The sequence below is a fragment of the Streptomyces sp. NPDC004629 genome (assembly GCF_042873595.1).
Lineage (GTDB): Bacteria > Actinomycetota > Actinomycetes > Streptomycetales > Streptomycetaceae > Streptomyces.
In genome coordinates this window covers 1-57,671 of the sequence record NZ_JBIALO010000024.1, presented here as the reverse complement: position 1 = coordinate 57,671, position 57,671 = coordinate 1, and the positions used below count along the sequence as shown (strand labels likewise).

Here is a 57,671-nt window from a genome sequence, read left to right as displayed (position 1 = left end):
GTGTGTTTCCGGTGCGGTTGGAGGTGGGGTGTGTTGTTTTCGGGGATGTGGTGGCGGGTGGTGGGGCTGTTGGTGGGTTGGTGAAGTCGGTCAAGGAGCAGTTGGCGGGTGTGCCGGACAAGGGGATCGGGTACGGGTTGTTGCGGTTCCTGAACCGGGAGACGGGTGCGGAGCTGGCGGGTCTGCCGATGGGGCAGATCAGCTTCAACTACCTCGGCCAGTTCACCCGGGCGGACATGCCCGGACGCGACCGCGGCTGGACGGCGCTCACCGACGTCGGCACACCCGACCCGGACCCGGACATGCCGGTTCTGTCGGCGTTGGACGTGTCCGCGGCGATCACGGGTGACGAGCCCCGGTTGTCGGCGGTGCTGACCTTCCCGACCGGTGTGCTGTCGGAGTCGGAGGTGCGGGAGCTGGCCGGGCTGTGGTGTGCGGCGTTGGAGGGAATGGCCCGGCATGTGACCACGCCGGGCGTCGGGGGCCTCACCCCGTCCGACCTGCCTCTGGTGACCGTCGGTCAGGGCGACATCGAGCAGTGGGAGGAGCGCTACCCCGCGCTGGCCGACGTATGGCCGGCCACCCCGATGCAGTCAGGGCTGCTCCTCCACAGCATGCTGGCCGGAACCTCCTTCGACGCCTACCACGTGCAACTCGTCTTCCATATCCACGGAGCGGTGGACCCGGCGCGCATGCGCGCGGCCGGTCAGGCGCTGCTGGACCGGCACACCGCCCTGCGCACCGCGTTCGTCACCGACTCCGCCGGACAGCAAGTGCAACTGGTCCTGGACCGGGTGACGCTGCCCTGGCGCGAGTGCGTACTCGACACAGCGCAGGCCGCTAAGGAGTTCGAGCGACTGCTCGCAGACGACCACGCCGCCCACTTCGCCCCGGATGTGCCACCCCTGCTGCGGATGACACTCGTACGCACCGGCGCCGACCGCGCGGAACTCGTTCTCACCGCGCACCACGCGCTGTTCGACGGCTGGTCGTTACCGCTGTTGATGAAGGAACTGCTGCGCCTTTACGGATCCGGCGGCGACGCCTCCGCGCTGCCGCGGACGCGGAGCTACGGCGACTTCCTGGCCTGGCTGTGCGCACAGGACCCGGCCGCCTCGCTGCGGGCCTGGGCCGACGCACTCGACTCGCTGGAGGAGCCGACGATCCTCGTCCCCGGAGCCGACGCCTCGACGGCCCCGGGCGGCCTGGAACAGATCGAGGTACCCCTTTCCCCGGACGCCACACGCACCCTGTCGCGCCGCGCGGCCGAGCTGGGCGTCACCATGAGCACCCTGGTCCAGGGAGCGTGGGCGGTCACACTGGGGCTGCTGACCGGCCACCGCGACGTCGTGTTCGGCGCCACGGTCTCCGGCCGGCCGCCCGCGGTGCCCGACATCGACTCGATAGTGGGGCTGTTCGTCAACACCCTGCCCGTGCGGGCCCGTTACTCGTCCCGGGACACACTCGCCGAGCTGGTCACCGGGTTGCACGAGCAGCATGCCGCCCTGCTCGACCATCACCACTGCGGGCTGCCCGAGATCCAGCAGCAGACAGGTCTGGGCACCCTCTTCGACACCCTCGTGCTGTTCGAGTCCTATCCCGTCGACAGGGCCGGGCTCACCGAGGCGAACACGGCCGCCGGCATCACCGTCACCGGCATCCGCGCCCGGACGGGCACGCACTATCCGCTGATCGTCGCCGCGGACGCGTCCCCCCACCTCCGGGTCGGCCTCCAGTTCCAGCCCGACCACGTCGACAGGGCCCGCGCACAGGACATCGCCACCCGGTTGGCCCGGGTGCTGACGCAGCTCGCGGCCGACCCGAACGCATCCGTCGCCTCGGGGCAGCTGCTCGAAGCCGCCGAACGCGAGCTTGTGCTGCGACGCTACAACGACACTGCGCAGCCACTGCCGGACGCGCGCGTCACAGAGCTGTTCCAGCGGCGGGCCGAGGCCACCCCGGACACGGTCGCCGTCGTCTTCGGCGACACGGCACTGACCTACCGCGAGCTGGACGTCCGGGCGAACCGACTGGCGCACTGGCTGGTCGACCGGGGCGTCGGGCCCGAGCAGCGGGTGGCGCTGGCCATGCCCCGCTCGGCGGACCTGGCCGTGGCGGTACTGGCCGTGCTGAAGGCCGGCGGTGCCTATGTGCCGGTCGATCCCCACCACCCCACGGCGCGCACCGAGTTCGTGCTGCGTGACTCCGCCCCCGTGCTGGTCCTGGACGCCGCGGCGGCGGCCCGGGATCTCGCCCACTACCCGGACACCCCGCCCGCCACCGGACGCGGCCACGCGGCGGAACTCGCCTACGTCCTCTACACCTCCGGCTCGACCGGCACCCCGAAGGGCGTCGGAGTGTCGCACGCCGCCCTGGCCAACTTCCTCACCGCGATGCGGCACCACGTCCCGATGCGGCCGGGCGACCGCCTCCTGGCGGTCACCACCGTCGCCTTCGACATCGCCGCGCTGGAGCTGCTGCTGCCCCTCATCTCCGGCGGCACGGTGGTGGTCGCCGGTCAGGACGACATCGGCCGGCCCGCCGCGCTGGCAGACCTGATCCGGCGCCACGGAATCACCCTGCTCCAGGGCACACCGTCGCTGTGGCGGATGCTGGTGTCCCACGATCCGGACGTACTGCACGAGGTACGGGCACTGGTCGGCGGAGAGGCGTTCCCGGCGGACCTCGCCGACACCCTGACCCGGTGCGCGGACCGGGTCACCAACCTGTACGGACCCACCGAGACGACCGTCTGGTCCACCGTCGCACCGGTCACCGAGGCCGGCGGCGCGCCGCCGATCGGCCGGCCGATCGCGAACACCCGGGCCTATGTGCTGAACGACGACCTCCGACCCGTGCCGCCCGGCGTCGTGGGCGAGCTGTACCTCGCGGGCACCGGCCTCGCCCGCGGATACGTGGGCCGCCCCGGACTCACCGCCGACCGGTTCGTGGCCGACCCGCACACCCCCGGCGGCCGGATGTACCGCACCGGCGACCTGGCGCGATGGCGGCCGGACGGCGTCCTCGACTACCTCGGCCGCACCGACTTCCAGGTGAAGATTCGCGGATACCGCATCGAACTCGGCGAGGTCGAAACGGCGTTGCTGGCCCACCCGGACGTCGCACAAGCGGTGGTCACCGCGCGGGAGGACATCCCTGGAGACCGCCGGCTGGTCGGCTACGTGGTCATCCGCCCGGACGACGCGAGTGCCGTGCCCGAGGCCGGGACGCTGCTCTCCGCCCTTCGCGGGCACGTCGCGGCGAGCTTGCCGGACTACATGGTGCCCTCGGCCGTGGTGGCTCTCCCCGAGATCCCGCTGACCCCCAATGGCAAGGTGGACCGCCGCGCCCTGCCCACACCCGACTACGCCCGCGCGTCGGCCGGCCGGCCCCCGCGCACCCCGCGGGAAGAGGCGCTGTGCCGCCTGTTCGCCGAGGTCCTGGGGCTCGACCGGATCGGGATCGACGACGACTTCTTCACCCTCGGCGGTCACTCCCTGCTCGCCACCCGCCTGATCGGCCGGATCCGTGCCGAGCTGGGTGTCGACCTGCCGGTCAGGACGTTCTTCGGAGCCCCGACGGTCGCCGGACTCAGCTCCCACTGGACGGACCTGGCCGCCTCTGCCCGACCCCGCCTGCGCAAGATGACCGAGGAGTGAGACATGGTTCCCCTGTCCTTCGCCCAGCGCCGGTTGTGGTTCCTGTACAAGTTCACCGGTCCCTCGGCGACCTACAACATCCCGGCGGTGCTCAGGCTGCGCGGCCGGCTGGACACCGACGCGCTGGGCACCGCCCTCCGGGACGTCGTCCTCCGGCACGACAGCCTGCGCACGCTCATCGTCGACGGCCACGCGGACGCGCCCGCTCAGCGGGTGCTGGCGCCCGGTGACGTGACCATCGACGTGCCAGTGGTCCCCGTACCCCCGGACGACGTGCCGTCCGCTGTCGCGGAGGCCGTCGCGCACCCCTTCGACCTGTGCCGCGAGATCCCGGTGCGGGCGCGGATCCTGCGCTGCTCGGCGCAGGAGCACGTCCTCATCCTGCTTGTCCACCACATCGCCGCGGACGGCGGCTCCTCCGCACCCTTCACCCGCGACCTGGCCCTCGCCTACGAGGCCCGGTTGCGGGGGCGTGCCCCCGACTGGACCCCGCTGCCCGTCCGGTATGTGGACTACACCCTGTGGCAGCGGGAACTGCTCGGCGACGAGTCCTGCGAGGACAGCCTGCTGGCCCGTCAGGTGGCCTACTGGCGCCACGAACTGGACGAGCTGCCCCAGCCACTCCCCTTGCCGCTGGACCGCCCCCGGCCGGCGCTGGCCAGCTACCAGGGCGACGAGGTGCGCTTCGCCCTAGATCCCGGCCTGTTCGCCGGCATCGAGGCCCTGGCCGCCGGCCGCGGCAGCACCGTCGCCATGGTGCTCCAGAGCGCCCTCGCCGTCCTGCTGCACCGGATGGGCGGCGGGGACGACCTCACCATCGGCTCGCCGATCGCCGGACGTACCGACGAGGCGCTGACCGACCTGGTCGGGTTCTTCGTCAACACCTGGGTGCTGCGCGCGAGCCTGTCCGGCGACACCTCCTTCGACCAGGTACTCCAGCAGGTGCGGGACAAGGCACTGGCCGCCTACGACAACCAGGACGCGCCCTTCGAGCGGTTGGTCGAACTGCTCAACCCCGACCGCTCGCTCTCCTACCACCCGTTCTTCCAGGTGATGTTCGTCTGGCAGAACAACGCGCGGCTCCAACTGGAGATGCCGGACCTGCGCGTGATACCCGAACCGGTCGCGACCAGGACGGCGAAGTTCGACCTGTTCTTCGACCTCGCCCCGGACGGCACCGGCGAAGGAGCCGTCGGGCGGATCGAGTACGCCACCGACCTCTTCGACCACGCCACGGTGGAACGGCTCGCCGCGCGGCTGAGGACGGTGCTGCGTCATGTCGTCGCCCGCCCCGGCGACCCGATCGGCGCGATCGACCTGTTGGAGGACGCTGAACGCACCCTTGTGCTACGCGGTTTCAACGACACCGACGCTTCCCTCCCCGAGGCGCCCGTCCACACCCTCTTCGAGCGCCGGGCCGCGGCCACCCCGGACGCCGTCGCCGTGGAGTACGGCGACACGACCCTCCGCTACCGGGACCTCGACCGGCTCGCCGACCGCGTCGCGCGGGGCCTCGCCGGCAGGGGAGTGGGCCCCGAGACCCTGGTGGCGATCGCCCTGCCCCGGTCGCCGGACCTGATCGTCGCACTGCTGGCCGTCCTCAAGGCAGGCGCGGCCTACCTCCCGATCGACACCGCCTATCCCGCCGAACGCCTGTCCTTCATGCTCGGCGACGCGGCCCCGGCCCTCGTGGTCGCCGACGCGGCGTTCACTGCGCCGGACGGCCTGCAGACCGTGCTCCTCGACGAACTGACCCGCGACGACACGGATGCCCCCCTGCCCGAGGTGTGCCGCACCGACCGGCTCGCCTATGTGATGTACACCTCCGGCTCGACCGGCGTCCCCAAGGGCATCGCCGTGGCCCACCGCAACGTCGCGGCGCTGGCCCTGGACCGCCGGTGGCGCGGCGGTGCCCACGACCGTGTGCTGCTGCACTCGCCCCACACGTTCGACGCCTCCACCTTCGAGCTGTGGGTGCCCCTGCTGGGCGGCGGCCGAGTGGTGGTGAGCCCACCGGGGAACCCGGACGCGGCGGCGCTGGCCGCCCTGATCGCCCGACACCGCCTCACCGCGATGTGGCTGACCGCCGGGCTCTTCGCGGCCGTCGTCGACCAGGATCCCGGGTGTCTGGCAGAGCTGCGCGAGCTGTGGGTGGGCGGCGACGTGGTGTCACCGGAGGCCGTGGCACGCGTGCATGCGGCCTGCCCCGGTCTCAAGGTGGTGGACGGATACGGCCCCACCGAGACGACCGTGTTCGCCACGGCCCACGCGGTGCCACCGGGACAGCCGCCGGCCGAGGTGCCGATCGGCAGCCCGATGGACAACATGCGGGCCTACGTCCTCGACGACGGCCTCAGGCCGGTGCCGCCCGGCGTCGTGGGGGAGTTGTACGTCGCGGGCGCCGGCCTCGCGCGGGGATACCTGGGCCGCGCAGGTCTGACCGCCGAACGGTTCGTGGCCTGCCCGTTCGGCGCACCGGGTGGACTGATGTACCGGACCGGCGACCGGGTCGCCTGGAGCGCGGCGGGTGAACTCGCCTTCCGGGGCCGGGCCGACTCCCAGGTGAAGGTCCGCGGGTTCCGCATCGAGCCGGCCGAGGTCGAGGCGGTCCTCGGCGAACACCCCGCAGTGGCCAGGGCGGTCGTCATGAGCCGCGAGGATCAGGCCGGTGACCAGCGGCTGGTGGCCTACGTGGTGCCCGACCTGTCCGGGACCCGCTCGGCCGGTGAGCACGTCGACGACTGGCTCCAGGTCTACGAGCGGATGTACGACGCCCCGGAAGCCGGGCTGGGGGAGGACTTCACAGGCTGGGACTCCAGCTACACGGGCAAACCCATCCCCCGTGGGGAGATGCGGGAATGGCGGGACGCCGCCGTCGAGCGCATCCGGTGCTGGTCGCCGCGCCGGGTCCTCGAACTGGGCGTCGGCTCCGGCCTGTTGCTGGCCCATATCGCCCCGCACGTCGAGGAGTACTGGGGCACGGACTTCTCGGCCGTTACCGTCGACCGGCTGCGCGAGCACGTGACCCCGGAAGGCTGGGGGCAGCGGGTGCACCTGCGTCGCCAAGCCGCCGACGACTTCTCGGGCCTGCCCTCCGGGCGGTTCGACACCGTCGTACTGAACTCGGTGGTCCAGTACTTCCCGGACACCGGCTACCTGGAGAACGTGCTGCGCCAGGCGTACGACCTCCTGGTCCCCGGCGGTCGGCTGGTGGTCGGCGACGTCCGGCACGCCGGTAGCGTACGACTGCTGCACCACTCCGTGCAGCGCCGGCGGCGCCCCGGAGCTTCGGCCGACGCCCTGCGCGCGGCCGTGGAGCACGCCGTTTTCCTTGAGAAGGAACTGGTGCTCGGACCCGAGTGGTTCACACGGTGGGGCGAGAGGGCGGGGGCCGCGGTCGACATCCGGCTGAAGTCCGGCACGGCTCACAACGAACTGACCCGGTTCCGCTACGAAGTGGTCCTGCACAAGGAACCGGCGGCCGTGGTCCCGCTCGCGGACTTGCCCACCGTCGCCTGGGGCTCCTGGGCGAACTCCCTGCCCGACCTGGAACGCGCCGGGCGCCTGCCCGTCGGCGAAGCCCTGCGGATCACGGGCATCCCCAACGGGCGACTGAGCGGCGAGGGTCCCGTGGACGCGCCCGGCCCGTCCGCCGTCGACCCGCAGGAGCTGCTGAACTGGGCGACCGGCCGCGGCCTGGGCGCCCTGGTGACCTGGTGCCGCGAGGCCGACCGGTTCGACGCCGTCCTCCTGCCCGAACCGCCCGAGCCGGCCACGGTGTTCACCGGCGGATGCCTCGCCATGGGCGACCCGGGCCGGCCGTCGGCCAACAACCCCGGCCGGGTGCGTGAGGCCGTCGCGCTCCTCGCCGATCTGCGAACGTATCTGCGCGGGCGGCTGCCCGAGTACCTGGTGCCCTCGGCTGTCGTGCCCGTCGGCAGCATCCCGCTGACCCCGAACGGCAAGCTGGACCGCCGCGCGCTGCCCGCACCGGACTACGTGACCAGGACCGAAGGACCGGCCCCGCGCACCTTGTACGAGGAGATCCTGGCGAGGCTCTTCGCCGAAGTGCTGGGAGTCGAACACGTCGGCGTGGACGACGACTTCTTCCTGCTGGGCGGCCATTCCCTGCTGGCCACCCGGCTGGTCGGCCGGATCCGTGCCGAGCTGGGTGTGGAGACGCCGGTGCGCAGCGTGTTCGAGGCGAGCACGGTCGCCGCCCTCGCCGCGTGCCTGGCGGCGGCGAAGAAGGCACGACCGCCCCTGGTCGCGCAGCCACGCCCGGAGCGGACGCCCTTGTCCTATGCACAGCAGCGGCTGTGGTTCCTGCACCGCTTCGACGCATCGTCGACCACCTACAACACGGCCACCGTGCTGCGGCTGCGCGGCACCCTGGACGTGCCCGCGCTCCAGCAGGCCGTGCGGGATGTCGTCGATCGGCACGAGAGCCTGCGTACCCTCTTCCGCGACGAGGACGGCACACCCTTCCAGCAGATCGTTCCGGCGGACGAACTGACGCTGGAGGTCGGCGTCGAAGCGGTCGAGCGCGACGGCCTCGACGACGCCCTGACCGCCGAGGCCGGACACCGCTTCGACCTGTCCGCCGAGATCCCGCTGCGGGCCAAGGTGTTCCGCTGCGCCGAGGACGATCACGTTCTCGCGCTGGTCATCCACCACATCGCCAGCGACGGCAGTTCGGCCGCCCCGCTGGTCCGGGACCTGACGACGGCGTACACGGCACGCACGGACGGCCGGGCACCGGCCTGGAAGGCGCTCTGCGTGCAGTACGCCGACTACGCCCTCTGGCAGCGGGAGATACTCGGCGACGGAGCCGATCCGGACAGCGTGATGGCCGCCGAGGCCGAGTACTGGCGGCGGGAGCTGGCCGGAGCGCCGGAACCGCTGCCGCTGCCGCTGGACCGTCCGCGATCGGCGACGGGGGAACGGCGCGAGGACCGGATCGAGTTCGCGCTGCGGCCGGACCTCATGGCGGGCATCGAGGACCTGGCACGCCGCCGGAGCGTGACCACCGCGATGGTGCTTCAGGCCGCTCTGGCCACGCTGCTGCACCGGATGGGCAGTGGCGACGACATCACCCTCGGCTCGCCGATCGCCGGCCGGACGGACGAAGCCATGACCGACCTGATCGGCTTCTTCGTCAACACCTGGGTCCTGCGTCTCGCGCTGGCCGGCGACCCCTCGTTCACGGACGTGCTCGACCAGGTCCGTACGAAGGCGCTTGCCGCGTACGACAACCAGGAGGCACCCTTCGACCGACTGGTGGAACTGGTCAACCCCGGCCGCTCCGCCGCCCACCACCCGCTGTTCCAGATCATCTTCGCCTGGCAGAACAGTCCGACGGCCGAGCTGCTCCTGCCCGGCCTGGTGATCGAGGTCGAGCCGTTCGCCCCTGCGACGACCGCCAAGTTCGACCTCGCCGTGTCGCTGCGAAGCGACCCGCGCGATGCCGGGGCGCTCGGTCTGGCCGAGTACGACACCGATCTCTTCGACCGGGACACCGTGGTCACGTTCGTCCATCGCCTGTCGATCGTGCTCGACCAGATCCTGGCCGACCCCTCTGTGCCGCTGAGCGCCATCGACGTCTTCGAGCCGGGCGAGTACGACCGGTTCGTCCACGAGTTCAACGACACGACGGTGGACCTGCCGGGTGACACACTCACGGAGCTGTTCGCGCGGCAGGCCGCGGCCACACCGGACGCGCTCGCGGTGACGGGGGACGCGGGATCGCTGACGTACCGGGAACTGGATACGGCGGCCGACCGGGTGGCCGCGGCGCTGGTGCGGCGCGGTGTCACCGCCGAGTCCCTGGTCGGTGTCGCGCTGCCGCGCTCCCCGGAGATGGTCGTCACACTGCTCGCGGTCCTGAAGGCCGGCGGCGCCTACCTGCCGATCGATCCGGAGTACCCCGCCGACCGGCTGGCGTTCGTGCTCGCGGACGCGCAGCCGCACCTGGTCGTCGGCGAGGCGGGGTTCACCCTCCCCGCACGGTCGGACACTTGCCCGTGCGTGGCGTTCGGTGAACTCGCAGCGGACCCCGGGGCACCCGCCGAGACGGCAGAACGGGTCGGCTCCGGGGACCGGTTGGCATACGTGATCTACACCTCGGGATCGACCGGTCGGCCCAAGGGCGTCGCGATCACTCATCGCGGGGTCGTGCAGTTCGCCGTCGACCGGTGGTGCCGCCGGGAGGGCAACCACCGGGTGCTGCTGCGCACCCGGCACACCTTCGATCCGATGACCTACGAACTGTGGCCGACGCTGCTGCGGGGAGACTGTGTGGTCCTGGCACCGTCCGACGACCTCGACGCCAAGGTGTTCCGCTCGTTCGCCGAGCAGTACGGCGTCACCACCGCTCTGCTGATCACGCCGGTGTTCAACCACTTGGTCGAGCAGGACCCGCACTGCCTCGCCGGCCTGCGCGAAGTATGGATCGGTGGCGAACGCCTCTCGCCGGCCGCCGTCGACCGGGCTCTCGCCGCGTGCCCCGGCACGACGTTCGTCAACGCGTTCGGGCCGACCGAGATCACCTGCAACTCGACGGTGCACGAGATCGGACCGGGGCCGGTGCGCGGAGACATCCCCGTCGGTCTGCCGATGGACAACATGCAGATCTACGTCCTCGACGACCGGCTGCGTCCCGTACCACCCGGTGTGGTGGGGGAGTTGTACATGGCGGGCGACGGCCTGGCCCGGGGATATCTCAACCGGGCGGGGCTGACCGCCGGGCGCTTCGTGTCCTGCCCCTTCGGGAAGCCGGGCGAGCGGATGTACCGGACCGGCGACCTCGGCCTGTGGAACACCCGAGGCATCCTGGAGTTCCGGGGCCGTGCCGACCACCAGGTGAAGGTCCGCGGCTACCGGATCGAACTCGGCGAGGTGGAGGCCGTGCTGACGGAACACCCCGCTGTCACGCAGGCCGTGGTCATCACCCGCGAGCTCCCGGACACCGGTGTCCACCTGCTCGCTTACGCGGTCGCCCGGGACGTCACCGGCGACGGCCTGCGGGAGTACCTGGCGAGCAGGCTGCCCGCCTACATGGTGCCGTCGGCCGTCGTCCTCCTGGAGCGCCTGCCGCTGACCTCTCACCAGAAGCTGGACCGTGCGGCCCTGCCTGCCCCGGACTTCGCCGCCGACGCCTACCGCGCGCCGGGTACCGACGACGAGCGGGCCCTGGCGGAGCTGTACGCGGACGTCCTGGGCGTCGAACAGGTGGGTGCGGACGACGACTTCTTCCTGCTGGGCGGCCACTCGATGCTGGTGATCCGGTTGGTCAACCGGATCAACGCCGCCCTCGGTGTCTCGCTTCCGGTCAGGACCGTGTTCCAGTACCCGGTCGTCGCCGATCTCGCGGCGCGGCTGCGGACCGGCGCCGCGGACGGGCCGGCGGAGGACCCGTTCGCCACGGTGCTTCCGATACGCACGGAAGGCGAGCTGCCGCCCCTGTGGATGATCCATCCGGGCAGCGGTCTGTGCTGGGCGTACATGAGCTTCGCCGAGCACCTGCCGAACCGGCCGCTGTTCGGCATCCAGGCCCGCGAGTACGACCCCGCCCAGCCACCGGCGACCTCGGTGGACGACATGGTGCGCCACTATCTGCGGCACATCACAGATCTCCAGCCCGAGGGGCCGTACGCGCTCTTCGGCTGGTCCGGCGGCGGCACCCTCGCGCACGCGATCGCCGTCGAGCTGACCCGGCGCGGAAAGGAGGTGCGCCTGGTGGCGATGCTCGACAGCGCCGCCGCCGGTGGTTTCGGGGCCGAGAACGACTTCGCGGAGGCCGACGTCATCGCGGACGCCGGCACCCAGGCGTTCGTGCGCGACTACCTCGGCAATGGAGCCGGGGAGGCCGACTACGAGGCGGTTGTCGAGAAGGTGGCGGCCATCACCGTCCGGCACACAAAGCTGCTCGACGCGTTCGTCACCCCGGTTTTCGACGGTGACGTGCTGTTCTTCACCGCCACGGTCGATGATCACGGGTTCGCCGCCCAGTGGCCGCCGTATGTGGGCGGACGCTTCATCGAGCACGAGATCCCCTGTAGACACCGACTGATGAACGAGCCGGAGCATGCGGCCGAGATCTGCTCGGTGATCCGCCGTGCGCTCGAAGGCTGAACGACAGTCTCGAAGGCTGAACGACAGTGGAGAGGAGTCGGACATGCGGATCCAGGTCGACACGGACCGGTGCGTGGGTGCGGGGCTGTGTGCTCTGGCCGCGCCGGGCGTATTCACCCAGGACGACGACGGGCTCGGCGCGGTACTCCCCGGGCGGGAGGAGGGAGCCGAGGACCCGCACGTGCGGGATGCGGCTCGGGGCTGCCCCGTGCAGGCCATTTCGTTGAACGAATCCCGCTGAAGTTCCGGATCTGAGACGATTCAGCAGAAGGTGTTGATGGAGATGACAGAAATATTCGTTATCTCAGTCAGCCTGCTAGCATCAATGATGTGTCGCAGGACTCGCACCTGATCTTCGCCGACCATGTCGGGCGCTTCTATGCACGTCAGTACGGCTTTCCGCCGATGGCCGGCCGTCTGCTGGGGTATCTCTTCGTCTGTGATCCGCCCCAGCAGACGATCGACGAGCTGAGCGAAGCTCTGCTGGCGAGCCGGAGCGCCATCACCGGTGCGGTCAAGCTGCTCGAAAGCTACAAAATGGCGCGTCGGACGCGCGCCGCCGGTGAGCGGGTGGATCGTGTGGATCTCGATCCGGTCAGTCAGCAGCCGCAGAATTTCGACTCAGCCATCCACAAGGAGCATGCCGAGCTGTTCCGGGAAGGGCTGGCGCTCCTGGCCCACGCCCCGGCGGAGCGTCGTGCCCCGCTTGAGGAGATGGCCGCGCTGGCCGAGTTCCTCGCCGAGCGACTCCCTAAGCTGCTGGACGAGTGGCATGCCCATCGAGAGCGACTCCGCGCGTCCGGACATCTACCCGCCTCGTCCGAATAGCCCCACCGGACTGCGCAAGCGACGCGACCAGCTCTCGACCCAGACCACTGAGAGGTTGTCCAGCATGACTGAATCCGACCTGTCCGTCCTGCGGGAGCGGGCCGACAAGGGAGACACCTCGGCGGCGGACGAGCTGATCGAACTGGCCACTGAGAACGGTGACCTGGAGGAGTTGCGACGGTTGTCCGACAGGGGCAACTCGACCGCGACGGACCAGTTGATCGAACTGGCCGCGGAGCTGGGCGACATGAAGGAGCTGCGGCGGCTGTCGGACGGAGGCAACTCGACCGCGACGGACCAGTTGATCGAACTGGCCACGGAGCGGGGCGACATGAAGGAACTGCGCCGCCTCGCGGATGAGGGCAACTCCACCGCCGCTGACCAGCTTGCGGAGCTTGGCGAAGAGGATGAGTAGTCAGGCACGTCGCGGCCTGCGGCGCACGGCCGCCCGAAGCTGATCGCTGCTTACCCGGCAATTGCTCCGGCGTCGCGTGGCATCGCGTGGTGCCGCGTGGTGTCATTCGGCGCCACCCGATGCCACTGGGTGCCACTCGACGCCACTGGGTGTCAATCGATGCCGCGTCGGGCTTTCTGAAGCGGAATGGGCGCCGGTGGTGCCGGGATGGCTCGGGCCGAATTTTTCCTATTCCACCAGGTCAGAGCCCCCTTGCCGGGCCCGCGCCCGCTTGGGGTGCCGTTCTGTCTTGCCTGGGGTGCCAAAGTGATGCCATGATGACGTCATGGACCTCACACCGTATGTCGACACCCTGCGGCGCGAACTCGCGGTGGCTGCCGAAGCCGGCGGCGAAGACGCCCGCGAGCTGGCCGAGCGGCTCACCGCTCCGCTGGAGTCGGCGACCCGTCTGACCATGCTCAATGTGCTCTCCGCCGCAATGGACGAGATCACCCGCGAGCTCGCCCCCGCCTCGGTCGACGTACGGCTGCGCGGTCTTGACCCCGACTTCGTGGTGACGCTGCCGCCCGCCGCCGACGGCATCGCGGAGCCCGCCGCGCGCCTCGAACCGCTCACGCCCACGGCGCCCGCCGAGGCCGACGAGGGCGGCACCGCCCGCATCAATCTGCGGCTGCCGGCCCAGCTCAAGGCGCGCGCCGAGGAGGCCGCGAGCCGCGACGGCCTGTCGGTCAACGCATGGCTGGTGCGGGCCGTGTCGGCCGGGGTCGACGGCGGCACACAGCCGCGTACGCCGGAGCGGACCCGCACCGTCGGGCAGAGCTTCACGGGCTGGGTGCGCTAGCCGCGCCTGCGCGCCGCCCCCGGCGAAGAGCACTTCCACTCACACCGCGTCCCACCTGAAGGGACGTGCCACCGACTCATGAGGACGGGACAGCCATGCCTTCTTTCGACACTCCCGAACCGATCTCGGTCACCGGTCACGTGGGCGCCGGCTCCATCCGGTTCACCGCCGGCGACCGCCGCGACACGGTCGTGGAGGTGCAGCCCCGCGACCCGAAGCGGGACAAGGACGTGCGGGCCGCCGAGCAGACCGAGGTCACCTGGGCGAACGGTGTCCTGACCGTCAGGACGAAGGAGCGCCGCCTGCTCGGGCCCGGCGGCCTCGTCGATGTGATGGTCGAACTGCCCACGGGCTCACGCGTCGATGTGACCGGCTCCTGGGCGCAGGTGCTCGGCGAGGGCCGGCTCGGCGAGGTCCGGGTCAAGACCTCGTCCGGCGACGTGCGACTGGACACGACCGGGCCGCTCCAGCTGACCGCCTCTCACGGCTCGATCGTGGTCGACCGGGTCGAGGGCAGGGCCGAGATCACCACCAGCTCCGGCAATCTGCGCGTCGGCACCGTCGACGGCCCCGCCATCCTGAAGAACGCGAACGGCACCACGACCGTCGGCGATGTGACCGGCGAGCTGCGGGTGAGCGGTACCAACGGCGGCATCGACATCGCGCGCGCCCAGGCATCGGTCACCGGCACCGCGACCAACGGCTCCCTGCGGGTCGCAGAAGTCGCCTGCGGAGAAGTCCAGTTGGAGACCTCGAACGGTTCCATCGAGGTCGGCATCCGGGAGGGTACCGCCGCCTGGCTCGACGTCAGCTCCCATCGCGGGCAGGTGCGCAACGCGCTCACCGCGTCCGAGGGCCCGGAGCAGACCGAGGACACGGTCAAGGTTCGCGCACGGACCAACTGGGGCAACATCGATGTCCGCCGCGCCCGCCCCTGAGCACCGCCTGGCCAACTCACCGACTTCCTCACCCACTTCAGCCTCCGAACGGGAGGGCTCCATGCCTTCTTCTGTCATGTCCACGACTAGTTCGACCGGCGGCCGGCATCTCCCCGCCGCCGTCTCCGCCCTCGGCCTGCGCAAGTCGTACGGTGACAAGACCGTCCTCGACGGCGTCGACCTGCACATCCCGGCGGGGTCCGTGTTCGCCCTGCTCGGGCCGAACGGCGCGGGCAAGACCACCACCGTGCAGATCCTGTCCACGCTCATCTCCGCCGACGCCGGCCAGACCCAGGTCGCGGGCCACGACGTCGCCACGTCAGCGGCCGGGGTGCGCGCCGCGATCGGCGTCACGGGACAGTTCTCCGCCGTGGACGGACTGATCACCGGCGAGGAGAACCTGCTTCTCATGGCGGACCTGCACCACCTGTCCAGGCGCGACAGGCGGCGGGTCACGGCCGAGTTGCTGGAACGGTTCGACCTCACGGAGGCCGCGAAGAAGCCGGCTTCCACCTACTCCGGCGGCATGAAGCGCCGTCTCGACATCGCCATGACCCTGGTCGGTGACCCGCGGATCATCTTCCTGGACGAGCCGACCACCGGTCTCGACCCGCGCGCCCGCCACACCATGTGGCAGATCATCCGCGAACTCGTCACGGACGGCGTCACCGTCTTCCTGACGACCCAGTACCTCGACGAGGCCGATGAACTCGCCGACACCATCGCGGTGTTGAACGACGGCAGGATCGCTGCCCAGGGCACCGCGGAGGAACTGAAGCGGCTGATCCCCGGCGGTCACATCCGCCTCCGCTTCTCCGACCCGGCCACGTACCAGTCCGCCGCCTCCGCCCTGCGCGAGGCGGGCCGGGACGACGAGTCCCTGGCCCTGCAGATCCCCAGCGACGGCAGCCAGCGGGAGCTGCGTTCCCTCCTCGACTGGCTCGACTCGCTCGGCATCGAGGCGGACGAACTGGCCGTGCACACCCCCGACCTGGACGACGTGTTCTTCGCCCTGACCGCCGCCACCGTGCCCGGCCGGGCCGACCAGCCCAAGGAGACCGCCCGATGAGCACCCCCCTGGTTCCCGCCCGCCCGACCCGGATCTCCCTCGCCGTACGCGACGGTTCCACGATGCTGCGCCGTAACCTCCTGCACGCCCGGCGCTACCCGTCCATGACGCTGAACCTGCTGCTCACGCCCGTCATGCTGTTGCTGCTCTTCGTCTATGTCTTCGGTGACACCATGAGCGCGGGCATGGGCGGCGGCGCCGACCGCTCCGCATACGTCGCGTATCTCGTCCCGGGCCTGCTGCTGATGACCGTCGGCAGCACCACGATCGGCACCGCGGTCTCCGTCGCCACGGACATGACCGAGGGCATCATCGCCCGCTTCCGCACGATGCCGATCCACCGCGGCTCCGTGCTCGTCGGACACGCCGTCGGCAGCGTGCTGCAGTGCGTGATGAGCGTGGTCCTCGTCGGAGCCGTCGCCGTGGCCATCGGCTTCCGCTCCACGGACGCCACCGCCCTGGAGTGGCTGGCGGCGCTCGGGCTGCTCGTGCTGTTCGCCACGGCGCTCACCTGGATCGCGGTCGGCATGGGCCTGTCCAGCCCGAACGCCGAGGCGGCCAGCAACACCGCGATGCCGCTGATCTTCCTGCCGCTCATCTCCAGCACCTTCGTGCCGGTCCAGGCGATGCCGGGCTGGTTCCAGCCGATCGCCGAGTACCAGCCGTTCACCCCGGCGATCGAGACCCTTCGCGGCCTGCTGCTCGGCACCGGGATCGGCAACAACTGGTGGATCGGCATCACCTGGTGCCTGGGCCTGGCAGCCCTCGGCTACGTCTGGTCCAAGTCCCTGTTCAACAGCACCGGTCAGCGCTGAGGCGCTGTCCTTCGTCTCGACCGATCCCCTGCACGAGAGCAGCCCATGGGCGCGGTACCACGGATCCACCGTCGGCATCCTGCTGAGCCTGCTACGGCGATCGAGGGACGGGCTGGCCGCGTACACGATCTCTCGCTTGAGCCGCCAGCAGGCACAGGGCCTCCACGAGAGCCGGAGCAGCGGACGGCCATTCCTCTCCTTCAAGCGCTACCCCCGGCACACCGGCGCAGAGCTGAGATACAACGAGTTGGACTGGCTGAATCTCTACTACTCGTACTCCCTTCAGCTGGATCCTGAGGGCCTGACAGAGTTCGATTTCACGACCTGGGACACACGGGCGGCTTTCGAGAACTCGTTGCAAGACACTTGGCGCCAGAGCGCAGGCGTGGAGATGACCGAGCGTCCCGAGGACACGCCTGTCAGCGCCACGGGGCCCCTGAGTCTCGTACACACCTCTGAGAGGCCGCTCACCACCCGCATCCTGTTCGAGTGCGCGGCGGTGATCGACGAACTCTTCCAGTTCGAGGGCGCCTTCATGCGCATGACCGACCCGACGCTGCGGGAGTTCCTGCACGAGGAGATGGGCGGTGAGTACGGGCTTCCGTGGCGTCTGGCGAGTGTTCTGGCGGGGCGGGACCTCGGCGGGAGCGTCGACTTGGCCCTCATCGACTTTGCGCTGAACCCGGTGGTGCCGGGCCTTACCTCCGACGCCCCGTCCGTCGATTGGAGGGAACTGCACCCGCCCTACCGCTTCGCGGCGGCGGCGAAGGCGATGGCGGACTAGGAAAGCGACCTGGAGTTCCAGTATCCGAGTCATGAGATGACGGTTCACTTCCAGCACACGCTGGCCAAGCGCAGCGGGCTCCAGATAGGACGTGTGCTGTCCCGCCCGTCCGGACTTTCCACGCTTCGGGATGCCGCCACGATACCCATGCACCTGGCCGAACGAATCCCTGCCGTTTCCCTCATGTGCGCCTCACATCTGCTCGACCTCCGAGAGGGGGACGTCTGCGCGCTCTCCCACTACGGCATCAATTTCCTGGGCGACCGGGCGGTCAGGTTCGTCGCCCCCGACCGGGACATGTGGTGGCTGTTCCCCGTCTTCCAAGTGAGCCGGGGTGAGTACCGATGGCCAGCAGAGCACGTGAGCCTCGACCAGGCCACGGATCTTCTGCTGGGCGTCGGCGTACGACGACATCCTGCACGGCACCGGCCCTCTCGCCTCGGACCACCTTCCCCGTGCCCTTTTCGAGGACCGCGGACAGGTTGAAGCGCTGAGCAAGGTCCTCAAGGACTCCACGGGGCTGGACATGGGCTGGGTCTGATTCCCCACGCGTCCGAGGGAGTCGCCCGGCTACGATCACCCCATGACGACCTCGGACATCCCAGAGCCGCCGAAGATCACGGAGGAGCACTTCCTCGACACGGGTACCGGAGTCGAGGCGGAGACCGAGGCGGAGGACGCGCCACCGGAGATCGCCCGGCCGTGGAATCCGGAACAGATCCGGGTCAACACCAAGCAGTTCTCGCTGCGTAACGCCCTGGACATGATCGAGGACGGGTCCCTGGAGCTGGCCCCGGACTTCCAGCGCGGCATCGTATGGAAACCGGTGCAGAAGTCCCGGCTCATCGAGTCGGTGCTCCTGCAGATTCCGCTTCCCGCCTTCTACTTCGCCGAGGACACCGACGGGCTCATGCGCGTGGTCGACGGCCTTCAGCGCCTGTCGACCATTCGCGACTTCGTCCGCGGGGGAGACGAGCGCGGATTCGAGCTGAAGGGCCTGGAGTACCTGCAGAGCGCGGTGGAGGGCAGACGTTTCGAGGACCTTCCCGCCCCGTGGAAGCGGCGCATCTACAACACCCAGATCGTCACGAACGTCATCGACCCGACGACGCCGTCGGATGTCATGTACGACATCTTCAAGCGCATCAACACGGGCGGTACGCCGCTGAACGCGCAGGAGATCCGGCACTGTATGAGCAAGGAGCGCAGCCGGACCATCCTGCGGGTGATGACCTCCACCGTGGAGTTCAACGTGGCGACCAACAACATGGGTGGCCACATCCGGATGAACGACCGGGAGATGGCCCTGCGCTTCGCCGCATTCTGGCTGATGGGTACGGACGGCTATGCGAAGTACGCCGCGATGGACCCCTTCCTCCAGCGCACCACCATCATGCTGGACAACGTGAAGGACGTGAACGACGCCAGGGTAGGAGACCTCCTGGAGGCGTTCCGCAAGGCCATGGTGAACGCCCGTCTGGTCTTCGGCGAGCAGGCGTTCCGTAAATGGCCGCTGGGCTCGTCCGGCCGCAATCCGATCAACCGGGCACTCTTCGAGGCCTGGTCGATCACCCTCGCCAAGTACGAGACCGAAGACCTCGAACGGCGCCGCGAGGCGATCGTGGATGCCGCGCGTTTCCTGATGACGAACGACTACCAGTACCTGGAAGCCATCACCTCCTCCACGGGTGACGTCCGCCGGGTGATGCTCCGGTTCGACGTCACCGCCCAGGCCGCGGAGGCCGGTAAGTGATCACCTCGCTGCGCGTCCGGCACTTCAAACGCTTCACCGACGCGTCCTTCGCTTTGCGCCCTCTCACCGTCCTCACCGGACTCAACGGCACGGGGAAGAGCACCACCATCCAGAGCCTGCTGCTGACCCGCCAGCTCGCTGACGCGTCGGCCGGCCGAGTGGTACAGCTCAACGGACCCTACGGACTCGCCCTGGGCGAGGCACACGAGGTGCTGCACCCCGACGCCCCCGACTCCACCATCGAGATCCAGATTGGCGGCGACGGTACTCAGGTGCCGAGTGTGCACCGCTTCACGGTCCCCGACGAGCAGGCGCTCTACCTGCGGGTGGCCGATGACAGCGGGCCACCACCGGCGGAACTGCGCGGCCAAGGAGCCGCGTTCACCTATCTGTGCGCCGAGCGCCTCGGTCCCCGCGACCAACTCGGCGTCTCCGCCGAGCATCCCGATCTCATCGGAGTCGGTGTGCAGGGGCAGTACACCGCGCAGTTACTCGCCCTGCACGAGACCCGGGCGGTGCGTGAGCCGCTGCTTCATCCGACGACCCGGAACACCCACAACGTCACGACCTTGCGCACACAGGTGGAGACCTGGGCCTCCGACATCATCCGTCCCATCAAGATCACTGCGCAGTGGCCGCCAGGCATCACGGCGAGCACCATCCGTTTCCAGGAACCGGGACTGCTGAGCGAGCCGATCCGCCCGGCCAACATGGGCTTCGGGTTCTCCTACGCCTTGCCGGTGATCGTCGCCGGTCTCCTCACCGGTCCCGGAGACCTGCTGATTGTCGAGAACCCGGAGGCGCACCTCCATCCCGGTGGTCAGTCCAAGCTGGGCCGCTTCCTGACCCGGGTCGCCGGAGCCGGAGCCCAGGTGATCGTGGAGACGCACAGCGACCATGTGCTCAACGGAGCTCGGCTGGCCGTGGCGGAGGAGCGGAGCCTGCGGCCCGAGGACGCGGTCGTGCACTACTTCGGCGAGGAGGCAGCCGGTTCCACACCCATCGAGTTCACCACGAAGGGCGAACTGACCGAGTGGCCGCGGGGCTTCTTCGACCAGATCGAACAGGACCTGGGGAGGCTGGCACGTGCCAGGCGCAGGGGGCGGTAAGCCGTACCGGATCGTCGTGGACGAGTCGTCCTTCGACTTCCGAGGGCTGGCGGAGGAGCGGTTGACGGACCTGCTGGACGACTTCAGCGACACTCTGGAGGAGTTATCCGAACAGCAGGCGGTCGCCGTCTCGCCGTTGTGGATGGAGGTGGAGTGCGCGGACGACCGTGAGCTCTACGACGTCCTGTACGAGGGGGAGACGCCGCGCGCCGGACGAGACGCGCGGCTGAGAACGATCCGTCTCATGGACCGCTGCCCCACCTGGGACACGGACGTGCCCGGCCTGCCCGACCACGTCGAAGTGGCGGGCGACAGCCGGGACCTCGCCTGGTCCCTCTGCTACGCCTGGTGGCGGACGCGGCAGCGGCACCACGTCGCCTGCCTGATCTTCCCGGCCGGAGACCGCCGCGGCTGGCTCCCGGTCTCCGCGATCGACGGCGCGACGGGTGAGGCGGCGACTGAGGAGGTCTTCCACCTCGTCGAGGCGCCCGCGCTCTCCGAGTTCTGGCGCTCCCTCTTCGAACGGGAGAACGTCACGGAGCAGGACTTCTTCGACCGCGCCCGCCAGAGCTTCCCGCAGCTGGTCTTCGCCGACTCCCTCTCCTTCCGCAAGTTCGACGGCACCTACGCGGAGATGCGTGACTGGGTCGTACGGCTCCTGAGTGTGGTGCATGACCACTTCGCCGACGCCCTGGCCCTGCACTCGGGGCAGCCGCACCAGGTGCAGGCGGAGCTGGGTCGCTTCGGCCTGGACCTGTCCCCGGAGAGTCCCAACACCCGATCCAAACCGTCGATCATGAAGCAGCGGGATGTCGACCACGAGGGCGAGACCTACCGCTGCGAGTGGCATGGCAAGAAGGAACGGCACCGCAATCGCGTCCACTTCAGCCTGCCCCAGCCCCGTCTCGGCGATCGCATACTCATCGGCATCTTCGTGGACCATCTGGACACCTGAGCGCGGGAGCGGGGAAGCGCGGCTCCGCACTGCGCGTACACGCCCCCGGTACCTCGTACAGCCCGGTTCGTCAGCGCGTCCTGCCCGGTCGGTGACGTGTCATGCCCGCCACCGTGGTGGGCGTGACCCATGAACTTCGCAGCATCGCGCGAGACACCCGACAGGTCGTGCCGGGAGCCCCGCCGATCAATCCGTCCCCCTTCACCATGCGCTTCAGCTCAACCCGCCGCGGGGCCCGGCTCGCGCGGCGGATGGCCGAGTACCTGCTGGACGCCTGGGGAGTGCCGTACGACTACGAACCGCATAACATGCTCACTCTCGTCGTGGTCGAATTGTGCGCCAACGCCGTCCAGCACGGCCGCGTCCCGGCTGGCGCCATGGTTCTAGCGGGCCCCCGACTGGCAGACCGAGATGCGGGCCGTCGCCGCCCTGATCAAGGAAGGCCAGGTCCTACAGTTCCCGTGGGTGCTCCTCACGGGTGTGAGCGACGGCCGAATCCCGCACCAGCACATCGAGCGGTACCGGCTCACCAGCCCCGACCGGCATCGTCAGGAGGATCAGCGCGCCAAGTCACTGGTGTTCGTGGCGGCCACTCACACCCGCGATGAACTCGTCGTTACTTGGAGCGGCCGCCCGAGCCGCTTCCTGCACAAGGACGCCACTCGCATGGCAAACAACGCCGCAGAACTTCTCTCACCCGACGGGCCCTGGTAGGGGCGGCGGCCTGACGGAGGGAGCGGTCGGAATTCTTGCAAGGCACGTATCTTCGACCGCCATCCGGGCCAGTCGACGCGATGATCGGGCACCGGACGACCGGGGTAAGCCCGGCTCTGGTCAAAAGTCCCAGGAACGTCCCAGAGGCGCCGCCACCTCCCTTCTCGCCTCGCATTCATGCAGGTCAACAGGGGTGGTGACGACGCTTTTCCTGAAGGCTTTCAGATGTCCCGGAAGATTTCGATCTGGGCGCCGATCGAGTTGAGGCGTTCGGCGAGGTCCTCGTAGCCGCGGTTGATGACGTAGACGTTGCGCAGCACCGACGTGCCCTCGGCGGCCATCATGGCGAGCAGGACGACCACGGCGGGGCGCAGGGCGGGCGGGCACATCATCTCGGCGGCGCGCCAGCGGGTGGGGCCCTCGACCAGGACGCGGTGCGGGTCGAGCAGTTGCAGCCGGCCGCCCAGGCGGTTGAGGTCCGTCAGATAGATCGCGCGGTTGTCGTAGACCCAGTCGTGGATCAGCGTCTTGCCCTGGGCGACCGCCGCGATGGCCGCGAAGAAGGGCACGTTGTCGATGTTCAGGCCGGGGAACGGCATCGGGTGGATCTTGTCGATGGGCGCCTCCAGCTTCGAGGGCCGCACGGTCAGGTCCACCAGACGGGTACGGCCGTTGTCGGCGACGTACTCGGTGGTGCGGTCGTGGTCGAGGCCCATCTCCTCCAGGACCGCGAGTTCGATCTCCAGGAACTCGATCGGCACCCGGCGCACGGTCAGTTCCGACTCGGTGACCACGGCGGCGGCCAGCAGGCTCATCGCCTCGACCGGGTCCTCGGAGGGCGAGTAGTCGACATCGACGTCGATGGTGGGCACGCCGTGCACGGTGAGCGTGGTCGTGCCGATGCCCTCGACCCGCACGCCCAGCGCCTCCAGGAAGAAGCACAGGTCCTGGACCATGTAGTTGGAGGAGGCGTTGCGGATGGTGGTGACGCCGTCGTAGCGGGCGGCGGCGAGCAGAGCGTTCTCCGTGACCGTGTCGCCGCGCTCGGTCAGTACGATCGGGCGGGCGGGACGCACGGACCGGTCCACCGTGGCGTGGTACTGCCCCTCGGTGGCGGCGACCTCAAGACCGAACCGGCGCAGCGCGATCATGTGCGGTTCGATGGTGCGGGTGCCGAGGTCGCAGCCGCCGGCGTAGGGCAGCTTGAAGGCGTCCATGCGGTGCAGCAGCGGGCCGAGGAACATGATGATGGAGCGCGTGCGGACGGCCGCCTCCGCGTCGATGGCCTCAAGGTCCAACTCGGCGGGGGGCACGATCTCCAGATCGACCCCGTCGTTGATCCAGCGGGTGCGGACGCCGATGGAGCTGAGCACCTCCAGCAGGCGGTACACCTCTTCGATGCGGGCGACCCGGCGCAGCACCGTGCGGCCCTTGTTCAGCAGTGTGGCGCACAGCAGGGCCACGCAGGCGTTCTTGCTGGTCTTCACGTCGATGGCGCCGGACAGGCGACGGCCTCCGACCACCCGGAGATGCATGGGGCCCGCATAACCCAGCGACACGATCTCGCTGTCCAGGGCTTCGCCGATTCGGGCGATCATCTCAAGGCTGATGTTCTGGTTCCCGCGCTCGATCCGGTTGACGGCGCTCTGGCTGGTGCCGAGTGCCTCCGCGAGCTGTGCCTGTGTCCAGCCGCGGTGTTGCCGGGCGTCACGGATGAGCTTGCCGATGCGTACGAGGTAATCGTCTGCCATGAGGTTGAGGTTATCTCAGATATGAGATGGCGCCCGTTGAGGGGTCCACCAGGGTGATGGGACGTCAGTGTCCCCTGATGCCATGGGGGATATGGCGGGTTCAGGGTAAGCAGATCGGGGTGACAAATCATTAGATATCCCAATATGTCGTGCATGCGTGTCGGCCTCGAACAGTCGTCCGCTGAGGGCGGCGGGGTCGGCCGTAGCCGGACCACTGGCGGGGCTAGGACTGACGGCGCGCGAAAAGGACCGCCCCGGGAACGCTGTCGTCGGGGTCGAGCAGTATCTGGGCCTCGACCGTGAACCCGGCATCGCGTAGCCGGGCCGCCACGTTGCCGGGCCGGCGGCGGTGGACGTGAACGTTCATCGGGTGACCGCCGTAGCCTTGCGTCTTCAGCCTCGACTCGTTGCCGACGTGAAAGCCGAGCAGAAGTGGTCCGCCGGGACGCAACACCCGCCGGAAGTGCCCGAAGACCGTGGGGACGGCATCGTCGGGGATGTGAATCAACGACCAAAAAGCGAGCAGGCCGGCGACCGAAGCATCGGTGAGGGCGAGGTCCGTCATCGAGCCCACTTCGAACCGCAGGCGAGGGTGGTCACGCCGAGCAACGTCGATCATCACGGGGGAGAGGTCGATGCCGAAAGCATCCACACCCAGCTCGTGGAGGTGAGCGGTGACGTGTCCGGGCCCGCAGCCCACGTCCGCCACCGGTCCGCCGCCGGCGGCGTGGACCAAGTCTGCGAACAACGTCAGAGCCGCCCGAAGGTACGGTTTCTCGGCCAGAGCCTCGTGCATTTGGTCGGCATAGTTGACCGCGACTGTGTCGTAGGAGGTCCGGGTGTCTGCCAGCCAGCCGTCCGTGTTCATGGCCCGACACGGTAGTCGAGCGATCAGGATGACGAACCAGATCAACGATGAATCAGGCCGGGCCCACTTGAGACGGGGGCCGGATCCTCCCTTGCTCGTCGTGCCAGTGCGGTGAGGCGAGCAAGGCCGTCAGCTTGACGGGCTCGGGGTAGGTCACAAGCTCGATCCGGAGCGAGGAGGGACGGCGGGGGCCTCCATGGGGGTCCTCGCCGAGGAGCCGGCGATGGTGCCGCAGGCAGGCGGCTTCATGGGACGGGATGTTGCGGACCACGAGCCCGTGAACTCCTCGTCGGGCCATGCAGTAACGGCAGGCAGGACGCCGGAGTACGTCGTCTTTCTGATCGCTCACCGGCCGCGGGGTGTCCTCGGCAAGTTCGCTGATCACGGCGAGGGTCGGGATCGCGTGAGACAACTTGGCAGGGGTGCTCCCCGTCAGAGCGGAGAGCCGGAGCACGGTGTCGGGTGTCGGGTGACTTGTGCGGTTGTCGTCGCGGCGGTGGTGCCGGTTGTGCCCGAGCAGGATGGACAGGTATTGGACCGGCAGGCGGTTGGCGTCGGTGAGCCGGTTCGGATGGGAGCCGATCGTTTCGGCGTGCATGGGCGGCGGTGTGACCGGCAGCGCCCGCAGGCGCGTACTCACCCGGCCTTCCCCACCGGGGACGATGGTCGCCGGGGACGGGACTGTTCGACGCCTCTGTCGAGTTCGACCGCGTCGAGTCCGGCTCGCGGGGTCTTCTCGGTGCCGTCGAGGATGGCGTCCAGTCCCGCCTCGCGGATCAGATGGGACGGAGGCAGGTCAGGCGACCAGTTGTCGCTGCACTGCCTGGGCGTCGATCAGATAGTTCATCTCGTAGAAGCGCCCGTCACGAACCTTGTGGAAGGCGTACTCGGCATACTCGACCGTGACGCCGGTGGGGGGCACGCCGAACCACTCCTTCGCGGGCGTGCCCTTGTTGAACAGACGGGCCGCTACTCGATCACCGTCGATGGCGACGTCCTTGACCCGCCAGGTGAAGTCGGGGACCGCGTCGACATGGCCCTTCTGGGCCGCAATGACGTCGTCCCGCTTGACCGGGGAGCCGTTCATGATGACCTCGTCGTGGACGAACTCGGTCATGCGGTCAAACTCATGCGCGTTGAGCGCATCGATGTAGCGCTGGAAGAAGTCGCGCAGTTCGGTGTCGGACATGATTGCCTCTCAGTGCAAGATCGGGATGTTCTCGGACGGTGAAAGAAGTGCGATGCCCTTCCACGGTCTTGCCGTGGCGGCCGTCGCTGAAGGCAGGAACTTCGACTGCGGATACCTCTGTTCTGGGCGCCCCGGAGTTCACGTCGCGCCCAGAGTGTCGACGCCGCGGCAGTGCCCTGTGAACGTGTTTCAGTCAGATCTGGTTCAATCCGCCGTCGACGTAGAGATTGGCGCCGTAGACGAAGCTGCTCTCCGACGAGGCGAGGAAGGTCACGGCGGCGGCAATCTCGTCCGGGTCGCCGACCCGCTTGGAGGGCAGGCCGGCCGCAACGGTCTCCATCATCTCTTCGGCTCGATCGCCGAAAGCCTTGTCCCATAGTGAGGTGTTCACCGGGCCCGGCGAGACCACGTTGACCCGGATACCCCGACTGCCCAGTTCGTCGGCCCAGGCGCGGGCATAAGCCCGCACGGCCGCCTTCGATGCTCCGTAGGCGCTCATGCCCGCCGCGCCTCCCTCGGCGGCGGTGGACGAGGTGAGGATCACCGAGGCGTGGTCGTTGAGAAGCGGGAGGGCCTTCTGCACAGTGAGGAAGGTGCCCTTGACGTTTGTGTCGAAGAGCGCATCGTGGGCCTCCTCGGTGAGCTGGTCCAACGTCGCGATGTGGTTGATGCCCGCGTTGGCGAACACCACGTCCAGGCCCTGACCGTGCTCCCGCACGCGCTCGTAGAGGCGGTCCATGTCGGCCGCGACACTGACGTCACCGGACACCGCGGTGGCGTTGCCGATGGCGGCGACGGCTTTCTCCAGCTCGGTTTCGCGCCGGCCGGTGATGAACACGTGCGCGCCCTCGGCTGCGAGTCGCTTCGCAGTCGCCAGGCCGATCCCGGCGCTGCCGCCGGTGACGACTGCGGTCTTACCCTCAAGCTGCCCCATGGCCGTGACCTCCACAAATTAAAGTACCGATCGATTCCGAATGAGACCGTAGCACCTTCCGCACCGACCAGTACAGAAGGGTGCGATCGATTGCGTGGAGACCCGGCAGAAGGCACCGGTCGGCCGACCGAGAGGCTTCGACACCGACCAAGCCCTTGAACACGCCATGCGCGTCTTCTGGGAACAGGGTTACGACGGAGCCGGCCTCACCGACCTGACCAACGCCATGCCTTGGAGCGCTATACCGAGGGCCCCGCTTCTTACGGAGCGCGGGCCTTGCAGGAGCCGACCGCCCGCCAAGTGGCCACCGCGTTCCTGAACGGCTCCTTCCGGGCCGCCACCCGTCCCGGCTGCCAAGCAAGCCGTCGAGGAAGCCGACCTGCCCCCGGGGCACCGATCCCGGCCTACTCGCCCGTTACCTCATGACCGTGGCAAACGGCATCGCCGTCCAAGCCGCCAGCGGCAGCACTCGCAACGACCTCCAGCAGGTGGCCGACATGGCCCTGACCTGCCCGTCGAAGCGGATCCTGTCACCGACACGCAGCACTCCACGGGGGCCGATGCCCGTCACCGCCCGGGCTCCTGGGCCGTCACCACGGTGCGATCGCTCTGTCGGCGGGCCAGATCCGCCTGCGACACGCCGCACCACAGCGGGTGGAAGACCACCGGCAGCACCTTGATGGGATCACCCACCGTCGCTGCCCTGCCCCAGCAGCGGCGCGGGGACCGCGAAGGCCGAGCAGACCGCCGCCGTCATTCCCTCCGACACCGCGAAGCGGGGATCGCAGTAGCCCGCCGGCCGGCGCAGATTCGCCGCCCTCATGGGCTCGATCCCGCCGACGACGCGGTAGGCCCATCTCAACGCCTCAGATGCCTCCCGCATCCGCGTGAACGACTCCGCCGCCCTCGCATCGATCCGGTCCGCCGGACGGCAGTCGACCGCCAACCCGGTTCCGTCCACGGCCCGCGCGAAGTGGTCCGGGGCATGCGAACGGCTGCGGCCCTTCTGCCTGTCGCTCCAACTCAGCCAGAAGGGCTGGGAGGCCAGCCCCTTCACCAGCGGATCAAAGTCCGAGAGCATCGCGTGGTCCCGCTCCAGCCAGGACTCGAACCCCACATGCCGGCCCGTCGTCGCCGCCCGGTACAGCCCCGGGAAATGGCGCTGCCCGCGGTAGGACGGAAAGTCCCGCACCGGCGCTGCATCCTCGAACGCCACCTCCCCGGCCTCGGCCAGGAGCCGCCGTCCCTCTTACCTGGGTGGCTGAAAAAATCTCAGTTGATCTGGACCCTGGCGTCTGAATACTGGCTGTCGTATCAGTTGATCTGGATTGCTTCCGTCGTTTCGAACTGGACCAGTGGAAGGGCCTGCGAGATTGACCATGCACGATGACCAAGTGGACGTGACCACCGAAATCGTTGCGACCTTGATCCAAGAACAGTTCCCTCAGTGGAGCGGCAAGGCGATCCGACTCCTGTCGTCGACCGGGACGGTCCACGCCATCTTCCGTATCGGGGAGGACCTCTCCGCGCGTTTCCCGCTGCGTCTGACCGATGCTGCGGAGGTGCTGGCGGTTCTGGAACGGGAAGCCCAGGCGAGCGCGGAGCTGGCCCAGGTGTCTCGGTTCCCCGTTCCGGAACCCGTCGCCCTGGGAAAGCCTGGAGCGGGTTACCCCATGCCGTGGTCGGTCCAGACATGGCTGCCGGGAACGGTCGCCTCGGACGCCGACCCGAGTGGGTCGGATGCTTTCGCACAGGACCTTGCGACCTTCATCGCCGCCCTCCGCAGAGCCGAGACGCGGGGGCGGCTCTTCAACGGCGAGGGTCGTGGCGGCGTGCTCACTCACCACGACGCGTGGATGGAGAAGTGCTTCGAGGAGAGCAAGGCGCTGCTCGACGTGCCCCGGCTGCGCCAGTTGTGGAGCCGCCTCCGGGAGTTGCCACGCACGGCTGCCGACGTGATGAGCCATGGTGACCTGATTCCCGGCAACGTACTGGTCACGGGAGACCGGCTCAGCGGCGTACTCGACACCGGCGGCTTCGGCCCGGCCGATCCCGCGCTGGATCTGGTCAGCGCCTGGCATCTGTTGCAACCGGGCCCACGGGAAGTGCTCCGGCGGACACTGGCCTGCGACGATCTGGAGTGGGAGCGCGGCAAGGCATGGGCCTTCGTACAGGCGATGGGTCTTGTCTGGTACTACGTCGAGAGCAATCCGACGATGAGCAGCATGGGGCGCCGGACACTCGACCGCATTCTTGAGTCGACGAAGTGATATCGCCCCGATTCAGGAAATTACTGAAAGTGACCCCTTGGAGGGTGAGACCTGCCTTTTACGGCGTTGTGTCGCCGAGTGCGGTGCTGGCGGACGAATTGGCGGAGCATCGTGTCCATTGGAGTTGTGCGTGGGTTGGGTTTCATGCGACCGCGCGGGGAGCTTGCGTCGGCGAGGGCCCGGTCCAGAGATTCCTCGGAGCGTCCGGAAACAGCGGCCAGACGGTCGAGTTGGGGCTTGCCGAACCAGAAAGGCGGTCCGTTGCGGAAGCAGTGCAGGTAGCTCGGCTTGAGATGGTTCGCGCGTGCCAGGCGGCGCACGAAGTGGTCCGGAGCGTGCACCCAGCACCCCCCAGCACGTCCCCTCGTACGACTAGGTTCGCTGGCAAGGAAGCCGGAACGACTGGGTTCGCTGTCAGACGTCTCGATTGGATGACAGCGGACAGGGTGGTCCGGGCATGACCATTCCGGCCCTATGTACTAGAGTTATCTCGACATCGAGATATCTGCCCGAGGGCACCACAGCCGCCACCGGGTAAGGGTTACCTAACTAAGCCTTACCTTAGCGGATCGGCCCAGTGGCCGTGGCGGCAGGATCGTGGTGGTACGCGCACATCAATGAAGGAGACTGTCGTGTCGGCGAACAGCTTCGACGCCCGCAGCACACTGCAGGTGGGCGACGAGTCGTACGAGATCTTCCGGCTGGACAAGGTGGAGGGCTCGGCCCGCCTGCCGTACAGCCTCAAGGTCCTGCTGGAGAACCTGCTCCGCACCGAGGACGGCGCGAACATCACCGCCGACCACATCCGTGCCCTCGGCAGCTGGGACTCCAAGGCCCAGCCGTCGCAGGAGATCCAGTTCACCCCGGCCCGCGTGATCATGCAGGACTTCACCGGCGTCCCGTGCGTCGTGGACCTCGCCACCATGCGCGAGGCCGTGAAGGAGCTGGGCGGCGACCCCGCCAAGATCAACCCGTTGGCCCCGGCCGAACTGGTCATCGACCACTCCGTCATCGCCGACAAGTTCGGCACCAACGACGCCTTCAAGGCGAACGTCGACCTGGAGTACGGGCGCAACAAGGAGCGCTACCAGTTCCTGCGCTGGGGCCAGACCGCGTTCGACGAGTTCAAGGTCGTCCCGCCCGGCACCGGCATCGTCCACCAGGTGAACATCGAGCACCTGGCCCGTGTGGTGATGGTGCGCGACGGCAAGGCCTACCCGGACACCCTGGTCGGCACCGACTCGCACACCACGATGGTCAACGGCCTCGGCGTGCTCGGCTGGGGCGTCGGCGGCATCGAGGCCGAGGCCGCCATGCTCGGCCAGCCCGTCTCCATGCTCATCCCGCGCGTCGTCGGCTTCAAGCTGACCGGTGAGCTGCGGCCCGGCACCACCGCCACCGACCTCGTGCTCACCATCACCGAGATGCTGCGCAAGCACGGCGTCGTCGGCAAGTTCGTGGAGTTCTACGGCGAGGGCGTCGCCGCCACCTCCCTCGCCAACCGCGCCACCATCGGCAACATGTCGCCGGAGTTCGGCTCCACCGCCGCGATCTTCCCGATCGACGACGAGACCCTCAACTACCTGCGCCTGACCGGCCGCAGCGACCAGCAGGTCGCGCTGGTCGAGGCGTACGCCAAGGAGCAGGGTCTCTGGCTCGACCCGGAGGCCGAGCCCGACTTCTCCGAGAAGCTGGAGCTGGACCTGTCGACGGTCGTCCCGTCGATCGCCGGCCCGAAGCGCCCGCAGGACCGCATCGTCCTCGCCGACGCCGCCCAGCAGTTCAAGTCGGACGTCCTCAACTACGTGGACGTGGTGGACGAGGCGGGCAAGGAGTCCTTCCCGGCCTCCGACTCCCCGGCCGTCGCCCCGAACGGCGCCCCCTCCAACCCGGTCCAGGTCACCGCCCCCGACGGCACCACCTACACCCTCGACCACGGTGCGGTCACGGTCGCGGCCATCACCTCCTGCACCAACACCTCCAACCCGTACGTCATGGTCGCCGCCGCCCTGGTGGCCAAGAAGGCGGTGGAGAAGGGCCTGACCCGCAAGCCGTGGGTCAAGACCACCCTCGCCCCGGGCTCCAAGGTAGTCACCGACTACTTCGACAAGGCGGGCCTCACCCCGTACCTGGACAAGGTCGGTTTCAACCTCGTCGGCTACGGCTGCACCACCTGCATCGGCAACTCCGGCCCGCTGCCGGAGGAGGTCTCCAAGGCCGTCAACGACCACGACCTCGCGGTCACCTCGGTCCTGTCCGGCAACCGCAACTTCGAGGGCCGGATCAACCCCGACGTCAAGATGAACTACCTGGCCTCCCCGCCGCTGGTCGTCGCGTACGCCATCGCGGGCTCCATGAAGGTGGACATCACGCGTGACGCCCTGGGCACCGACCAGGACGGCAACCTGGTCCACCTGAAGGACATCTGGCCGAGCGAGGCCGAGGTCAACGACGTCGTCGCCAACGCCATCGGCGAGGACATGTTCGCCAAGTCCTACGAGGACGTCTTCGCAGGCGACGCCCAGTGGCAGGCGCTGCCGATCCCGACCGGCAACACCTTCGAGTGGGACGCCGAGTCGACGTACGTCCGCAAGCCCCCGTACTTCGAGGGCATGGGCATGGAGCCGGCCCCGGTCGAGGACATCGCCGGCGCCCGTGTCCTGGCCAAGCTGGGCGACTCGGTCACCACCGACCACATCTCCCCGGCCGGCGCCATCAAGGCCGACACCCCGGCCGGCAAGTACCTCACCGAGCACGGTGTGGAGCGCCGCGACTTCAACAGCTACGGCTCCCGCCGCGGCAACCACGAGGTCATGATCCGCGGTACGTTCGCCAACATCCGCCTGCGCAACCAGATCGCGCCGGGCACCGAGGGCGGCTACACCCGCGACTTCACGCGGGCCGCCGAAGGTGCGGGAGGGGCCCCGGTCTCCTTCATCTACGACGCCTCGCAGAACTACCAGGCCGCCGGCATCCCGCTGGTCGTCCTGGCCGGCAAGGAGTACGGCTCCGGCTCGTCCCGCGACTGGGCGGCCAAGGGCACGGCCCTGCTGGGCGTCAAGGCCGTCATCGCCGAGTCCTACGAGCGCATCCACCGCTCCAACCTCATCGGCATGGGCGTGCTGCCGCTCCAGTTCCCGGAGGGCGCCTCCGCCGAATCCCTCGGCCTGACCGGCGAGGAGACCTTCGCCTTCTCCGGCGTGACCGAGCTGAACAACGGCACCACGCCGCGCACGGTCAAGGTCACCACCGACACGGGCGTCGAGTTCGACGCGGTCGTCCGCATCGACACCCCCGGTGAGGCCGACTACTACCGCAACGGCGGCATCATGCAGTACGTGCTGCGCAGCCTGATCCGCAAGTAGGCGCCGGCCGGACCGGACGCGGGCGACGGCCCCGGCGTCAGGCGACCGGCACTCAAGGGCCGCATCCCCGGTGAAGGGGGTGCGGCCCTTCGTCGCGTTCCCTGCGCGGCGGGCCCCGGTACATGGCTGAAAACCATGGCCCGCGAACCGGCCGTACCCGTACGCTGACCATTGCCACCGTGGTCCCCCAACGCGCCCGTGTGCTCAGTGAGTTGGACCGCCGACCGCAACGCGCCGGGGGACTTTGTCGGGGCATGCCGAGGCCGGCGGGCGGCTCGGTCTGCGTCTGTCGGTCGCGGAGCGAGGGTAGTTGACCACCGGGCGCCGGATCCGGCGACCGGGCGTGTGGCGTGCCGCCCCCTCCTGCCTCCGCGCGGGTTCGAGGGCGGCTCCGGACAGCCACCCTGGTTCCGACCGGCCGAGGGCACGACGAGGGGAACGGCATCATGGCGACGGCCCTGTTCTGCGGAGACATAGCGTTCGACGTGGCGCTGCGCGTGCCCCGCTTTCCCGACCCGGACCAGAAGACACACGCGTTCGAGCACCTGGTGAGCGCCGGAGGGGTGGCCGCCAACGCGGCGGTCGCCTGCGCCCGGCAGGGCGTCGACACGGCGCTGCTCGCCGTCGTCGGGGACGACGTGTTCGGCGTGTACGCCACGGACCACCTCGCGGCGTGCGGGGTCGACGTCACGGGTGTCACCACCACACCGGGCATGACCGCGCTGTCGGTGTGCACCCTGGCCGAGGACGGGGAGAAGCGTCTCGTCTACACCTCGTCCGTCTCGCAGTACCCCCCGCTGGAGCGGGTGCGCGACGCCGAACTGGGGGGAGTGGACTGGATCCACACCTCCTGCCTGCATCCCGAGGGCGCGGCGGTGCTCGCGGAACGGGCGCGCGCCGCCGGCATCGCGATGTCGATCGACCTGGAACCCCTCGCGCTCGCCCACGGCATGGACGCGCTCGCCCCGGCCCTGCACGGGGCGGCGGTCGTCTTCCTCAACGAGCGGACCACGGCGGAGATAGGCGACGTGCACGGCTTCGCGGCGCGCCACCGTCTCAGGTCGGTCGTACGCACCGGGGGGTTACGCGGGGCGACGCTGACATACGGTTCCGGTGAGATCGCCGTGCCGCCGCCGACCGGCCGGATCATCGACACCACCGGTGCCGGCGACTGCCTGGCCGGTGTCTACATCGCCCGTGCCCTGTCCGGCTCGGACCCGCACTCGTCGCTCCGGGCGGCGGTGGCCTCGGCGACGTACGCCTGCGGCCACCTCGGCGCGCAAGGCGGATACCCGGACAGACCGACGACGGACGAACTCCTCGTGGACGCGGACGCCTGGCCGCAGGACCGGGACACGAACCTCCGGAAACCGAAGCCCTAGTCGTTCTGTCCACGGAAGTCCGGCCGAGGGGCATCGCCCAGGGGCTGTCCCGTAACTGCCGTTCGCCGTCAGCTCCGGAGGACTCTCGGACGCGTCGCCCGGCGGTGTGAGCGGCGCATGCGGCAGGAGGCTCAGCCTTGCGGCTCCTGCGGCTTGACGTCGAGGTCGCGCAGAGCCTGGTCCTTGAGTTCGGTGCGGGCCTCCGTGCGGTGGCCACGGGCGATGTAGTCCCGCACGATCGCCTCGATCGCGTCCTGGGGCGAGCCGATCCCCGCCAGGACCATCACTTCCACTACGAGTTCGGCGTCGAGACTGATATTTACCTTGGCCACAGTGCTCCCTCATCGCGTCGCATCCGCACTCTAGCCGCTCATGGTTCCTCAGCATGCGCTCAAGATTCGATCTCAGGGAAGCCCGAGCGGGATGATCCTGCAGTGGCCGGCGTGATCACGGCTTCGGAGTCGTCCTGGACGGCCCCGTTCACCGGGCTGAGCCCGCGTCGGTTCGGCAAGCCGATCACCGCGCCTCTCTGCACGACCGCCTGAGGAGCGGCACCGTGCGTGCGGCGATGCGGACCGCTGCCGGTGGTTGCTCGGCGCGTTCGGGCCGGCCTGTGTCGCGCGGCCTGCGCGGTCCTGCTCGGCCGCCGGCGCATCCCGTCGGTTCGGCCCCCAACGCCCAGCCCGATCCCGGCCGCACCCCACCCGTGCTCCGTCTCACGCCGGGCGTTTACAGGTGTCGCCGGGCGCGCTAGCTTCACTGGGGAGTGGGGTGGGAGCGCTCCCATTCGGTGGTCCGGAACCCGTCGTGCCGGGTCCGCTCCCATCCCGCGTGCACACGGCACCGAAGACACCCGCGCACCTTTCGCACGACCGTCGAATCCGGAGGTGGACGTGTCATGTTTGCGACAATCAGGCCCCGGGGGCGCCCGCGATCAGCGGGAGCCGTACCGCGCAGCGCCTTCTTCCTCGCTCTGCTGGCGCTGCTCACCACCGTTCCGGCCCTCGGGCTCATCGTGGCCGGCGGCAGCCGGGCCGAGGCCCATGGCACCCCCATGAAGCCGGGCAGCCGCACCTTCCTGTGCTGGCAGGACGGACTCACCGACACCGGTGAGATCAAGCCCGTCAACCCGGCCTGCCGGGCCGCCCAGCAGGTCAGCGGGACCACCCCGTTCTACAACTGGTTCTCCGTGCTGCGCTCGGACGGCGCCGGCCGCACCCGCGGCTTCGTGCCGGACGGCGAGCTGTGCAGCGGCGGCAACCCGAACTTCACCGGCTTCAACCAGGCGCGCGACGACTGGCCGCTGACCCATCTGACCTCGGGCGCCACGGTCGACTTCTCGTACAACGCCTGGGCCGCCCACCCGGGTTGGTTCTACGTCTATGTCACCAAGGACGGCTACGACCCCACCCAGCCGCTCACCTGGGACGACATGGAGGACCAGCCGTTCCTGACGGTCGACCACCCGCCGCTGAACGGCTCTCCGGGCACGGTCGACGCCAACTACTCCTGGAGCGGGCAGCTGCCGGCGAACAAGTCGGGGCGGCACATCGTCTACATGGTGTGGCAGCGGTCGGACAGCGCGGAGACCTTCTACTCCTGCTCCGATGTCGTCTTCGACGGCGGCAACGGCGAGGTGACGGGCATCCACGACCCCGGGAACCCGACCGAGCCGCCGCCCGGCGCGTGCACGGCCACCCGGCGCACCACCGGGACCTGGTCGGGCGGGTACCAGTCCGAGGTGACCGTCACCAACAGCGGTGATGTGCCGATGCTCGGCTGGATGGTCGACTGGACGCTGCCCGCCGGTCAGTCGGTGGACAGCCTGTGGAACGGGAACGCGACCTACACCGGCCAGGACGTCATGGTCCACAACGCCGACTGGAACGGGTCGCTCAGTCCGGGGCAGAGCGCGACCTTCGGGTACGTGGTCTCCGGATCCGGCGGCGACAGCGCGACGAGCCTGCCCTGTCAGGTGGGTTGAGCCGCTCCGGGCGGACCCGGTGGCTGTTGCCCACCGGGTCCGCGAGCCGGACGGGCGAGGGGGGTTCGGCCCGTCCGGGTGGGGGATGGCTTTGTCGGCCTGAGTGCGACAACGTTATCGACAGCTGTCTGACCGTGACTTTACCGCCTCGACCGACAACGATGTCAAGGGCGGGCGAATCGTGAGCGTCACCCTGCCCGACGACGCCGACCTGCACGTCTTCACGCTCGCCGTCGGCTGACCGTACGGCAGTGCGGGCGGCCTGCGACGATGGTGCGATGACCGACGGACATCGCCCCGCGGGCCGCCTCGCGCTGCACCCGGACACCCGCGGCGTCACCCTCGACGGCCGGACGGTGCGGCTGAGCCGCAAGGAGTTCCAGATCCTCGCGCTCCTCGTGGCGGAGCCGGACACCGTGCACACCGCGGCCGAACTGGCCCGCCGCGTCTGGAACTTCCTGCTGCCGCCGGGCGGCGAGCCGGCCATCGACGTCGAGGTCGCCCGGATCCGCGCCAAGCTGGGCCACCCGCCGTTCCTGCACAGCGTGCACGGCGAGGGGCACCGACTCGTCTCGTCCGCGCTGTACGCGGCGGAGACCGCACATGCCGAAGGGGCGGACCCGGAGTGATCCCGGGTCCGCCCCTCGCTGCCTGCGGTGCGGGTCAGGCCAGCAGTTCCACCTCCGCGAGCGTCGACTGACCGTCCAGGACCAGCCGGTACTTGGTGTACGTGCCGGGCGAGGGGATCGTGAACGCCCTGGTCTGCCGGTTCCAGGTGAACGACTCGCCGGAGCGCTTGTCCAGGGTCCGCCAGGTCGTGCCGTCCGTGGAGCCCTGGAGGGTCCAGCCGGCCGGTGCCTGCGTGTGGTCCGTGGACGAGGTCAGCGTGTACTGGAGCGCCTTGGCGGCGGCGCCGACCGGCAGGTCGACGGAGGTGACCGCCGCGTCCGTCGCCGATGTGTCGTCGAACAGCGCGCCGTCACCCTTCAGCACGTCCGCGCGCGGCGTCGGCACCTTGTCGTCGCGGGTGATGGAGACCGGGCCCGCGTTCTTGCCCGTGCCCCATCTGGACGGCTTGGCGCCCATGTCGAAGGTGAGCACCCCGCCCTTGGCCAGGACCGAGTGGGGCAGCGAAGTCGACGTCCAGGCACGGCCGTTGACCTTCAGGCCCTGCACGTACACGTTCTTCGCGCTGTTCTTCGGCGCGTTGACCACCAGATCCCGGCCGTTCTCCAGGTGGACCGTGACCTTCTTGAACAGCGGGGAGCCGACGGCGTACTCGCCGCTGCCCATGACCAGCGGGTAGAAGCCGAGCGCGGAGAACAGGTACCAGCCGGACATCTCGCCGTTGTCCTCGTCGCCCGGGTAGCCCTGGCCTATCTCACTGCCCACGTACAGCCGGGACAGCGCCTCGCGCACCAGCCCCTGCGTCTTCCACGGCTGACCCGCCGCGTCGTACATGTACAGCGCGTGGTGCGAGGGCTGGTTGGACTGCCCGTGCATGCCCATGCGGACATCGCGGGCCTCGATCATCTCGTGGATGATCCCGCCGTACGAGCCGACGACCTCGGGCGAGGCCGTCTCCGGAGTGGAGAAGTACGCGTCGAGCTTGTCGGCGAGAGCGGACCGGCCGCCGTAGAGGTTGGCCAGGCCCCGGCTGTCCTGCGGCGCCGTGAACGCGTAGCCCCAGCCGTTGGTCTCCGTGTAGTCGTAGCCCCACACGCGCGGGTCGTACTTCGCCGAGTCGACCCGCCAGTTGCCCTTGGCGTCGCGGCCCTGGAAGAAGCCCGCCCGGGAGTCGAAGAGGTTCACGTAGTCCTGGGCGCGGTTGAGGAAGTACTGCGACTCCTCCTTGTAGCGCTTCTCGCCTGTCTTCTTGTACAGGGCCTCGCCCATCTTGGCGATGCCGTAGTCGTTGAGGTAGCCCTCCATCGCCCAGGACAGGCCCTCACCGGTGGCGGTGCTGGTGTAGCCGAGGAACGGCGAGGTGGCCATGCCCTTGCGGCCCACGCCGGAGGACGGCGGCACGACGGTCGCGTTCTTCAGGGCCGCCTCGTAGGCCGCCTTGCCGTCGAACTTCACGCCCTTGACGTAGGCGTCCGCGAACGCGACGTCCGAGGAGGTGCCGGTCATCAGGTCCGCGTAGCCGGGGGAGGACCAGCGGGAGGTCCAGCCGCCGTCCTTGTACTGCTGCACGAACCCGTCGACCATCTCGCCTGCCTGACTGGGCGTCAGGAAGGAGTAGGCGGGCCAGGTCGTCCGGTAGGTGTCCCAGAAGCCGTTGTTGATGTACACCTTGCCGTCGACGATCTCGGCGCCCGTGTGGGTCGGGGTGTCCTGGCCCGGCATCGGCGAGAACGGCGAGGCGTACCGGTACGTCGAACCGACCTTCTCGAAGCCGGAGTTCGGGTACAGGTACAGCCGGTACAGGCTGGAGTACAGGGTGGTCAGCTGGTCGGGTGTCGCGCCCTCCACCTCGACGCGGCCGAGCACCTTGTCCCAGGCGCGCTGGGCCCGCGACTTGACGGTGTCGAAGGACGTGCCGCCGGGGATCTCCTGGCGCAGATTGTCCTTCGCCTGGTCGACGCTGATCAGGGAGGTCGCCAGGCGCAGCGTGACGGTGCGGTCGGCACCCGCGTCGAACCGCAGATAGCCCTTGACCCCGCCGGAGTCGCCCGCGGTGACCGGCTTGTCGAAGACGCCGTAGACGAACAGCCGGGTGGCGCCCGCCGACAGGCCCGACTTCACGTCGGAGTAGCCGGTGACGATCCCGTTCTCCTTGTCGAGGGTCAGGCCCGCCTGGTCGGTGACGTTGTCGAAGATCACGCTCGCGTCGTCGCCCGGGTAGGTGAAGCGCAGCGCCGCCGCGTGGTCGGTCGGCGCCATCTCCGCCTTGAGGCCGCTCTCGAAGCGGACGCCGTAGTAGTACGGCCGCGCGGTCTCGTTCTCGTGCCGGAACGCCAGCGCCCGTGCCGTGCGGCCGGTGTCCGGGGTGCCGGCCGTGGCGGACGGCATCACCTGGAAGGTCTGCCGGTCCCCCATCCAGGGGCTCGGCTCGTGGCTCGCGCTGAACGCCTGGATCGTCGGCAGATTGGCGTCGTTGTTCGCCCGAGCGTACTCGTACAGCCAGCTGAGCGAGGACGCGTTGGTCACCGGGGTCCAGAAGTTGAAGCCGTGGGGCACCGCGGTCGCCGGGAAGTTGTTGCCGCGCGAGAAGCTGCCGCTGGAGTTGGTGCCGCGGGTGGTCAGCGCGTAGTCGGACAGATGCGCCTTGGGCTTGTCCGGGGCCGCCTGCCGCAGCGCCACGTCGTCGAGCCAGCCGCGGAACTTCGCCGGTCCGGTGGGGGAGTCGTAGGCCAGCAGGATCCGGTCGACGGTCTTGCCCGCGGCGACCGAGCCGATCCGCGACTCCACGTTGTTCCACTGGTTGACGTACAGCACCTTCGCCGCGCCCTGCCCCTGCGGGGACAGCGCGAAGCCGTGCTGGTCCGTCGCGCCCAGAGCGCTGAGGTAGGTGCCGTCGGTGAAGGCCAGGTCCACGGCGACGTTGGTGGCGTCGTAGTCGCGGTCGCCGTCGGCCATGGACGGGAAGATCCGGTACGACAGCCGGGTGTCGCGGCCGACCTTCACGTTCACGTCGAAGACCTTGTTGTACGAGTAGGCGTGCCCGCCCGCGGTGTGCCGTCCCGCGTACCTGAGGGCCCGCTTGCCGGTGAAGCCGGCGCCCGCCTTGGCGGTCGGCGAGCCGCTCGGGCCGCGGTCGATCAGCGAGAGCATGTCCTGCGGGACCGGGTTGTCGCCGCCGCCCGTGGAGAACTGGACGTCCGCGAGCTGCAGGATCCCCGACGCGCCGTTGTTCTTGGTCACGTCGAGCCGGAAGTGCCGGTACTCGGCCGGTTCGGCGAGGTCGTACGACTTGGTCTTGAAACGCTCCGAGAAGGTCTCGCCGGAGCGGGTGTCGAGGGTCTTCCAGTCCTTGCCGTCCGCGGAGCCCTGAAGAGTCCAGTCCTTCGGGTCGCGTTCGGCGTGGTCGTTGGCCGACGTGAGGGCGTACGTCACCAGCTTGACCGGCTTGTCCAGGTCGAACTCAACCCAGCCGGTCGGCTGGAAGGCGAGCCACTTGGTGGTCGGCTCACCGTCGACGAGATTCTCCTTCACCTCCCCGCCGCCGGTGTTCTCGGCGCTCGCGCGCACCTCGGTGACATGGTCGGTGACGTTCCCCGGGATACCGGTGCTGTAGCCGCCGTCGACGCCCGAGGCGCGCTTGGCCCCGTCCGGTCCCGTGTCCACCGTGTTCAGCCAGTCCGGCGCCGGATCGTCCGCCTCGAACGAGGATGCGAACTCCCGGTCGGCGGCCGGCGCCTTGGCGGGCAGGGCGACGGCCGCTCCCTGTGAACCCGCCGCCATGACGAAGGCGGTCGTCAGCACGACCGCCGGTCCCCATCTGTACCGAGCTTTCCGCTGCATCTACGGAAACCCTCCCTGCGCTGATCAGACAACGTTGTCAAATTTGCTGCGCAGGAACCAGTAGGGAGTCAAGTGGCCGATGATGTCAAGGGTGTTGTCTGTGGCATTCGGGGCTCTATGTCGCGGATTTTTCCGGCAAGGCGCCCACAGGTGGCGCATATTTCCGCGAGGTCTCAACTCGGAAAAGACCCATGGCCAACCTTGCATTCGATCTTGCTCAGCCGGCGGGAAGTGGACTATACCTGTCGGCGTTTCCTGCACGACCCAGCGCTACCCGAACGCGGTGCCGGGGAGGATCCGGTTCACCGCCTGAGTCCTGGAGAAAGCGAGGACTTGAGCATGGGATCCACTTCCGCAGCGAACCACGGTGGCGGTGGCGTAGGCCGCCGCGACCTCATCAAGCGGTCCGCCGCACTCGGTCTGCTCACCCTTCCCACGGCGGGATTCCTGTCCGCCTGTGCGAGCAGCGGTGGCGACAGCCAGGACAAGGCGAAAGCGGGCAAGAAGACGGCGAAGAACCCACTTGCCGTCAACGAGACCGCGCAGATGGAATTCGTCCTGTTCGACGGCGGCTTCGGCAAGGAGTACGCCGAGGACGCGGTGAAGATCTACGAGAAGGACTTCCCGAAGGCCACGGTGAAGTTCTCCGCCACCCAGAAGATCCAGTCGACGCTCCAGCCGCGCTTCAACCAGGGCAACCCGCCGGACCTCATCGACAACTCCGGCGCCGAGCAGATGGACATGGGCGTCCTGGTCGGCAAGAACCAGCTCGCCGACCTCACCCCGCTGCTCGACGCCCCCTCCTACGACGACCCGAACAAGAAGGTCCGCGACACGCTGCGTCCCGGCATCGTCGAGATGGGCCAGTTCGACGGCGACCCGGTCTGGATCTTCTACTACGCCTACACGGTGTACGGCGTCTGGTACTCGCAAAAGGCCCTGGACACGCTCGACGAGCAGTACCCGGAGACCTGGGACCAGATGCTCGCGGTCTGCGAGAAGGCCAAGAAGAAGGGCATGGCGGGCTGGACCTACGCGGGCAAGTACCCGTACTACGTCCCCTTCTCGCTCTACCCGATGATCGCCAAGGTGGGCGGCCGGGAGGTGCTCGACGCCATCGACAACCTCGAACCGGGCGCCTGGAAGCACCCGGCGGTCAAGGCCTGTTTCGAGGCCTACTACGAGCTGTACAAGAAGGGCTACATCCTCAAGGGCACCCCCGGCCTCGACCACATCCAGTCGCAGACCGCCTGGGCTCAGGGCAAGGCTCTGTTCCTCCCGAACGGCTCCTGGGTGGAGAACGAGTCGGCGAACGTCATTCCGAAGGACTTCGACCTGGCCGTCTCGGGGCCCACCGGCCTCGACTCCTCCGACAAGATGCCGTTCGGCACCGTCTGGGCCTCCGGCGCCGAGCCCTTCGTCGTCCCGGCCAAGGCGAAGAACCCGGCCGGCGGCATGGAGCAGCTGCGCATCATGCTGAGCGAGGCGTCCTCGAAGAGCTTCACCGCCAAGGTGAAGTCGCTGAGCGCGTACAACGGCGGCACCACCGGCATCACCCTCACCCCCGGCTTGAAGTCCGGGCAGGCGGCCCTGGAGAAGGCCGGGGACAACGTGGTGAATCCGCGGATCCAGGACTGGTACGTGAAGCTCCAGAAGGAGCAGATCGGGGTGGCCGGTCTCGGCGAGATGATGGCGGGCCGCATGACCCCGGCCGAGGCCATCACGAAGATCCAGGCCTTCGCCGACGACGCGGCCAAGGACACGTCGATCAAGCACTACAAGCACCAGTGACGATCCGTCACCGGGGCCTGCCGGGCGGCATCCGCCGGGCAGGCCCCGGCGGCGCCCGCGCAGAGATCGGGGTCGGCAGTAATGCAGCACGGTAAGTACCGGTTCATCGTGGGGTTCCTGGCGGCGCCCCTGGGGCTCTACGCGCTCTTCGTCGTATGGCCCTTCATCCAGTCCATCTACTACTCCTTCACGGACTGGACCGGGCTGAGCCCCGACTTCAAGATGGTGGGCTTCGACAACTACCAGCGGATGTTCGACGACGAGATCTTCTGGAAGTCGTTGCAGCACAGTCTGCTGTTCGCGGTCCTGCTCCCGCTGGTGACGATCAGCCTCGCGCTGTTCTTCTCCTTCATGATCAATGTGGGCGGCCGGCGCCGCAGGGGCGGACCGGTCGTCTCCGGCGTCCGCGGCTCCTCCTTCTACAAGATCGTCTACTTCTTCCCGCAGGTGCTGTCCATCGCGATCGTCGCGCTGCTGTTCGCTTTCGCGTACAACCCGGACAGCGGCGCCCTCAACTCGCTGCTGCGCGGCATCGGCCTCGACGGCGTCCAGCCGCTGTGGCTGGGCGACCCGAACCTCGCGCTGTGGTGCGTGATGGCGGTGCTCGTCTGGTCGACGGTCGGCTTCTTCGTGGTCCTGTTCTCGGCGGGCATGGCGTCGATCCCCACCGACCTGTACGAGGCGGCCCTGCTGGACGGGGCGAGCCGCTTCACCACGTTCTTCCGTATCACCCTGCCGCTGCTGTGGGACACCGTGCAGTCGGGCTGGGTCTACATGGGCATCCTCGCGCTGGGCGCCGAGTCGTTCGCGGTCGTGCAGATCATGACGACCGGGCCGGGCGGCCCCGACTACTCGACCACCGTGATGGTCCTGTACGTGTACCAGAAGGCGTTCCGGGACGGTCAGGCCGCCTACGCCACCACCATCGGCGTCGCCCTGCTCGTCGTCACCCTCGCCTTCGCGGCGATCGTGATGCGGCTGGGCCGTCGCGAGCGGCTGGAGTTCTGAGCAGATGAAGACGACCGAGACCCCCGCCCTCCCGCCGGCCGAGTCCGGCGCGCCGGTCGGCAAGGCGGACGGGCCGTCCGCCGGGCGGCCCGTCCGGAAGAAGGAGGGCCATGTCCTCAACGCCTTCTCGCACGGCTTCCTGATCCTGTGGGCCGTCATGGTGGTCATGCCGCTGCTGTGGGCGGTGATGACGTCGTTCAAGGACGACCGCTCCATCTTCAGCTCGCCGTGGTCGCTGCCGGACAAGCTGCACTTCGACAACTGGTCGCGGGCCTGGACGCAGGCCAACATGAGCGACTACTTCCTCAACACCGTTCTGGTGGTGGGCGGTTCGCTGATCGGCACGCTGGTCCTCGGCTCGATGGCGGCGTACGTCCTCGCCCGCTTCGACTTCCCCGGCAACCGGTTCATCTACTACCTGTTCATCGGCGGCATGAGCTTCCCGATCATGCTGGCGCTGGTCCCGCTGTTCTACGTCGTGAACAACATGGGGCTGCTGAACACGATCCACGGCCTGATCCTGGTCTACATCGCGTACTCGCTGCCGTTCACGGTGTTCTTCCTGACGGCGTTCTTCCGTACGCTGCCGACGTCGGTGGCGGAGGCGGCCTTCGTGGACGGCGCGTCCCACTCCCGGACGTTCTTCCAGATCATGCTGCCCATGGCCAAGCCCGGACTGATCAGCGTGGGCATCTTCAACTTCCTCGGCCAGTGGAACCAGTACATGCTCCCGACGGTGCTCAACACCGACCCGGACAAGCGTGTCCTGACCCAGGGGCTGGTCCAACTGGCCGTGAGCCAGGGCTACAAGGGCGACTGGTCCGGCCTGTTCGCGGGCCTGGTCATGGCGATGCTGCCGGTGCTGGCGGCGTACATCGTCTTCCAGCGCCAGGTCGTGCAGGGGCTGACCGCCGGTGCGCTGAAGTAGGACACACGGAGCGCGACCGGCCCGACGGCGATTCCAGCCGCCCCGTGCGGCAGCCCGGCGGGGCTGGGCTGGGCTGAGGGGAGCGCGCCACGGCCTGCCGTCCGGGCCCCACCCTGCGGGCGGCGCCGGGGGCCTCTGGCCGATCCGCGGTGGCGGGACTCGCCCGCCGGGGGTCCGCGCTGCGGTGGGGCGGAGGGGCGTCCGCCGGGTGGATGCCTTGTCCGTGACGGATGCGCATGTGTTCCTGTGTCGGGTGGCGAGTGCGTCGGGAGGCTGGCGTGGGTGGCGGGCCGGCGGGGGGTCTGCGCCGGGGCGTAGTCGGCTGCCGGGGCCTCCCGGCGACCCCGGGTGGCGGGGGCTTGTCCGGCGGGGTCCGTGCCGTGGTGGGGTGATGGGGCGTCTGGCGGGTGGATGCCTTGTCCGTGACGGATGCGCATGTGTTCCTGTGTCGGGTGGCGAGTGCGTCGGGAGGCTGGCGGGGGCGGCGGGCCGGTGGGGCGGAGGGGCGTCTGGCGGGTGGATGCCTTTTCCGTGACGGATGCGGATGCGTCCTTGTGTCGGGTGGCGAGTGCGTCGGGTCGGTGGGCGGCCTGTGTCGGGGCGTGGTCGGCCCGCTCGTTCGCTGCGGTCACGCTCCCGCTGCCTCACCCGCTCCTGAGCCGACGGCGGACCCCTCGGGCACCGTGTTCTGTTCGCACCGTCGGTGCTCGGAGGGGCGGCGACGTCGCGGACAGTTGCGCGCAGCCGGTGGTCAGCCCGGCGTGCGGCGTCCGGGGCGTGTGGGCCCCTCCGTCGCGACGTACCAGTGAGAGCACGAGGGTGTCGCTCCGTGCGCCGGCGGCGAGCGCGACGGCCGCGGACAGGGCCAGGGTGGCGGGCGGCAGCGCGCGGGGGCTGTGCGTGATGTCCGGTGCGGCGGCGGTGGGCAGCAGCCAGGCCACGAGGCTGTAGCAGGCGCAGGCCAGCAGTGTGGAGCCCAGCACATCGCTGGGCCGGTGGTGACCGAGGGCCTGGACGGCGGCGGCGATGCAGGAGAGCCACAGCACGCCGACCGTGGTGACGTAGGGGCGGGCGCGGGGGGACGCGACGAGGACGACGCCGAGGGTCAGCGCGGCGGGGACGGCCGCGTGCCCGTTGGGGAAGCTCCCTTCAAGGAGCCGTCCATGAGTGCGGCGAGGATGAAGTACTGCGGTTCCGTCAAGGACGGGTGCTGGCGTGTCATGCGTCGGCTATATATCGAGGTGCGAAATATATCCGCGGGCCTGAGGGTGCCCCTGGGGTCCGGATGAAGGGGGCGGTCTCCGCTCTGGTTCGCAACTGTGATTCGCACAGAGGTTCCCCGACAGGGGGCGTCCCGGTTTCCGTGGCTGAAGGGGGAGCGGGGGTTCGGGTGGGCGCACGGGGATAGGTGCGGGGACCGCGGTGACGGTGGTCGAAGGAGGGGGTCGAAGGGGATGCCGCCCTGCTCCGGGGTGGCGCGGGTATGTCCGCAGGATGTCCGGGGCGCGACCGACCAAGTGCCGGCGATTTACGTCAAGGACTTGACTGCGGCAACCCCTACAGAAGAGCTTGGAGTTCATAACTTGTAAGTGGCCCGGTTCCGTAGATGTGACCTGGGCCACGGGCGGCGCAGGGGTCGCCCGGCCGATGGCGGGAGTGGATGAGTCGATGGAGACTCCGGGGTCGCAGTCGTCGCTGCACCGAGCCAACCTGGAACGAGTCGTACGGGCGGTGCGGCTGGCCGGGTCGCTCACGCAGGCGGAGATCGCGCGGACGACCGGCCTGTCCGCGGCGACGGTCTCCAATATCGTGCGGGAACTCAAGGACGGCGGGACCGTCGAGGTCACGCCGACGTCGGCGGGCGGCAGGCGGGCCCGCAGCGTCTCGCTGTGCGGAGACGCCGGCATCGTCATAGGCGTGGACTTCGGCCACACCCACCTGCGCGTCGCGATCGGGAACCTCGCGCACCAGGTGCTGGCGGAGGAGTCCGAGCCGCTGGACGTCGACGCCTCCTCCACGCAGGGCTTCGACCGGGCCGAGCAACTGGTCAACCGGCTGATCGACGCGACCGGCATCGACCGGTCCAAGGTGGCGGGTGTGGGCGTCGGCGTGCCCGGCCCCATCGACGTCGAGTCGGGCACCCTGGGCTCCACCGCCATCCTGCCGGGCTGGTCCGGCACCAGGCCCGCCGAGGAGCTGCGGGGGCGGCTCGGCGTACCGGTGCACGTGGACAACGACGCCAATCTGGGCGCCCTCGGCGAGCTGGTCTGGGGCTGCGGCCGGGGCGTGCGCGACCTGGCGTACATCAAGGTCGCCAGCGGCGTCGGCGCCGGTCTGGTGATCAACGGCAAGATCTACCGGGGCCCCGGCGGCACCGCGGGCGAGATCGGGCACATCACGCTCGACGAGGCCGGCCCGGTCTGCCGCTGCGGCAACCGCGGCTGCCTGGAGACCTTCACGGCCGCGCGCTACGTGCTCCCGCTGCTCCAGCCGAGCCATGGCACCGGCCTGACCATGGAGGGCGTCGTACGGCTGGCCCGGGACGGCGACCCGGGCTGCCGCCGGGTGGTCGCCGACGTGGGCCGCCACATCGGCAGCGGGGTGGCCAACCTGTGCAACCTGCTGAACCCCAGCCGGGTGGTGCTCGGCGGAGACCTCGCCGAGGCCGGTGAGCTGGTGCTCGGGCCCATCAGGGAGTCGGTCGGGCGCTACGCCATCCCCAGCGCGGCGCGTCAGCTCTCCGTGCTTCCCGGCGCGCTCGGCGGGCGCGCCGAGGTGCTCGGGGCGCTCGCCCTGGCGCTCAGCGAGATGGGCGATTCAACCCTTTTGGACGGCACCCTGTCGACAGCGACACCCGCCTTCACTTAGAGAACGGCTGACACCGTTGCCATCTCGTTAAGGATTTACTTCTTGACGTCGCACGTGTGGCCGAGTTGACTTCCAGCCACCTCGGCCGCAACGACGCGGCCTCGTCAGGGAGGTTTCTGAAGTGAACACGCGTATGCGTCGTGCCGCCGTCGCCATTGCCGCTGGTGCGATGGCCGTTTCGCTCGCCGCCTGTGGTAGCGCCAAGGACTCGGGCGGCGACGATTCTTCCTCGTCGTCGTCGGCCAAGAAGGGCGACGACATCAAGGTCGGCCTGCTGCTGCCGGAGAACAAGACCGCGCGTTACGAGAAGTTCGACCGCCCGCAGATCGAGAAGAAGATCAAGGAGCTGACGAACAACAAGGCGGAGATCCAGTACAACAACGCCCGCCAGGACGCCAACCTCCAGGCCCAGCAGGTCGACACGATGATCACCAACAAGGTGGACGTGCTCATCCTGGACGCCGTGGACGCCAAGGCCATCCAGAACTCGGTCCAGAAGGCCGTGGACCAGGGCATCAAGGTCGTCGCCTACGACCGTCTGGCCGAGGGTCCGATCAGCGCCTACACCTCGTTCGACAACGTGCAGGTGGGCAAGACCCAGGGCGAGGCCCTGCTGAAGGCCCTGGGCAGCAAGGCCACCAAGTCCTCCAAGGTCGTCATGATCAACGGCTCGGTCACCGACCCGAACGCCAAGCAGTTCAAGGAAGGCGCTCACTCCGTCCTCGACGGCAAGGTCACCATCGCCAAGGAGTACGACACCAAGGAGTGGTCGCCGGACAACGCCAACTCCGAGATGGAGACGGCGATCTCGGCGATCGGCGCGAAGAACATCGCGGGCGTCTACTCCGCCAACGACGGCATGGCCGGCGGCGCCATCACCGCCCTCAAGGCCGCCGGCGTCTCCGTGCCGGTCACCGGTCAGGACGCCGAACTCGCCGCGGTGCAGCGGATCGTCACCGGTGAGCAGTACATGAGCGTCTTCAAGTCGTACCCGCAGGAGGCGCAGATCGCCGCCGAGATGGCGGTCGCGCTCGCCAAGGGCGAGAGCCTCGACTCCATCGCCAAGGACAAGGTCTCCAGCGACAGCGCGAAGGACGTCCCGTCCGTGCTGGTCCCGGTCGTCTCCCTGACGACGGACAACATCAACGAGACGGTCATCAAGGACGGCTTCTACACCGTCGCCGACATCTGCACGGCCAAGTACAAGTCGGCCTGTGACAAGATCGGCCTCAAGTAAGCGGTCCCAGGTCCCTTCCCAGGCACGGTGATTCGCCCTTGAATCCCCGTGCGGGACAGGACTGCTCCAGGCTCCACCGGCGTCCCGCGCATCAGTCAGCCCCGCAAGCTCGGCGCGGGGCGCCGGATGGAACTTCCCCCCAAACTTCTGCACAACCTTCCGCCGGGTCAGGCGGCGAAGGAGATGGTTCACGTGTCCGCTACGCCCGTGCTGGCGTTGCGCGGGGTCTCCAAGCGGTTCGGTGCCGTTCAGGCGCTCACCGACGTAGAGCTTGAGGTCCACGCCGGTGAGGTGGTCGCCCTTGTCGGCGACAACGGCGCCGGAAAGTCCACGCTGGTCAAGACGATCGCCGGCGTGCACCCCATCGATGAGGGCGTCATCGAATGGGACGGCAGGCCCGTCCAGATCAACCGGCCGCACGACGCCCAGAGCCTGGGCATCGCGACGGTGTACCAGGACCTGGCGCTGTGCGACAACATCGATGTCGTCGGCAACCTCTTCCTGGGCCGCGAGCTGAAGCGGCGCGGCGTCCTCGACGAGGTCGAGATGGAGCGCCGCTCCCGCGAACTGCTCACCACGCTCTCGATCCGCATCCCCAGCGTCCGCATCCCGATCGCCTCGCTCTCCGGCGGTCAGCGCCAGACCGTGGCGATCGCCCGGTCCATGCTCGGCGAGCCCAAGCTGGTCATCCTCGACGAGCCCACCGCGGCCCTCGGCGTCGAGCAGACCGCCCAGGTCCTCGACCTGGTGGAGCGGCTGCGCGAGCGAGGCCTCGCCGTCGTCCTCATCAGCCACAACATGGCCGACGTCAAGGCCGTGGCGGACCAGGTCGCCGTGCTGCGCCTGGGCCGCAACAACGGCGTCTTCGAGGTCAAGACGACCTCGCAGGAAGAGATCATCTCCGCCATCACCGGCGCCACCGACAACGCCGTGACCCGCCGTGCGGCGCGCGCGAACGGGGAGGTTTCCCAGTGAGCATCGACAAGACCTCCGCGACCCCGCAGGACGAGACCGTCGTCGAGAACCCCGAGGCGGCCGCCGCCGCGGTGACCGCGGTCGACCCGCGGCTCCTGGTGCGCGAGCAGGGCCTGGCGGGCTACCTCGGCGAGTTCCGGCGCAAGATGAAGGCCGGTGAACTGGGCTCCATCCCGGTCGTCATCGGTCTGATCGTCATCTGTGTCGTCTTCCAGAGCCTGAACTCGGCGTTCCTCTCCGCGGAGAACCTGAGCAACATCACCATCACGATGGTCGGCACGGGCATGATCTCCGTCGGCATCGTCTTCGTGCTGCTGCTCGGTGAGATCGACCTGTCGGTGGGCTCGGTCAGCGGCGCCGCCAGCGCCATCGCGGCCGTACTCGCGGTCAACCAGGGCTGGCCCGAGTGGGCCGCGGTGCTGTTCGCCATCGCCTCGGGTGCCGCCATCGGCGCGGTGCACGGCTTCTTCTTCGCGGTGCTCGGCGCCCCCGCGTTCGCCGTCACTTTGGCCGGTCTGCTGTTCTGGCTGGGCTTCATGCTCCAGACTCTGGGCCAGGACGGCACCATCAACCTCGACAGCGACGGTCTGATCAGCAAGCTGACCACGTACTACTTCACGGACATCGCGGCCGCCTACGGTCTCGCCGTCGTGGTGGTCGGCGTGTTCTTCCTCACCTCGTTCCTGTCCAACCGCCGGCGTGAGGCGGCCGGTATCCCGTCGAGGCCACTCAGCGACACGGTCCTGCGCACGGTGCTGCTCGCCGTGATCTCCTTCGCCGCGGCCTTCATGTACAACCAGTACAAGGGTCTGCCGCTCGCCACGGTGATCTTCCTGGTGTTCCTGGTGGGCACCGACTTCCTGCTGCGCCGCACCGCGTACGGCCGCAAGGTCTTCGCGCTCGGCGGCAGCGTGGAGGCGTCCCGGCGTGCGGGCATCAACGTCACCGCGGTGCGGATCTCCGTCTTCGCCATCTCGGGCGGGTTCGCGGCGATCGGCGGTCTGTTCCTGGCGTCGAAGATCGCCTCGGCCAACCAGAGTGCGGGCGCGGGTGACCTGCTGATGAATGCGATCGCCGCGGCCGTCATCGGCGGGACCAGCCTCTTCGGCGGGCGGGGGCGCACCTGGAACGCGCTGCTCGGTGTCCTGGTCATCGTGTCGATCCAGTACGGGCTCCAGCTGGAGTCCATCGCCGAGCCGGTGAAGTACATGATCACCGCGGCGGTGCTGCTGACCACCGTGGTCATCGACTCCATCACCCGCAAGACGCAGAAGACGGCCGGCCGCGCGTAGCGCTCCGCTGGGGTTGGCCGTTTGGGCGGTTTGACTGTGCCCGGTGCCTATTTGGTGCCGGGCGCTGTCGTGTTCGGCGGGGGCGTTGGTCGGCTGCGGGTGGGATGTGGCTGGGCGCGCAGTTCCCCGCGCCCCCTTCGGGGCGTGGCTGTGGTGGTGCTTTTGGGCGCGGGTGGGATGTGGCTGAGCGCGCAGTTCCCCGCGCCCCTTTCGGGGCCTAGTTCCTCGGGGCCCCTTCGGGGGCTGTTGTACGTGCCCCTTGGGGTGGGGTTCTGGGGGGAACATTAGACTCGGTGGGCCCGGCAACGCTCGATCAGCTCTATTGCAAGGAGGCACGGGTGCCGCTGCTGACCCGCATCAGGGGACCGCGCGATCTGGACCGGCTCAGCCTGGAGGAGCTGGACCAGCTGGCGCAGGAGATCCGGACCTTCCTCGTGGACGCGGTCGCCAAGACCGGCGGCCACCTCGGGCCCAACCTCGGTGTGGTCGAGCTGACCATCGCCCTGCACCGGGTCTTCGAGTCCCCGAAGGACGAGGTCCTGTGGGACACCGGCCACCAGTCATATGTGCACAAACTGCTCACCGGACGGCAGGACTTCTCGAAGCTGAAGATGAAGGGCGGCCTGTCCGGCTACCCCTCGCAGGCCGAGTCCGAGCACGACGTCATCGAGAACTCGCACGCCTCCACGGTCCTCGGCTGGGCCGACGGCATCGCCAAGGCCAACCAGCAGCTGCGGCGCGACCGCCACGTCGCCGCCGTCATCGGTGACGGGGCGCTCACCGGCGGCATGGCCTGGGAGGCGCTGAACAACATCGCCGCCGCCAAGGACCGCCCGCTGGTCATCGTCGTCAACGACAACGAGCGGTCGTACGCGCCGACCATCGGCGGCCTCGCCAACCACCTCGCCACGCTGCGCACGACGGACGGCTACGAGCGTTTCCTGGCCCGCACCAAGGACCTCCTGGGGCGCACCCCGGTCGTCGGCAAGCCGCTGTACGACACGCTCCACGGCGCCAAGAAGGGCCTCAAGGACTTCATCGCGCCGCAGGGCCTGTTCGAGGACCTGGGTCTGAAGTACGTCGGCCCGATCGACGGCCACGACATCGAGGCGCTGGAGTCCGCGCTGTCCCGCGCGAAGCGGTTCGGCGGCCCGGTCATCGTGCACTGCCTCACCGAGAAGGGGCGCGGCTACCAGCCCGCCCTCCAGGACGAGGCCGACCGCTTCCACGCCGTCGGTAAGATCCACCCCGACACCGGCCTGCCGATCGCCAGCTCCGGCGCCGACTGGACCTCGGTCTTCGGCGACGAGATGGTCGAGCTGGGCCGGGAGCGCGAGGACGTCGTCGCCATCACCGCCGCCATGCTCCAGCCCGTCGGCCTGGAGAAGTTCGCCAAGGCCTTCCCGGACCGGGTCTACGACGTCGGCATCGCCGAGCAGCACGGCGCCGTGTCGGCGGCGGGTCTGGCGCACGCCGGGGTGCACCCCGTCTTCGCCGTGTACGCCACCTTCCTCAACCGCGCCTTCGACCAGGTGCTGATGGATGTGGCGCTGCACAAGTGCGGGGTGACCTTCGTGCTGGACCGGGCCGGGGTCACCGGCAGCGACGGCGCCTCCCACAACGGCATGTGGGACATGTCGATCCTCCAGGTCGTGCCCGGCCTCAGGCTCGCCGCCCCGCGCGACGCCGACCAGGTGCGCGCCCAACTGCGGGAGGCCGTCGCCGTCGAGGACGCGCCGACCGTCGTGCGCTTCTCCAAGGGCGCCGTCGGCCCCGCCGTACCTGCCGTGGGCCGCGTCGGCGGCATGGACGTACTGCGCGAGCCCGGCACCACCACCCCGGACGTGCTGCTGGTCTCCGTCGGCGCGCTTGCGCCGATGTGCCTGGAGATCGCCGGCCTGCTCGACAAGCAGGGCATCTCCACCACCGTCGTCGACCCGCGCTGGGTCAAGCCCGTCGACGAGGCCATGGCACCGCTCGCCGAGCGGCACCGGGTGGTCGTCACCGTCGAGGACAACTCCCGCGTCGGCGGCGTCGGCTCGGCCGTCGCCCAGGCTCTGCGGGACGCGGGTGTCGACATGCCGCTGCGTGACTTCGGTATCCCGCCGCGCTTCCTCGACCACGCCTCGCGCGCCGAGGTCCTGGCCGAGATCGGGCTGACCGCGCCCGACATCGCCCGCCAGGTCACCGGGCTCGTCGCCCGGCTGGACGGCCGCTTCGCGACGCCCACGGCCGACATCGACCCGGTGGAGCCTGCCCGCGACTGAGCGCCCGGACGGGCCGGTACCGCCACGGTGAAGAGTGGCGGTACCGGCCCGTTTGCGTGAATGTGCCCGTTGCGGGGCATACGTTCCACGCCACCTCTCGATCATGTCGAGGACGCCGAGCGCGGGAGGTATGCCGTGAGCAACACCGTCTTCCGGACGAAGAAGGTCGAGCAGTCCATCCTCGATACCGAGGAGCCAGAGCACGCGCTCAAGAAGTCCCTGTCCGCGCTGGACCTGACGGTCTTCGGCGTCGGTGTCATCATCGGCACCGGCATCTTCGTGCTGACCGGCAAGGTCGCCAAGGAGAACGCCGGACCCGGGGTCGCGTTGGCCTTCGTCGCCGCCGGCGTCGTCTGCGCCCTCGCCGCGCTCTGCTACGCCGAGTTCGCCTCCACCCTCCCGGTGGCGGGCTCCGCGTACACGTTCTCGTACGCCTCCCTGGGCGAGCTGCCCGCCTGGATCATCGGCTGGGACCTGGTCCTGGAGCTCGCGCTCGGCACGGCGGTGGTCGCCGTCGGCTGGTCCGGGTACATCCGGGCGCTGCTGGACAACGCGGGCTGGCACCTGCCGGCGTATCTCGGCGGCCGGGAAGGGGCGCACGGCTTCGGCTTCGACATCCTCGCCGCCGTGCTGATCCTGGTGCTCACCGGCATCCTCGTGCTCGGCATGAAGCTGTCCGCCCGGGTCACCCGACTCGTCGTGGCCATCAAGGTGGCCGTCGTCCTCGTCGTGATCGTCGCCGGTGCCTTCTTCATCCACGCCGGCAACTACAAGCCGTTCATCCCGAAGCCGGTGCCGGTCGCCGCGGGCGGCGATCTCAAGGCGCCCCTGATCCAGCTGATGGTGGGCTGGGCGCCCGCCAACTTCGGGGTGATGGGCATCTTCACCGCCGCCTCCGTCGTCTTCTTCGCGTTCATCGGCTTCGACGTCGTCGCCACCGCCGCCGAGGAGACCAAGAACCCGCAGCGGGACATGCCGCGCGGCATCCTCGGCTCCCTGTTCGTGTGCACCGTGCTGTACGTGGCGGTGTCCGTCGTCGTCACCGGAATGCAGCACTACACCCAGCTCTCCGTCGACGCCCCGCTCGCCGACGCCTTCAAGGCCACCGGGCACCCGTGGTTCGCCGGGGTCATCAGCTTCGGCGCCGCCGTCGGTCTGACGACGGTGTGCATGATCCTGCTGCTCGGCCAGACCCGGGTGTTCTTCGCGATGAGCCGCGACGGGCTGCTGCCGCGCTTCTTCTCCCGCGTCCACCCGCGCTTTCGCACCCCGCACCGGCCGACCATCCTGCTCGGCGTGGTCATCGCGGTCGTCGCCGGCTTCACCAGCCTCAGCGAACTCGCCGAGCTGGTGAACATCGGCACGCTGTTCGCGTTCGTCGTCGTCGCGGTCGGCGTGGTCATCCTCCGCCGCACCCGACCGGACCTGCACCGCGCCTTCCGTACCCCGTGGGTGCCGGTCATCCCCGTGCTGTCCGTCGCCGCCACCCTGTGGCTGATGCTGAACCTGCCCGCCGAGACCTGGCTGCGGTTCGCCGTCTGGATGGTGCTCGGCTTCATCGTCTACTTCCTGTACGGCCGCACCCACAGCCGCCTGGCCCGCGGCAAGGACGCCCCGGCGGTGCCCCCGTCCCGGGGCACGCGCGCGTGACCGGGAACTCACCGTGATCGACCGGCTCGCCGGCCCCGTCCCGTATGTCCCGCTTCGGTGGAGAGCGCGGGGCCGGATAGCGTGCTCACCATGCTCGCCGCGCCGCTCGCCCCACCACGGTCCGCAGCCGTACGGACGGCGTACTGGGCGCGGCTGCTGCCGCTGCTCGCGGCGCTCGCCTGCCTCACCCGGGTGCCGTCCTTCGCCCGGCCGCTGTGGAACCCGGACGAGGGCTACCTCGCCGTGCAGGCGCGGATGCTGGCGCGCGGCGGGCGGCTGTACGAGACGGTCGTGGACCGCAAACCGCCGCTCGTGCCCTGGTTGTACGAGGGCGCGTTCGCGGTCTTCGGATCGGGTTCGCTGACCCCGGTCCGGGTACTGGCGGTCCTCGCGCAGCTGTGCACCGCGCTGCTGCTGGCCTCCCTGGCCCGGCGCCGCTGGGACGACACCGCGGGCCGCACCGCCGGGGTGCTGTATCTGCTGGTCTCCGTCGGGCTCAATCCCGAGGACGCGCAGGCCGCCACCTTCGAGGTGTTCATACTGCCCTGCACCGCCGCCGCGATGTGGTGCGCGGACCGGCGCCGCTGGGGTGCGGCCGGGGCGGCGGTCGCCTGCGCCTTCCTCGCCAAGCAGACCGGCGGGGCGGTGCTGGTGCCGGTGGTGTGGCTGCTGCACCGGTGCGGCGCGCCGCCGGGCGGGGTGCTGCGGCTGACGGCGGGGACGGCGGCGCCGGTGCTGTGCGCGGCCCTGGTCACGGACCCGGCGGGCTTCGTCTTCTGGACCGTCACCGGTTCCGGCGCGTACGCCTCCTTCACCGGTTCCGAACTGCATGTGCTGGTCCGGGCCGTGGCCAACTCGGCGATCCTGGCGGTGGCCTGCGCGGGGCTGATCCCGCCGGTGGTCCGGGTGCTGCGGGTGGCGCGCACGGGCGCGAGGGACCTGTGGCTGTGGCTGGGCTCCTCGGCCGCCGCGGTCGCCGTCGGCTTCCACTTCTTCGGCCACTACTACCTTCAACTGACGCCCGCCATCGCCCTGTTGGCGACGGCCGCGCTGCAGATCCTGCCGCGGGAGCGACTGCTGGCGGCGGTCCGCGCCACGGCCGGCTGCTGCGTCCTGTTCCTGGCCTGGGGGCTGCTGGCGCCACGCGCCGACCTCGGGCACGCCCAGCGGCTCGCCGCCGCGGTCGGCGACCGCACGGCGCCCGGCGACCGGGTCCTGGTGTGGGGCATACACCCGGAGACGTACTGGCTCGCCGCGCGCAGGCCCGCCAGCCGCTATCTCACCGCCGGCCTGCTCACCAACTACAGCGGCGGCCGCAACGGGCCCCAGGTGGGCGAGAAGTACGCCGTCCGGGGTGCTTGGCCGGTCTTCCGGGCGGAACTGGCCGCGCACGCGCCCGCCCTGGTCGTCGACGACTCCCGCGGCAAGCCGTACGCCCCCGCCCGGGTACCCAGCCTGCACCGTCTGCTGACCACCGAGTACGAACAGGTCGGCGAGGTGGACGGCGCGGTGCTGTACGCGCGGGTGACGGGGGAGTAGACGCGGCGCTGGAGCGGCGCCGGGCGTGGCGGTGGCCGCCTGTCTCGGGACGCGCGGGGCGCTCAGCCCAGCACGGTGCGTGGGCCGGTCACCTCCGCACCCAACTCCGTGACCCGGCGGCGGAGTTCACGGTCGGCCGTGATGACAAGGCGGGGGCGGCGCGGACACCCGGCGACGAGTTCGACCACACGGTCGTCCCCGCTGCCCGCCGCCGCTTCCACCCGCACCCCGGGCACCGACTCCACGTCGCGCGCGGCGCCCTCCACGACGAGCACGATCTCCACGGGGGTGGGACGGCCCGGCAGCCCGTCGGCGGCCAGCCGGTCCCGCAGCCGCTCGGCGGCGCCCTTCCGGTCCCGCCACCACCCATCGGGCACCGACCCGACGACGTTCGCCCCGTCGACGACCACGAGCACCGAAGCCTCCACGTCCATACCGCCAGGGTCCCACGGCCTCCTGGCCAGTGCGTGCCTGACTCCTCGCCGGACGCCGCGCCTCCAACGGACCCCGCCCGCGCCCTGTCACCGCGGCCGGGACACCGACGGGAGCCGCATCGTCGTCCGCTGTGGGCAGGGCGGGGGTGCCCCGGGTGGCCGGGGGAGGGCGGCTTAGAGTGAGGTGGTGAACGGCGATTGGCTCATACGTGGCCGAGACGGTCGGCTCAGTGTGTACCTGCTGTCGGACGACGCCGTCCTGTGCCGGGCGGAACGCGGACCTGACGGGCCCTGGGGCGCCCCGCGCAAGGTGGGCGGCGACCAGAAGCTGCACCCCGTCCTCGCCGTCGGACAGGGCCGCGACGGCTACGCCCACCTGGTCTCCTGGCGCCCCACGGCCAAGGGCGAGTCGGGGCTGGTGCACTCCACCCACTTCCGCCCGCACCTCGCCGCCCTGGACTGGAACCCGATCGGTCACCCGAACAAGAAGGGCCCCCGCACCGGAACGCCCGCGGTCGCCGTCGACGCGCAGGGCCGTGCCCATGTCTTCGTCCGCAACAAGGGCGGCGGCATGAGCCTGCTCGCCCAGAAGGAGAAGGGCGGCTGGGGCCCCTGGCAGGACCTCAAGGGCCGCGACGTCCAGGACGAACCGGCGGCCGTGACCGGGGAGTCGGGCCGCGTCGAACTGTACGCGGCGGTGCCCGGCGGCATCCTGCACTGGCGCCAGGAGGAGCCGGGCTCCCGGCTGGTCCTGGAGGAGGCGATGCGGGCGCCGGTCCGGCCGGGCACGCTGTACGCCCTCGCCACGTCGCCCGACGCCACAACCCTCTTTTACACGGACGACTCCGGCCACCTGTGCGCCTGGCGCCCCGGCACTGCGCCCGTCGCCGTCGTGCCGTCCGCCGGTCCGGGCCCGGTCTCCGCGGTCCGCTGCGAACTGGACGGCCATGACTGCACCTTGCTGGCCCAGCGCTCGGCCGGCGGCCGTGTCGCCTTCGCCGCCTACCCGACGGAGCAGGAGTCGGCGGGCGCCTGGTGGACCGAGTCCGGTCCGCAGCTGCCGGCGGACGCCGCGGTGTCCCTCGCGACGGACGCGCGGGACAGGGTGAGCGCGGCGGCGTCGTCCCCGTCCACCGGTCGGCTCCTGCTGACCCGCCGCAAGGCCGAACCGGGCCTCGCGCTGGAGGCGTGGCGGTCCGCCTGACGCTCCGCTGGGTGTGCCGCGCTGTGCCGCCGGCCGTCTGCGGCGTCGTTGTGGTTGGTTGCGCCCGTGCGGCGGAGCCGCGTATCGATACAGCCCCGTGCCGCTTTGGGGGTGGGATCTGTCGTCGGTTGTCTGCGGCGGCGTCGTGGGTGGTTGCGCAGGGCGGTTTCTAGGGATCGTCGCAACACTTGGTCGTGTTGGTCAGGCTGTGAGTAGTTTATGCAGGCGCTCGGCTGGGGTTTCCCAGCCGAGCGT

Annotated in this window: 41 protein-coding genes and 3 pseudogenes (1 of these 44 running past the window's edge); 33 read left to right on the top strand and 11 right to left on the bottom strand. The window is 69.5% G+C overall.

The window, feature by feature from the left end:
- From ACFYTE_RS30570 to ACFYTE_RS30505, 14 genes are all read left to right on the top strand, one after another.
- Positions 1-3,659: the 3' end of an amino acid adenylation domain-containing protein gene (locus tag ACFYTE_RS30570; protein ID WP_388717372.1), read on the top strand. 14,941 nt of this gene lie to the left of the window's left edge; only the last 3,659 of its 18,600 coding nucleotides appear in the window; its start codon lies off the left edge, out of view; it ends in the stop codon at positions 3,657-3,659.
- A gap of 3 nt (positions 3,660-3,662) precedes the next feature.
- A complete protein-coding gene (locus tag ACFYTE_RS30565; RefSeq protein ID WP_388717369.1) occupies positions 3,663-11,792 on the top strand; it encodes an amino acid adenylation domain-containing protein in 8,130 nt (2,709 codons plus the stop codon).
- A gap of 43 nt (positions 11,793-11,835) precedes the next feature.
- Positions 11,836-12,033, top strand: a complete 198-nt coding sequence (locus tag ACFYTE_RS30560) for a ferredoxin (RefSeq protein WP_388717367.1) — start codon at positions 11,836-11,838, stop codon at positions 12,031-12,033.
- Positions 12,034-12,122: 89 nt separating this feature from the next.
- Positions 12,123-12,620 (top strand): GbsR/MarR family transcriptional regulator, encoded by a 498-nt coding sequence (locus ACFYTE_RS30555; protein ID WP_388717364.1) that lies wholly within the window; start codon positions 12,123-12,125, stop codon positions 12,618-12,620.
- A 64-nt stretch (positions 12,621-12,684) separates the two neighbouring features.
- A complete protein-coding gene (locus ACFYTE_RS30550) occupies positions 12,685-13,035 on the top strand; it encodes a hypothetical protein (protein WP_388717362.1) in 351 nt (116 codons plus the stop codon).
- Positions 13,036-13,360: 325 nt separating this feature from the next.
- Positions 13,361-13,876 (top strand): toxin-antitoxin system HicB family antitoxin, encoded by a 516-nt coding sequence (locus ACFYTE_RS30545; RefSeq protein WP_388717359.1) that lies wholly within the window; start codon positions 13,361-13,363, stop codon positions 13,874-13,876.
- Between the two features lie 95 nt (positions 13,877-13,971).
- The gene (locus ACFYTE_RS30540; RefSeq protein WP_388717357.1) at positions 13,972-14,814 is read left to right on the top strand and encodes a DUF4097 domain-containing protein; all 843 of its coding nucleotides are present in this window, start codon (positions 13,972-13,974) and stop codon (positions 14,812-14,814) included.
- 76 nt (positions 14,815-14,890) lie between these two features.
- Positions 14,891-15,883, top strand: a complete 993-nt coding sequence (locus ACFYTE_RS30535; protein WP_388717355.1) for an ATP-binding cassette domain-containing protein — start codon at positions 14,891-14,893, stop codon at positions 15,881-15,883.
- Positions 15,880-16,698 (top strand): ABC transporter permease, encoded by an 819-nt coding sequence (locus tag ACFYTE_RS30530; RefSeq protein WP_388717352.1) that lies wholly within the window; start codon positions 15,880-15,882, stop codon positions 16,696-16,698. Before ACFYTE_RS30535 ends, ACFYTE_RS30530 begins: the two co-directional genes overlap by 4 nt.
- A gap of 136 nt (positions 16,699-16,834) precedes the next feature.
- Complete coding sequence (locus ACFYTE_RS30525) at positions 16,835-17,482, top strand: hypothetical protein (protein ID WP_388717349.1); 648 nt, start codon at positions 16,835-16,837, stop codon at positions 17,480-17,482.
- A 583-nt stretch (positions 17,483-18,065) separates the two neighbouring features.
- A complete protein-coding gene (locus tag ACFYTE_RS30520; RefSeq protein WP_388717346.1) occupies positions 18,066-19,235 on the top strand; it encodes a DUF262 domain-containing protein in 1,170 nt (389 codons plus the stop codon).
- On the top strand, positions 19,232-20,344 hold the full coding sequence (locus ACFYTE_RS30515; RefSeq protein ID WP_388717343.1) for a DUF3696 domain-containing protein: 1,113 nt from the start codon (positions 19,232-19,234) through the stop codon (positions 20,342-20,344). The genes ACFYTE_RS30520 and ACFYTE_RS30515 overlap by 4 nt, the downstream gene beginning before the upstream one ends.
- Entirely contained in the window at positions 20,322-21,299 is a 978-nt protein-coding gene (locus ACFYTE_RS30510; RefSeq protein ID WP_388717341.1) for a hypothetical protein, read from the top strand. Before ACFYTE_RS30515 ends, ACFYTE_RS30510 begins: the two co-directional genes overlap by 23 nt.
- A 480-nt stretch (positions 21,300-21,779) precedes the next feature.
- On the top strand, positions 21,780-22,013 hold the full coding sequence (locus ACFYTE_RS30505; protein ID WP_388717338.1) for a hypothetical protein: 234 nt from the start codon (positions 21,780-21,782) through the stop codon (positions 22,011-22,013).
- Positions 22,014-22,234: 221 nt separating this feature from the next.
- Here ACFYTE_RS30505 and ACFYTE_RS30500 read toward each other — a convergent pair whose 3' ends face one another.
- The 5 genes from ACFYTE_RS30500 to ACFYTE_RS30480 all read right to left on the bottom strand — a co-directional run bounded on the left by ACFYTE_RS30500 (position 22,235) and on the right by ACFYTE_RS30480 (position 26,755).
- Entirely contained in the window at positions 22,235-23,764 is a 1,530-nt protein-coding gene (locus tag ACFYTE_RS30500; protein WP_388717335.1) for a helix-turn-helix domain-containing protein, read from the bottom strand.
- 223 nt (positions 23,765-23,987) lie between these two features.
- Positions 23,988-24,632 carry a class I SAM-dependent DNA methyltransferase gene (locus ACFYTE_RS30495; protein WP_388717332.1) on the bottom strand — a complete coding sequence of 215 codons (645 nt, stop codon included), beginning with the start codon at positions 24,630-24,632 and terminating at the stop codon, positions 23,988-23,990.
- Positions 24,633-24,684: 52 nt separating this feature from the next.
- A complete protein-coding gene (locus tag ACFYTE_RS30490; RefSeq protein WP_388717329.1) occupies positions 24,685-25,272 on the bottom strand; it encodes a hypothetical protein in 588 nt (195 codons plus the stop codon).
- Between the two features lie 156 nt (positions 25,273-25,428).
- Positions 25,429-25,821 carry an ester cyclase gene (locus ACFYTE_RS30485; RefSeq protein WP_388717326.1) on the bottom strand — a complete coding sequence of 131 codons (393 nt, stop codon included), beginning with the start codon at positions 25,819-25,821 and terminating at the stop codon, positions 25,429-25,431.
- A 193-nt stretch (positions 25,822-26,014) separates the two neighbouring features.
- On the bottom strand, positions 26,015-26,755 hold the full coding sequence (locus tag ACFYTE_RS30480; RefSeq protein ID WP_388717522.1) for an SDR family NAD(P)-dependent oxidoreductase: 741 nt from the start codon (positions 26,753-26,755) through the stop codon (positions 26,015-26,017).
- A 94-nt stretch (positions 26,756-26,849) separates the two neighbouring features.
- Between ACFYTE_RS30480 and ACFYTE_RS30475 the strand changes: the two are divergent.
- Positions 26,850-27,261: pseudogene (locus ACFYTE_RS30475) on the top strand (TetR/AcrR family transcriptional regulator); the annotation flags it as partial.
- A 61-nt stretch (positions 27,262-27,322) separates the two neighbouring features.
- On the opposite strand, the gene ACFYTE_RS30470 reads toward ACFYTE_RS30475, so the two are convergent.
- Positions 27,323-27,448, bottom strand: coding sequence for a hypothetical protein (locus ACFYTE_RS30470; protein WP_388717537.1), 126 nt, complete (start codon positions 27,446-27,448; stop codon positions 27,323-27,325).
- Positions 27,441-27,947: a TnsA-like heteromeric transposase endonuclease subunit gene (locus ACFYTE_RS30465; RefSeq protein ID WP_388717323.1), complete on the bottom strand. Its 507-nt coding sequence runs from the start codon at positions 27,945-27,947 to the stop codon at positions 27,441-27,443. Before ACFYTE_RS30465 ends, ACFYTE_RS30470 begins: the two co-directional genes overlap by 8 nt.
- A 187-nt stretch (positions 27,948-28,134) precedes the next feature.
- Here ACFYTE_RS30465 and ACFYTE_RS30460 point away from each other — a divergent pair, with 187 nt between their 5' ends.
- The 3 genes from ACFYTE_RS30460 (at position 28,135) to ACFYTE_RS30450 (ending at position 33,772) form a co-directional block, all read left to right on the top strand.
- On the top strand, positions 28,135-29,025 hold the full coding sequence (locus ACFYTE_RS30460) for an aminoglycoside phosphotransferase family protein (RefSeq protein ID WP_388717321.1): 891 nt from the start codon (positions 28,135-28,137) through the stop codon (positions 29,023-29,025).
- A gap of 632 nt (positions 29,026-29,657) precedes the next feature.
- Positions 29,658-32,390, top strand: coding sequence for an aconitate hydratase AcnA (acnA, locus tag ACFYTE_RS30455; RefSeq protein WP_388717319.1), 2,733 nt, complete (start codon positions 29,658-29,660; stop codon positions 32,388-32,390).
- Positions 32,391-32,836: 446 nt separating this feature from the next.
- Positions 32,837-33,772: a carbohydrate kinase family protein gene (locus tag ACFYTE_RS30450; protein ID WP_388717316.1), complete on the top strand. Its 936-nt coding sequence runs from the start codon at positions 32,837-32,839 to the stop codon at positions 33,770-33,772.
- A 131-nt stretch (positions 33,773-33,903) separates the two neighbouring features.
- On the opposite strand, the gene ACFYTE_RS30445 is transcribed toward ACFYTE_RS30450, so the two are convergent.
- Entirely contained in the window at positions 33,904-34,104 is a 201-nt protein-coding gene (locus tag ACFYTE_RS30445; RefSeq protein WP_388717313.1) for a DUF2191 domain-containing protein, read from the bottom strand.
- Between the two features lie 102 nt (positions 34,105-34,206).
- On the opposite strand from ACFYTE_RS30445, the pseudogene ACFYTE_RS30440 reads away from it, so the two are divergent.
- The 4 genes and pseudogenes from ACFYTE_RS30440 to ACFYTE_RS30425 all read left to right on the top strand — a co-directional run.
- Positions 34,207-34,314, top strand: a pseudogene (locus tag ACFYTE_RS30440) (IS5/IS1182 family transposase); the annotation flags it as partial.
- A 356-nt stretch (positions 34,315-34,670) separates the two neighbouring features.
- The gene (locus tag ACFYTE_RS30435) at positions 34,671-35,756 is read left to right on the top strand and encodes a lytic polysaccharide monooxygenase (protein ID WP_388717310.1); all 1,086 of its coding nucleotides are present in this window, start codon (positions 34,671-34,673) and stop codon (positions 35,754-35,756) included.
- Positions 35,757-35,859: 103 nt separating this feature from the next.
- Entirely contained in the window at positions 35,860-35,997 is a 138-nt protein-coding gene (locus tag ACFYTE_RS30430) for a hypothetical protein (protein WP_388717307.1), read from the top strand.
- 37 nt (positions 35,998-36,034) lie between these two features.
- Entirely contained in the window at positions 36,035-36,385 is a 351-nt protein-coding gene (locus ACFYTE_RS30425; RefSeq protein ID WP_388717304.1) for a winged helix-turn-helix domain-containing protein, read from the top strand.
- 34 nt (positions 36,386-36,419) lie between these two features.
- On the opposite strand, the gene ACFYTE_RS30420 is transcribed toward ACFYTE_RS30425, so the two are convergent.
- A complete protein-coding gene (locus tag ACFYTE_RS30420) occupies positions 36,420-40,223 on the bottom strand; it encodes a GH92 family glycosyl hydrolase (protein ID WP_388717301.1) in 3,804 nt (1,267 codons plus the stop codon).
- Between the two features lie 339 nt (positions 40,224-40,562).
- Between ACFYTE_RS30420 and ngcE the strand changes: the two genes are divergently transcribed.
- The 3 genes from ngcE to ACFYTE_RS30405 all read left to right on the top strand — a co-directional run bounded on the left by ngcE (position 40,563) and on the right by ACFYTE_RS30405 (position 43,950).
- Entirely contained in the window at positions 40,563-42,014 is a 1,452-nt protein-coding gene (ngcE, locus tag ACFYTE_RS30415; protein WP_388717298.1) for an N-acetylglucosamine/diacetylchitobiose ABC transporter substrate-binding protein, read from the top strand.
- An 81-nt stretch (positions 42,015-42,095) separates the two neighbouring features.
- Entirely contained in the window at positions 42,096-43,022 is a 927-nt protein-coding gene (locus tag ACFYTE_RS30410) for a carbohydrate ABC transporter permease (RefSeq protein ID WP_388717295.1), read from the top strand.
- 4 nt (positions 43,023-43,026) lie between these two features.
- On the top strand, positions 43,027-43,950 hold the full coding sequence (locus tag ACFYTE_RS30405; RefSeq protein ID WP_388717292.1) for a carbohydrate ABC transporter permease: 924 nt from the start codon (positions 43,027-43,029) through the stop codon (positions 43,948-43,950).
- An 800-nt stretch (positions 43,951-44,750) separates the two neighbouring features.
- On the opposite strand, the pseudogene ACFYTE_RS30400 reads toward ACFYTE_RS30405, so the two are convergent.
- Positions 44,751-45,107: pseudogene (locus tag ACFYTE_RS30400) on the bottom strand (phosphatase PAP2 family protein); the annotation flags it as partial.
- Between the two features lie 511 nt (positions 45,108-45,618).
- Between ACFYTE_RS30400 and ACFYTE_RS30395 the strand changes: the two are divergent.
- The 7 genes from ACFYTE_RS30395 to ACFYTE_RS30365 all read left to right on the top strand — a co-directional run bounded on the left by ACFYTE_RS30395 (position 45,619) and on the right by ACFYTE_RS30365 (position 55,778).
- Positions 45,619-46,818, top strand: coding sequence for an ROK family transcriptional regulator (locus tag ACFYTE_RS30395; protein ID WP_388717289.1), 1,200 nt, complete (start codon positions 45,619-45,621; stop codon positions 46,816-46,818).
- Positions 46,819-46,951: 133 nt separating this feature from the next.
- Positions 46,952-48,055, top strand: a complete 1,104-nt coding sequence (locus ACFYTE_RS30390; protein WP_388717519.1) for a substrate-binding domain-containing protein — start codon at positions 46,952-46,954, stop codon at positions 48,053-48,055.
- A gap of 183 nt (positions 48,056-48,238) precedes the next feature.
- Positions 48,239-49,030 carry an ATP-binding cassette domain-containing protein gene (locus tag ACFYTE_RS30385; RefSeq protein WP_388717286.1) on the top strand — a complete coding sequence of 264 codons (792 nt, stop codon included), beginning with the start codon at positions 48,239-48,241 and terminating at the stop codon, positions 49,028-49,030.
- Positions 49,027-50,322, top strand: coding sequence for a sugar ABC transporter permease (locus ACFYTE_RS30380; RefSeq protein ID WP_388717283.1), 1,296 nt, complete (start codon positions 49,027-49,029; stop codon positions 50,320-50,322). The genes ACFYTE_RS30385 and ACFYTE_RS30380 overlap by 4 nt, the downstream gene beginning before the upstream one ends.
- A gap of 338 nt (positions 50,323-50,660) precedes the next feature.
- The gene (gene dxs / locus ACFYTE_RS30375; RefSeq protein WP_388717280.1) at positions 50,661-52,589 is read left to right on the top strand and encodes a 1-deoxy-D-xylulose-5-phosphate synthase; all 1,929 of its coding nucleotides are present in this window, start codon (positions 50,661-50,663) and stop codon (positions 52,587-52,589) included.
- Between the two features lie 135 nt (positions 52,590-52,724).
- Complete coding sequence (locus ACFYTE_RS30370; RefSeq protein ID WP_388717278.1) at positions 52,725-54,239, top strand: amino acid permease; 1,515 nt, start codon at positions 52,725-52,727, stop codon at positions 54,237-54,239.
- A gap of 90 nt (positions 54,240-54,329) precedes the next feature.
- On the top strand, positions 54,330-55,778 hold the full coding sequence (locus tag ACFYTE_RS30365) for an ArnT family glycosyltransferase (RefSeq protein WP_388717275.1): 1,449 nt from the start codon (positions 54,330-54,332) through the stop codon (positions 55,776-55,778).
- A gap of 62 nt (positions 55,779-55,840) precedes the next feature.
- On the opposite strand, the gene ACFYTE_RS30360 is transcribed toward ACFYTE_RS30365, so the two are convergent.
- On the bottom strand, positions 55,841-56,212 hold the full coding sequence (locus ACFYTE_RS30360) for an NTP pyrophosphohydrolase (protein WP_388717272.1): 372 nt from the start codon (positions 56,210-56,212) through the stop codon (positions 55,841-55,843).
- A 187-nt stretch (positions 56,213-56,399) separates the two neighbouring features.
- Between ACFYTE_RS30360 and ACFYTE_RS30355 the strand changes: the two genes are divergently transcribed.
- On the top strand, positions 56,400-57,416 hold the full coding sequence (locus ACFYTE_RS30355) for a hypothetical protein (protein ID WP_388717269.1): 1,017 nt from the start codon (positions 56,400-56,402) through the stop codon (positions 57,414-57,416).
- Positions 57,417-57,671 lie beyond the last annotated feature (255 nt).

Coding starts and splice junctions, on each gene's coding strand:
- ACFYTE_RS30565 (WP_388717369.1), top strand. CDS start 3,663: ATGGTTCCCCTGTCCTTCGCCCAGCGCCGGTTGTGGTTCCTGTACAAG.
- ACFYTE_RS30560 (WP_388717367.1), top strand. CDS start 11,836: ATGCGGATCCAGGTCGACACGGACCGGTGCGTGGGTGCGGGGCTGTGT.
- ACFYTE_RS30550 (WP_388717362.1), top strand. CDS start 12,685: ATGACTGAATCCGACCTGTCCGTCCTGCGGGAGCGGGCCGACAAGGGA.
- ACFYTE_RS30545 (WP_388717359.1), top strand. CDS start 13,361: ATGGACCTCACACCGTATGTCGACACCCTGCGGCGCGAACTCGCGGTG.
- ACFYTE_RS30540 (WP_388717357.1), top strand. CDS start 13,972: ATGCCTTCTTTCGACACTCCCGAACCGATCTCGGTCACCGGTCACGTG.
- ACFYTE_RS30535 (WP_388717355.1), top strand. CDS start 14,891: ATGTCCACGACTAGTTCGACCGGCGGCCGGCATCTCCCCGCCGCCGTC.
- ACFYTE_RS30530 (WP_388717352.1), top strand. CDS start 15,880: ATGAGCACCCCCCTGGTTCCCGCCCGCCCGACCCGGATCTCCCTCGCC.
- ACFYTE_RS30520 (WP_388717346.1), top strand. CDS start 18,066: ATGACGACCTCGGACATCCCAGAGCCGCCGAAGATCACGGAGGAGCAC.
- ACFYTE_RS30500 (WP_388717335.1), bottom strand. CDS start 23,764: ATGGCAGACGATTACCTCGTACGCATCGGCAAGCTCATCCGTGACGCC.
- ACFYTE_RS30495 (WP_388717332.1), bottom strand. CDS start 24,632: ATGAACACGGACGGCTGGCTGGCAGACACCCGGACCTCCTACGACACA.
- ACFYTE_RS30485 (WP_388717326.1), bottom strand. CDS start 25,821: ATGTCCGACACCGAACTGCGCGACTTCTTCCAGCGCTACATCGATGCG.
- ACFYTE_RS30480 (WP_388717522.1), bottom strand. CDS start 26,755: ATGGGGCAGCTTGAGGGTAAGACCGCAGTCGTCACCGGCGGCAGCGCC.
- ACFYTE_RS30460 (WP_388717321.1), top strand. CDS start 28,135: ATGCACGATGACCAAGTGGACGTGACCACCGAAATCGTTGCGACCTTG.
- ACFYTE_RS30450 (WP_388717316.1), top strand. CDS start 32,837: ATGGCGACGGCCCTGTTCTGCGGAGACATAGCGTTCGACGTGGCGCTG.
- ACFYTE_RS30435 (WP_388717310.1), top strand. CDS start 34,671: ATGTTTGCGACAATCAGGCCCCGGGGGCGCCCGCGATCAGCGGGAGCC.
- ACFYTE_RS30425 (WP_388717304.1), top strand. CDS start 36,035: ATGACCGACGGACATCGCCCCGCGGGCCGCCTCGCGCTGCACCCGGAC.
- ACFYTE_RS30420 (WP_388717301.1), bottom strand. CDS start 40,223: ATGCAGCGGAAAGCTCGGTACAGATGGGGACCGGCGGTCGTGCTGACG.
- ngcE (WP_388717298.1), top strand. CDS start 40,563: ATGGGATCCACTTCCGCAGCGAACCACGGTGGCGGTGGCGTAGGCCGC.
- ACFYTE_RS30410 (WP_388717295.1), top strand. CDS start 42,096: ATGCAGCACGGTAAGTACCGGTTCATCGTGGGGTTCCTGGCGGCGCCC.
- ACFYTE_RS30405 (WP_388717292.1), top strand. CDS start 43,027: ATGAAGACGACCGAGACCCCCGCCCTCCCGCCGGCCGAGTCCGGCGCG.
- ACFYTE_RS30395 (WP_388717289.1), top strand. CDS start 45,619: ATGGAGACTCCGGGGTCGCAGTCGTCGCTGCACCGAGCCAACCTGGAA.
- ACFYTE_RS30390 (WP_388717519.1), top strand. CDS start 46,952: ATGCGTCGTGCCGCCGTCGCCATTGCCGCTGGTGCGATGGCCGTTTCG.
- ACFYTE_RS30385 (WP_388717286.1), top strand. CDS start 48,239: ATGGTTCACGTGTCCGCTACGCCCGTGCTGGCGTTGCGCGGGGTCTCC.
- ACFYTE_RS30365 (WP_388717275.1), top strand. CDS start 54,330: ATGCTCGCCGCGCCGCTCGCCCCACCACGGTCCGCAGCCGTACGGACG.
- ACFYTE_RS30360 (WP_388717272.1), bottom strand. CDS start 56,212: ATGGACGTGGAGGCTTCGGTGCTCGTGGTCGTCGACGGGGCGAACGTC.